This window comes from Ottowia thiooxydans (assembly GCF_040548795.1).
Classification (GTDB): Bacteria; Pseudomonadota; Gammaproteobacteria; order Burkholderiales; family Burkholderiaceae_C; genus Ottowia; species Ottowia thiooxydans_A.
Window position 1 is genome coordinate 230687 of sequence record NZ_JBEPSH010000004.1, and the last position, 56410, is coordinate 287096.

52 protein-coding genes (2 of these 52 cut by a window edge) are annotated in these 56410 nt (G+C 60.4%); 23 read left to right on the forward strand and 29 right to left on the reverse strand.

Annotated elements, in window-relative coordinates; genetic code table 11:
* Positions 1–519, reverse strand: the 5' portion of a protein-coding gene (locus tag ABIE13_RS10655) for a response regulator transcription factor (protein WP_354443142.1). The gene continues 177 nt to the left of window position 1, outside the view; the window shows 519 of its 696 coding nt (coding positions 1–519); the start codon lies at positions 517–519; the stop codon falls past the left edge of the window.
* A gap of 447 nt (positions 520–966) precedes the next feature.
* Between ABIE13_RS10655 and ABIE13_RS10660 the strand changes: the two genes are divergently transcribed.
* Both ABIE13_RS10660 and ABIE13_RS10665 read left to right on the forward strand, forming a co-directional pair.
* Complete coding sequence (locus ABIE13_RS10660) at positions 967–2988, forward strand: sensor histidine kinase (RefSeq protein WP_354443144.1); 2022 nt, start codon at positions 967–969, stop codon at positions 2986–2988.
* A gap of 80 nt (positions 2989–3068) precedes the next feature.
* On the forward strand, positions 3069–4034 hold the full coding sequence (locus tag ABIE13_RS10665; protein WP_354443146.1) for an ankyrin repeat domain-containing protein: 966 nt from the start codon (positions 3069–3071) through the stop codon (positions 4032–4034).
* A gap of 61 nt (positions 4035–4095) precedes the next feature.
* Here ABIE13_RS10665 and ABIE13_RS10670 read toward each other — a convergent pair whose 3' ends face one another.
* Positions 4096–4599 (reverse strand): hypothetical protein, encoded by a 504-nt coding sequence (locus ABIE13_RS10670; RefSeq protein ID WP_354443148.1) that lies wholly within the window; start codon positions 4597–4599, stop codon positions 4096–4098.
* Between the two features lie 8 nt (positions 4600–4607).
* Positions 4608–5855 carry a murein transglycosylase A gene (mltA, locus tag ABIE13_RS10675; RefSeq protein WP_354443150.1) on the reverse strand — a complete coding sequence of 416 codons (1248 nt, stop codon included), beginning with the start codon at positions 5853–5855 and terminating at the stop codon, positions 4608–4610.
* Between mltA and ABIE13_RS10680 the strand changes: the two genes are divergently transcribed.
* The gene (locus ABIE13_RS10680; protein ID WP_354443151.1) at positions 5788–5964 is read left to right on the forward strand and encodes a hypothetical protein; all 177 of its coding nucleotides are present in this window, start codon (positions 5788–5790) and stop codon (positions 5962–5964) included. The two genes, mltA and ABIE13_RS10680, sit on opposite strands and share 68 nt — an antisense overlap.
* Before the next feature lie 35 nt (positions 5965–5999).
* Here ABIE13_RS10680 and ABIE13_RS10685 read toward each other — a convergent pair whose 3' ends face one another.
* From ABIE13_RS10685 to ABIE13_RS10695, 3 genes are all read right to left on the reverse strand, one after another.
* Positions 6000–6638, reverse strand: a complete 639-nt coding sequence (locus tag ABIE13_RS10685) for a response regulator transcription factor (protein ID WP_354443153.1) — start codon at positions 6636–6638, stop codon at positions 6000–6002.
* Positions 6639–6819: 181 nt separating this feature from the next.
* Complete coding sequence (locus ABIE13_RS10690) at positions 6820–8337, reverse strand: CoA-acylating methylmalonate-semialdehyde dehydrogenase (RefSeq protein ID WP_354443155.1); 1518 nt, start codon at positions 8335–8337, stop codon at positions 6820–6822.
* 79 nt (positions 8338–8416) lie between these two features.
* Entirely contained in the window at positions 8417–9769 is a 1353-nt protein-coding gene (locus tag ABIE13_RS10695) for an aspartate aminotransferase family protein (RefSeq protein ID WP_354443157.1), read from the reverse strand.
* 94 nt (positions 9770–9863) lie between these two features.
* Here ABIE13_RS10695 and ABIE13_RS10700 point away from each other — a divergent pair, with 94 nt between their 5' ends.
* The 5 genes from ABIE13_RS10700 to ABIE13_RS10720 all read left to right on the forward strand — a co-directional run bounded on the left by ABIE13_RS10700 (position 9864) and on the right by ABIE13_RS10720 (position 14160).
* Positions 9864–10814, forward strand: a complete 951-nt coding sequence (locus ABIE13_RS10700; protein ID WP_354443159.1) for a LysR family transcriptional regulator — start codon at positions 9864–9866, stop codon at positions 10812–10814.
* Between the two features lie 568 nt (positions 10815–11382).
* Positions 11383–11892: a flavin reductase family protein gene (locus tag ABIE13_RS10705; RefSeq protein WP_354443161.1), complete on the forward strand. Its 510-nt coding sequence runs from the start codon at positions 11383–11385 to the stop codon at positions 11890–11892.
* A complete protein-coding gene (locus tag ABIE13_RS10710) occupies positions 11889–12797 on the forward strand; it encodes a DMT family transporter (protein ID WP_354443163.1) in 909 nt (302 codons plus the stop codon). Before ABIE13_RS10705 ends, ABIE13_RS10710 begins: the two co-directional genes overlap by 4 nt.
* Positions 12798–12844: 47 nt before the next feature.
* Positions 12845–13819 (forward strand): DnaJ C-terminal domain-containing protein, encoded by a 975-nt coding sequence (locus ABIE13_RS10715; RefSeq protein WP_354443165.1) that lies wholly within the window; start codon positions 12845–12847, stop codon positions 13817–13819.
* A 29-nt stretch (positions 13820–13848) separates the two neighbouring features.
* Positions 13849–14160 (forward strand): chaperone modulator CbpM, encoded by a 312-nt coding sequence (locus ABIE13_RS10720; protein ID WP_354443167.1) that lies wholly within the window; start codon positions 13849–13851, stop codon positions 14158–14160.
* 97 nt (positions 14161–14257) lie between these two features.
* Here ABIE13_RS10720 and ABIE13_RS10725 read toward each other — a convergent pair whose 3' ends face one another.
* From ABIE13_RS10725 to ABIE13_RS10735, 3 genes are all read right to left on the reverse strand, one after another.
* On the reverse strand, positions 14258–15949 hold the full coding sequence (locus ABIE13_RS10725) for a flavin-containing monooxygenase (RefSeq protein ID WP_354443169.1): 1692 nt from the start codon (positions 15947–15949) through the stop codon (positions 14258–14260).
* 187 nt (positions 15950–16136) lie between these two features.
* The gene (locus tag ABIE13_RS10730; protein ID WP_354443170.1) at positions 16137–18029 is read right to left on the reverse strand and encodes an alkyl/aryl-sulfatase; all 1893 of its coding nucleotides are present in this window, start codon (positions 18027–18029) and stop codon (positions 16137–16139) included.
* A 22-nt stretch (positions 18030–18051) separates the two neighbouring features.
* A complete protein-coding gene (locus ABIE13_RS10735) occupies positions 18052–19332 on the reverse strand; it encodes a DUF1254 domain-containing protein (RefSeq protein WP_354443172.1) in 1281 nt (426 codons plus the stop codon).
* A gap of 311 nt (positions 19333–19643) precedes the next feature.
* Here ABIE13_RS10735 and ABIE13_RS10740 point away from each other — a divergent pair, with 311 nt between their 5' ends.
* On the forward strand, positions 19644–20624 hold the full coding sequence (locus ABIE13_RS10740; RefSeq protein WP_354443174.1) for a Bug family tripartite tricarboxylate transporter substrate binding protein: 981 nt from the start codon (positions 19644–19646) through the stop codon (positions 20622–20624).
* Between the two features lie 165 nt (positions 20625–20789).
* Here the strand turns inward: ABIE13_RS10740 and ABIE13_RS10745 are convergent, their stop codons facing one another.
* A complete protein-coding gene (locus ABIE13_RS10745; RefSeq protein ID WP_354443176.1) occupies positions 20790–21731 on the reverse strand; it encodes an alpha/beta fold hydrolase in 942 nt (313 codons plus the stop codon).
* Positions 21732–21995: 264 nt separating this feature from the next.
* On the opposite strand from ABIE13_RS10745, the gene ABIE13_RS10750 reads away from it, so the two are divergent.
* From ABIE13_RS10750 to ABIE13_RS10765, 4 genes are all read left to right on the forward strand, one after another.
* Positions 21996–23921 (forward strand): acyl-CoA synthetase, encoded by a 1926-nt coding sequence (locus ABIE13_RS10750; RefSeq protein WP_354443178.1) that lies wholly within the window; start codon positions 21996–21998, stop codon positions 23919–23921.
* Complete coding sequence (locus ABIE13_RS10755) at positions 23918–24406, forward strand: hypothetical protein (protein ID WP_354443180.1); 489 nt, start codon at positions 23918–23920, stop codon at positions 24404–24406. Before ABIE13_RS10750 ends, ABIE13_RS10755 begins: the two co-directional genes overlap by 4 nt.
* Positions 24403–25437, forward strand: a complete 1035-nt coding sequence (locus tag ABIE13_RS10760; protein ID WP_354443182.1) for an alpha/beta fold hydrolase — start codon at positions 24403–24405, stop codon at positions 25435–25437. The genes ABIE13_RS10755 and ABIE13_RS10760 overlap by 4 nt, the downstream gene beginning before the upstream one ends.
* A gap of 153 nt (positions 25438–25590) precedes the next feature.
* Positions 25591–26358, forward strand: coding sequence for an enoyl-CoA hydratase/isomerase family protein (locus tag ABIE13_RS10765; protein WP_354443184.1), 768 nt, complete (start codon positions 25591–25593; stop codon positions 26356–26358).
* Between the two features lie 626 nt (positions 26359–26984).
* On the opposite strand, the gene ABIE13_RS10770 is transcribed toward ABIE13_RS10765, so the two are convergent.
* The 7 genes from ABIE13_RS10770 to ABIE13_RS10800 form a co-directional block, all read right to left on the reverse strand.
* A complete protein-coding gene (locus ABIE13_RS10770) occupies positions 26985–27521 on the reverse strand; it encodes a nuclear transport factor 2 family protein (RefSeq protein WP_354443185.1) in 537 nt (178 codons plus the stop codon).
* Between the two features lie 33 nt (positions 27522–27554).
* A complete protein-coding gene (locus ABIE13_RS10775) occupies positions 27555–29642 on the reverse strand; it encodes an acetate--CoA ligase family protein (protein WP_354443187.1) in 2088 nt (695 codons plus the stop codon).
* 88 nt (positions 29643–29730) lie between these two features.
* Positions 29731–30849, reverse strand: a complete 1119-nt coding sequence (locus ABIE13_RS10780; protein ID WP_354443189.1) for an acyl-CoA dehydrogenase — start codon at positions 30847–30849, stop codon at positions 29731–29733.
* 3 nt (positions 30850–30852) lie between these two features.
* Complete coding sequence (locus ABIE13_RS10785) at positions 30853–32073, reverse strand: acyl-CoA dehydrogenase family protein (protein ID WP_354443191.1); 1221 nt, start codon at positions 32071–32073, stop codon at positions 30853–30855.
* 65 nt (positions 32074–32138) lie between these two features.
* A complete protein-coding gene (locus ABIE13_RS10790) occupies positions 32139–33125 on the reverse strand; it encodes a Bug family tripartite tricarboxylate transporter substrate binding protein (RefSeq protein ID WP_354443193.1) in 987 nt (328 codons plus the stop codon).
* 323 nt (positions 33126–33448) lie between these two features.
* The gene (locus ABIE13_RS10795) at positions 33449–34105 is read right to left on the reverse strand and encodes a TetR/AcrR family transcriptional regulator (protein WP_354443195.1); all 657 of its coding nucleotides are present in this window, start codon (positions 34103–34105) and stop codon (positions 33449–33451) included.
* A 110-nt stretch (positions 34106–34215) separates the two neighbouring features.
* Positions 34216–34989, reverse strand: coding sequence for an enoyl-CoA hydratase/isomerase family protein (locus tag ABIE13_RS10800; protein WP_354443197.1), 774 nt, complete (start codon positions 34987–34989; stop codon positions 34216–34218).
* Positions 34990–35278: 289 nt separating this feature from the next.
* Between ABIE13_RS10800 and ABIE13_RS10805 the strand changes: the two genes are divergently transcribed.
* Positions 35279–36028: an IclR family transcriptional regulator gene (locus tag ABIE13_RS10805; RefSeq protein ID WP_354443199.1), complete on the forward strand. Its 750-nt coding sequence runs from the start codon at positions 35279–35281 to the stop codon at positions 36026–36028.
* A 171-nt stretch (positions 36029–36199) separates the two neighbouring features.
* On the opposite strand, the gene ABIE13_RS10810 is transcribed toward ABIE13_RS10805, so the two are convergent.
* The 9 genes from ABIE13_RS10810 to ABIE13_RS10850 all read right to left on the reverse strand — a co-directional run bounded on the left by ABIE13_RS10810 (position 36200) and on the right by ABIE13_RS10850 (position 44325).
* Positions 36200–36973 (reverse strand): SDR family NAD(P)-dependent oxidoreductase, encoded by a 774-nt coding sequence (locus tag ABIE13_RS10810; protein ID WP_354443201.1) that lies wholly within the window; start codon positions 36971–36973, stop codon positions 36200–36202.
* A gap of 20 nt (positions 36974–36993) precedes the next feature.
* On the reverse strand, positions 36994–37947 hold the full coding sequence (locus tag ABIE13_RS10815; RefSeq protein WP_354443203.1) for a branched-chain amino acid ABC transporter permease: 954 nt from the start codon (positions 37945–37947) through the stop codon (positions 36994–36996).
* A 13-nt stretch (positions 37948–37960) separates the two neighbouring features.
* Positions 37961–38842, reverse strand: coding sequence for a branched-chain amino acid ABC transporter permease (locus tag ABIE13_RS10820; protein WP_354443205.1), 882 nt, complete (start codon positions 38840–38842; stop codon positions 37961–37963).
* 36 nt (positions 38843–38878) lie between these two features.
* The gene (locus ABIE13_RS10825; protein WP_354443207.1) at positions 38879–39589 is read right to left on the reverse strand and encodes an ABC transporter ATP-binding protein; all 711 of its coding nucleotides are present in this window, start codon (positions 39587–39589) and stop codon (positions 38879–38881) included.
* Entirely contained in the window at positions 39582–40346 is a 765-nt protein-coding gene (locus ABIE13_RS10830) for an ABC transporter ATP-binding protein (protein ID WP_354443209.1), read from the reverse strand. The genes ABIE13_RS10825 and ABIE13_RS10830 overlap by 8 nt, the downstream gene beginning before the upstream one ends.
* Before the next feature lie 30 nt (positions 40347–40376).
* Entirely contained in the window at positions 40377–41141 is a 765-nt protein-coding gene (locus ABIE13_RS10835) for an SDR family NAD(P)-dependent oxidoreductase (protein WP_354443210.1), read from the reverse strand.
* A gap of 23 nt (positions 41142–41164) precedes the next feature.
* Complete coding sequence (locus ABIE13_RS10840; RefSeq protein WP_354443212.1) at positions 41165–41326, reverse strand: hypothetical protein; 162 nt, start codon at positions 41324–41326, stop codon at positions 41165–41167.
* A 49-nt stretch (positions 41327–41375) separates the two neighbouring features.
* Complete coding sequence (locus tag ABIE13_RS10845) at positions 41376–42593, reverse strand: ABC transporter substrate-binding protein (protein WP_354443214.1); 1218 nt, start codon at positions 42591–42593, stop codon at positions 41376–41378.
* A gap of 97 nt (positions 42594–42690) precedes the next feature.
* Complete coding sequence (locus tag ABIE13_RS10850; RefSeq protein ID WP_354443215.1) at positions 42691–44325, reverse strand: long-chain fatty acid--CoA ligase; 1635 nt, start codon at positions 44323–44325, stop codon at positions 42691–42693.
* Between the two features lie 314 nt (positions 44326–44639).
* Between ABIE13_RS10850 and ABIE13_RS10855 the strand changes: the two genes are divergently transcribed.
* Positions 44640–45044, forward strand: coding sequence for a phage holin family protein (locus ABIE13_RS10855; RefSeq protein ID WP_354443217.1), 405 nt, complete (start codon positions 44640–44642; stop codon positions 45042–45044).
* A gap of 46 nt (positions 45045–45090) precedes the next feature.
* Here the strand turns inward: ABIE13_RS10855 and ABIE13_RS10860 are convergent, their stop codons facing one another.
* The 3 genes from ABIE13_RS10860 to ABIE13_RS10870 form a co-directional block, all read right to left on the reverse strand.
* A complete protein-coding gene (locus tag ABIE13_RS10860; RefSeq protein ID WP_354443219.1) occupies positions 45091–45651 on the reverse strand; it encodes a hypothetical protein in 561 nt (186 codons plus the stop codon).
* Between the two features lie 94 nt (positions 45652–45745).
* Positions 45746–46519, reverse strand: a complete 774-nt coding sequence (locus tag ABIE13_RS10865; RefSeq protein WP_354443221.1) for a glycine zipper 2TM domain-containing protein — start codon at positions 46517–46519, stop codon at positions 45746–45748.
* A 193-nt stretch (positions 46520–46712) separates the two neighbouring features.
* Positions 46713–48842, reverse strand: a complete 2130-nt coding sequence (locus ABIE13_RS10870) for an acetoacetate--CoA ligase (protein ID WP_354443223.1) — start codon at positions 48840–48842, stop codon at positions 46713–46715.
* A 68-nt stretch (positions 48843–48910) separates the two neighbouring features.
* Between ABIE13_RS10870 and ABIE13_RS10875 the strand changes: the two genes are divergently transcribed.
* The 8 genes from ABIE13_RS10875 to ABIE13_RS10910 all read left to right on the forward strand — a co-directional run.
* Positions 48911–49669 carry a TetR/AcrR family transcriptional regulator gene (locus ABIE13_RS10875; RefSeq protein ID WP_354443225.1) on the forward strand — a complete coding sequence of 253 codons (759 nt, stop codon included), beginning with the start codon at positions 48911–48913 and terminating at the stop codon, positions 49667–49669.
* The gene (locus tag ABIE13_RS10880) at positions 49666–50610 is read left to right on the forward strand and encodes an ABC transporter substrate-binding protein (protein WP_354443700.1); all 945 of its coding nucleotides are present in this window, start codon (positions 49666–49668) and stop codon (positions 50608–50610) included. The genes ABIE13_RS10875 and ABIE13_RS10880 overlap by 4 nt, the downstream gene beginning before the upstream one ends.
* Before the next feature lie 6 nt (positions 50611–50616).
* Positions 50617–51387, forward strand: a complete 771-nt coding sequence (locus ABIE13_RS10885; protein ID WP_354443227.1) for an ABC transporter ATP-binding protein — start codon at positions 50617–50619, stop codon at positions 51385–51387.
* A complete protein-coding gene (locus ABIE13_RS10890; RefSeq protein ID WP_354443229.1) occupies positions 51384–52139 on the forward strand; it encodes an ABC transporter permease in 756 nt (251 codons plus the stop codon). Before ABIE13_RS10885 ends, ABIE13_RS10890 begins: the two co-directional genes overlap by 4 nt.
* Positions 52136–52900 carry an ABC transporter permease gene (locus tag ABIE13_RS10895; RefSeq protein ID WP_354443231.1) on the forward strand — a complete coding sequence of 255 codons (765 nt, stop codon included), beginning with the start codon at positions 52136–52138 and terminating at the stop codon, positions 52898–52900. The genes ABIE13_RS10890 and ABIE13_RS10895 overlap by 4 nt, the downstream gene beginning before the upstream one ends.
* Before the next feature lie 41 nt (positions 52901–52941).
* Positions 52942–53748, forward strand: a complete 807-nt coding sequence (locus ABIE13_RS10900) for a cyclase family protein (RefSeq protein ID WP_354443233.1) — start codon at positions 52942–52944, stop codon at positions 53746–53748.
* A gap of 342 nt (positions 53749–54090) precedes the next feature.
* Positions 54091–55407 (forward strand): fumarylacetoacetase, encoded by a 1317-nt coding sequence (gene fahA, locus ABIE13_RS10905; protein WP_354443235.1) that lies wholly within the window; start codon positions 54091–54093, stop codon positions 55405–55407.
* A gap of 241 nt (positions 55408–55648) precedes the next feature.
* A protein-coding gene (locus ABIE13_RS10910) for an NADP-dependent oxidoreductase (protein WP_354443237.1) crosses the window boundary here: on the forward strand, positions 55649–56410 show its 5' portion. The gene runs 231 nt beyond the window's last position; only the first 762 of its 993 coding nucleotides appear in the window; the start codon lies at positions 55649–55651; its stop codon lies beyond the right edge, outside the window.

Here is a 56410-nt window from a genome sequence, read left to right on the forward strand (position 1 = left end):
CTGGGCAGCGATCAGTGAACTCACGAGATCAAACTCACGCGTCGTGAGTGAAACGGATTGCTGATTGGGCGCGACCAACACGGCCTTGGACCCATCCAGGCGCCAGGGTACGGCTTGCCCCGGTTGCGCGGACGCACCGCTGCCGGCATGGCGCAGCTGTGAGCGGATACCTGCCACCAATTCATTCAGATCAGCGGGTTTGACAAAGTACTGCAGGGCGCCCGCATTCAAGCCGGCAATCCGGCTCTCCAACTCTCCGCGCGCCGTCAATACAATCACCGCCACGCCTTGCTGCGTCAATCGCTTCACGAGACTCATACCGCTCTCGCCAGGCAGGCCCAGGTCGACGACGATAAGGTCAGCCCGCTCGTTCAACAGACGGACGTAGAAATCCTCTGCGGATTCAGCGCCCCACGCGCGCAGGCCACTTTTGTTGAGGAAGCCGCAAACATTGGCACGAATGTCTTCGTCGTCTTCGACGACTGCGATGACGGAGGGGGCTGTTTGGGGAAATTGCATGATGAAATTGGATTTCGATTGTCACGAAACCTCTGTACGCCAGCCATGCTCGATTACTCGCAAGGACTCACGAAACTAACAAACTTGGATTTAATTTACATTTTCAGTCCTTTTACTCAAACTTTCCAAAAGAAGAGTCCTTTATTGATAGTTTTTGTATTCAGCGAAACATAGGTTCTGTGACCTGAAACATTGGAATACTCACGATGTGAGATGTGCATGCACCGAATAAGTGCCTGGAAGGATTGGTACCAAGGTGTTAGAAGTGGGAGGTAGTTCGCACTCCTTTTTGCAACACGCTCTACATTCGCAAGCTGACGCACACCGTAGGCAACGTGCTCAGATGGCGTCACCAAAGCGCCAAGCCAGACATTCAAATGATTCAGGCGCTGGTGATTCGCGGAGACACCGCAATGGCTGTTTCACATCCTCTTTTCAAAGCAGATCATGAAGCGATACGAAAGTTTTGGCCCGGCCGCCACCGCGGCGTTTTTATGTTGGGTTGTCGTGTCGCTCGGACTGGTGGCCCTGTGCCTGTTCGGCCCCGCACAGCTGTGGCCGCAGTCCAAGGGAACCCGGCTGGGCATTGACGTTCCCGTGCGCGTGCTGGAAGACCCGGGCGGGCGACTGTCAGTGACAGAAGTCGCCGCGCTACCTGACAGCGCTTTCGTGGTCCAGCATGGCGCGCTCAACAAAGGGTATAGCCACCACGCTTTTTGGTTGCGCACAGGCACACCATCGCCCGCTGGTGGTACGCAAGACCCTCCGTGGTTGATGGTCACCCCCACTTACCTGGACAACGTGGGGCTCTATCAGCCCAACCAGGACGGCACCGGTTGGCGCGAGCTCAAAAGCGGTGATGCCGTGTCCATGTCTGCTCGCGTGCGCGTACGCCAACTGGTGTTTCCGCTTCAGGAGGGTCAGCCGCTTCTTCTGCGCGTACAGACGAGCAGCGCCACGCATATGTACGCCGTCGTGTTTCGCAGTTCGGAATTGATGGCCCAGCTGGCCGCCATGGAGTGGGCCTCTGGCGCGTTTCTCGGAATCAGTTTGCTATTGGCGTTGCTGCTGGGAGGTGCCGCCTTGGCGCTTCGCATGAGGGTCATCACAGCCATGGCGGTGTTCGCCGCCATAGGCTTCATTCACGGCATCAACGTTCGGGGTTACGCGCAACTTTGGCTGCCTGAAGACTGGTCAAGATGGGCCGACCCTCTGGTCAGCACGGGGGTTTTTCTACTTCCAGCCTCCTTCACGTGGCTGGCCCGCCATCTGCTGACGCGTGAGACCCCCTGGCGTCGTCTGGATAAGGTCCTCCATATCCTCACCATAGCCCTGATGTTGGGCGTAGCCAGCGTCGGCAGTACATGGTTCACGCCGCTGGCTGCGATCTCCATCTCAACACCTTGGCTGGTCAGCGTGCTGGCAACGTGGATTGGCTACTCGAACATGCGACGCGACGGTCCCTCCATCGCGTCCCTGCTGGTGTTGACGCCTTATGCCATCTACGCCGTTCTAGGCGCCTACGTGAGCGCCAGTATCGTGGGATTGCTACCGGCTAACGTCTTCACTGGAGCCTATTGGCAGTTCATGGTGCTGTTGTTCAATACCATGATCGCGGTCGCAGTGGGCCTGCGCCTGGTTCAGCGATTCCGGGCCTCCGTGCTGCGTCAGGCCCACCTGGTGAGCTCCCTGGAGCAGTCTGAACTCTCCCTGGAGGCCCGAGTGCGCCACCGCACGGGTGAGCTGCTGCAAGCCCAGAATGCACTACAGGCGGCGCTGGAAAGTGAACGCGCCTCGCGACTGGAACAACGCCAGTTCTTTGACATGGTGAACCATGAATTCCGCACACCCCTGACCGTCATAGACAGTGCCGCCACCGAGCAAGCCACGTTTCCATCGCCCGATTTGCCTGCTCAGGTGGGACGCGCCACTCAGATCCGTCGCGCCTGCCGGAGATTGACCGCCCTGGTGGAGAACTGCCTGGTGAGCGAGAGGCTGGACGCTCCAAGCTTCGGGCTGAGGATCAGTGAAGCGGCGATCCCGCCGCTGGTCGAAGATGCTGCGCAACTCGTTCGGTGGTCGACGCGTCACCATTTGCGCTTGGTCATTGAGGACGCGCCCGCCGAGTGGCCTTGTGATCCCACACTGGTTCACATGGCGCTGTCGAATCTGGTGGACAACGCCGTGAAACACGCCAACGCTGGGGAAATCACAGTCGCCGCGCGACGCAACGCGCAAGGCCAGCTTGAGTTTTCCGTGGCCGACGAAGGACCCGGTATGCCGCCCGAGCTCGCCCAGCGGATATTCGACCGCTACGAACGCGGTGGGCGCGGAGACGAGACTCGCGGCTTTGGATTGGGATTGTGGGTGGCACGTCGTGTGGCTCGCCTGCATGGGGGGGACGTCAGAGTGGAGCAAGCTCAGGGCGGCGGCACGTGCTTTACCCTGGTTTTGCAGGGAGTTGCCTGAAACTCTATCTGAGGTTAAAGCGTGGTCCGCGTCGATTTCCCGAGACAATCGTCCCCCCACAACTTTCGCCTCAGTAAGACATGCTTGGTCTCCTTCAGGAACCCCGCCACACCTTCGCCCTGCGAACGGAAGAAATTTTTTCCCAGTCACCTGCTTCCTTCCCAGCGCCCACTCCGGAATTGGTTGAGGTCAAAGCAAGCGAGGTGCACGCAAGCGCTGTAGTCGCCGAGGACCAAGCCCAATGCCTGCAAGACGTCTGTTTGGCGGCGGTGTTTCAGAACTCCTCTGTATCGCTTGCTGTAGCCGATGCGTTTCAACGCAGGGACCTGGACGCCCTGCTGGAGCTGTTGCGTCAAGGTGCAGCCCCGGAGCGCGCAGGTCCGGCTGCATTGACTTTAGCCGCAATCGAGAACGATCTCGAAGCCATGGAGCATCTGCTGGCAATACTGGAGCGTGCGGGCGTGGACGCCAACACCCACAGCCCCCATGGATCGACACCCCTCGCGGTAGCCGCGCTGGAGGGACATCACCAGGTGGTGGAGCGACTGGTGCAGAGCTTGTTGCGATCCGGTGGTGATCTCAATGCACCAAATAGCCAGGGCTTCACTGCTCTGGCAGAGGCCGCATACAAAGGACACGCCCAGGCAGCGGCGGTGTTGATAGAGGGACTGCTGCAATCCGGTGGCGACCTGAGTCCGGTCAACGAGTTCGGGTTCACGCCGCTGACACGGGCAGCCTACATGGGCCGGTGGGAAGTGGTCGGCCTGATCGCCGACGCAATTCAAAAGTCTGGGGGTGATCTCAATGTGTCGACGCCCGGATGTGGCACCGCATTGAATCTGGCTGCAGAAGCTGCGAATCTGCAGGCGATGGACCACCTTCTGAGAGCGGGCGCTGTGGCCTCCGAAGATGATCTGGCGGACGCTGCGCGTCTGCTTGGATTTCAGGGCGGAAACCCCGACAAGGCGGTTGTACGAGCGCGAGCCATGGAGAGAGGATTGGAGAGTTTGGCTCTTGCATTCTCCGAGTCGTCTGGCGCGCCCTGAATTTGACCTGCATTGACGTCAGGAGCGTGGAGCCAGAGGCTACCTTCTGCCGACCATGCACCTAGCCACCGTCAATCGGGCCTGGTCCGATGATGATATTGGTCTGGATGGGCGCATTGGGATCAGGCGGCGGAGGCGGAGCCTTGGGGCCTTCTCGCTCTGCGGCCTTCGCAGGGGCATTGTCGCCCGGCGCTAGAACGCGCTGACAATACATGGGCTCGGGAATGCTGGTGTAGTCCAGGCGAGCCAGGCGGCCGTCCATACCCAGCCCGAAGTTGGCTCGTACTGTTTCATCGGCATAGGCCGGTGAGGTCTCCGGACCCTCCTGGCCCGCGATGCGTGCCAGCACGGCATGGCCCCTCCAACCTTCGAGAATGGCCATGTCCTGGTAGAGACGGGCCTCGAAACGCAAATCATTGGGACAGACATAAGACAGCCGGGATGCGTCTCGTAAGGATGCGCATGCGGTGAGCGAGGCGGCACACAGGATCACCGCAAACGAGCCCAGGGAGCGCTTGAAGAGCGCCCCCTCATCGCGGAAGATGGACAGTGGGCCCCGCGGCATCCCGGGACCTATCTAGGCCAAAGCACCCAAAGCTTCAGGGGCTGTTTCATGCGGCCAGCGAACTCACCCGCTTCCGGCCCCCAACCTGCGAAGTAATCCGCGCGCACGGCACCCACAATGGCGCTGCCAGTATCTTGCGCCAGCACCAGCCGCTGAAGGTTGGCAACCGGGCCTTGCGAGGCCATCCACACCGGCGTGCCATAGGGAATGCTTTGCGGATCGACTGCAATTGAACGGCCAGGCGTGAGCGGCACGCCCTGTGCGCCGCGTGGGCCAAATTGCGCATCCAATGGTGACATGGCTTCCTCACGGAAGAACACCATGCGCGGGTTGCTCCAGAGAAAGTCCTGTTGCCGCTGCGGGTTGGCCAGCAAGACATTGCGAATGCCTGGCCAGGTCGCATCGCCGCGCAGCAAGCCCTGGTCAATGAGCCACTTGCCAGGACTGCGGTAAGGCTGGTCATTGGTGGCGGCGAAAGCCAGGCGGACCATGCGCTGGCTGCCATCGGCCTCCTGCACGCGGACACGCCCCGAGCCTTGGATCTGCAGGATCAAGGCGTCCAGGGGGTCGGCCAGCCAGACCAATTCCTGGCCAGCGAGTTGAGCCCGAGCCTCGGGAAGAAGGTCCATTTCCTGGCGCGTGAACCACGGCTTGCGTTGAGCGAGGGTCGGTGGTACGCGGTAGATAGGGACACCGAAGCCAGGCCGAGCAACGCGCGATGCGTCGTAGACAGGTTCAAAGTAGCTGGTCAGGAGACCATCACCACCGGGGGCGGAAGGTCCGCCCAGCGGCTCCACACGATACGGCTGCAACCTTGCCCGCAACCAGAGCCTTTGCTCTTCTGCTGTACTCAGCGACAAACGCCTCACTTCGCTGCACAAACGGGCAAAGGTCGTGCCCGGGCGCTCGCAACTCTTGATGAAGGCGTTCCAGGCTTCATCCAGTGAATCCTGCTCAAAGCCTGGAAGTTCGGCCCAGCGCACCGGCACCCAGCGACTACGGGCAGTTTGACGAGCGGCCGGAAGTGGCAGCATGTCCCCCGGGTCGACCACGGGAGGCATGCTGGCGTCGGGTGGCGAAGTGGGCACTGATGGAGGCAGGGGTGCCGGCTGAGGAGTCGGCCGCACAGCGCAGCTCGCCAACATTCCTACAATGCAAGCTGCACAAAAAAACCGGAACAATCGATTCATGACCGTGATTTTGCTGGAAGCACTTGGGGCGTTATTGCTACTCGGGCTGATCGTATGGTGGACCATGTTCGCCGGCCGCAACAAGGGAGAGTTGCCAGGGCATCACGATCAGACGAATGAGGCAGGTAAAGAGCGGGACGAATCCTCTCAGGAGGAACCGCCGCCAAAGGGCTGATTATGGGCCAGTCCACTGGGCGAGCGCGCCCAGCTCTATATTTTTTGTAGCGAATTGGCCAGCTCGACTGCGGATTTGACATCCATTTTCTCGAATACCCGGGCACGGTGCACTTCGACCGTGCGCACGCTGATTCCCAGCTCGTCAGCGATCAGTTTGTTGGGACGCCCGCTGGCAACCAGCCGCATCACGCCCTGTTCCCTCTCCGTCAGTTCAGCCACGCGGGACTTCACCGCCTGCCGTTCTGCCAGATGAGCCACGCGTCCGGCCGATTCCGCCAGCGCCTGCTCCACACGGTCCACCAGGCCGTTGTCCGAGAACGGTTTCTCGCAAAAATCAAAAGCGCCTCGTTTGACGGCATCCACTGCAGTAGGGATATCAGCATGTCCGGTCAAAAAGATCACCGGCCATGCCTGGACGATCCCTCGCTCGGCGAGCCTGTCAAACAGCGCCAGGCCGCTCATGCCGGGCATGCGGACATCGAGCAGGATGCAACCAGGGTGTGTCAGTCGCAACGTTCCGCGCGTGGAGTCGTCCAGCATTCTCTCGAACGCCTCCGCACTGTCGAAGGACTCAGACAACAGCCTTCGCGAACGCAACAACCACGCCATGGCCTCGCGGACAATGGCGTCGTCGTCGATGATGTAAACAGTGGCGTCGTTAAGGCGCGTCATGCACCGAGTTTAAGGCAATGCTGAACAAGATGTCGTGTACGACGCGCCGTGAATCGGGATGAGATGCGTAGGCGCAAAGCACAGTGATACCGAGTGGTATCGCGAGCATTTGCAACCGCGCAGATCGCCCGAGTCCAGGGATGGGGCGTGCTGAGAACTTGTTCAGCTTGGCCCCAAGTGTTTACCGGCTTGATGGGAAGCTGAACATGGCCCCTTCACGCACACCTGCTGAAGGCCAGCGCTGCGTGATGGTTTTACGCTTGGTATAGAAGCGCACGGCATCGGGGCCGTAGGCGTGCAGATCACCAAACAAGCTGCGCTTCCAACCCCCAAAGGAGTGGTACGCCACCGGCACTGGCAGGGGCACGTTCACGCCCACCATGCCCACCTGGATGTGATCTGTGAAGTAACGCGCAGCTTCCCCGTCGCGGGTGAAAATGCAGGTGCCGTTGCCGTATTCGTGGTCGTTGATGAGTTTCATGCCCTCATCCAGCGTCTTCACGCGCACAATGCCCAGCACGGGGCCGAAGATCTCTTCCTGGTAGATGCGCATGCCAGGCTTGACGTGATCGAACAGGCAGGGGCCCAGGAAATAGCCATCTTCGTGGCCGGGCACTTTCAATCCACGACCATCGATGAGCAGCTCTGCGCCTTCTGCCACGCCCTGGTCCACATAGCCTTTGACTTTCTCGAAGTGCGGCTTGGTGACCAGCGGTCCCATGTCGTTGCTGTTGTCCGTGCCGGGACCCACCTTCATCTTGGCGATCTCAGTCTTCAAGCCGGCGAGCATCTTATCGGCCACTTCGTCGCCCACGCACACGATCAGAGGCACGGCCATGCAGCGCTCACCGCAACTGCCGTAGGCAGCGCCCATCATGGCAGTGACCGCATTGGCGACATCGGCATCAGGCATGACCACCGCGTGGTTCTTGGCACCACCGAGGGCCTGCACCCGCTTGCCGGCCTTGCAGCCTTCAGAATAAATGTACTCTGCGATAGGGGTGGATCCGACGAAGCTGACCGCTTTTACGCGGGTGTCGTGCAAGAGGGTGTCCACCGCTTCCTTGTCACCGTTGACCACGTTCAGCACACCGGGTGGCAATCCGGCCTGAAGGGCCAGCTCAGCAATGAACAAGGCGCTGCTCGGATCGCGCTCCGAAGGCTTGAGCACAAAGGTATTGCCGCAGGCAACAGCCATGGGCCACATCCACAGAGGCACCATGGCCGGGAAGTTGAACGGGGTGATGCCTGCAGTGACACCCAGCGCCTGGTGTTCCGCCCAGGAGTCGATGCCGGGGCCGGCATTGCGCGAGTGCTCGCCCTTGAGCAATTCAGGCGCGTAGCTGGCGTACTCCACGTTTTCAATGCCGCGCTGCAACTCGCCCTGAGCGTCGTTCAGCACCTTGCCGTGTTCGGCTGTGATGAGCTGTGCGATCTGGTCCGCGTTTTCTTCCAGCAGCGTTTTCAGACGGCTCATGACGCGCGCCCGCTTCAGGGGAGGCGTGTTGCGCCATTCAGGAAAAGCGCGCTCAGCGGAGGCGATGGCCTGCTCGACGGTCGCCTTGGATGCCAGTGCGACGTGGCCGTTGATCTGGCCCGTGGCGGGGTTGAAGATAGGCTGGGTACGTGCGGCGTCGGAGACGATCTTGCCGTCAATGAGGTGGCCGACAGTGGAGGTAACGGGTTGTTCGCGGTTCATGGATGAATGAAGATTAAGGAAAGTTGGCCTTCGATTGCGCGTGGAGCCCGTGCGCAATCGAAGACGGCATCAAAAGGGATCAGGCGGTGGCGTTCAAGGCATCGCCGAGCACGCTCACCATGCGATCGATTTCGGCTTTTTCACTGATGAACGGTGGCGCCAGCTGAATGGTGTCACCGCCATAGCGCACGTAGAAGCCGTTTTTCCAGCAGTGCATGGCGATCTCGTAAGGGCGCTTGGCGGGTTCTGCGCCAATGGGGGCAATGGAAAGCCCCGCAGCAAGCCCGTAGTTGCGAATATCCAGCACGTGCTTGGCACCCTTGAGGCTGTGCACAGCCGCCTCGAAATGAGGTGCCAGAGCCCGCACCCGCGCCGGACCATCTTCGGATTCCAGCAGATCGAGCGCAGCCAGGGCGGCCGCGCAAGCCACAGGGTGGGCGCTGTAGGTGTAGCCATGCGCGAATTCGAGCATGTAGTCAGGTCCGCCCGCCGCCATGAAGGTGTCATAGATCTGCTTGCTGGCCACCACGCCGCCCAGTGGCTGGACACCGTTGGTGATCTGCTTGGCAAAGGTCATGATGTCTGGCGTCACGCCGAACGCCTCCGCTCCGGTCATGCTGCCGCAGCGGCCAAAGGCGGTAATGACCTCATCAAAGATCAACAGGATGTCGTGCTGGGTGCAGATCTCACGCAGGCGCTGCAGGTAGCCCACAGGGGGTACCACCACGCCGCCCGAACCGCTGAAAGGCTCGACGATCACCGCTGCGATGTTGCTGGCATCGTGCAAGGCAATCACGTCCAGCAATTTGTCGGCCAAGGCCTTGCCGCCTTCAGCCGGCTGGCCCTTGACGAAACTGCCCATGGACGGTTGAGTGTGGGGAATATGATCCGCTGGCACCCCTTGCCCATAGAGCTTGCGGTTGCCGACCATGCCACCGACCGAAATGCCGCCGAAGTTCACGCCGTGGTAGCCCTTCTCACGCCCCACCAGCAGTTGCTTGCCGCCTTGGCCTTTCAACCGCCAGTAGGCCCGGGCCATCTTGAGCGCCGTGTCTGCGGCTTCGGAGCCGCTGGCCGTGAAAAACACATAGTCGAGCCCATCGGGCGTGATGCCCTTGATACGGTTGGCCAGCTCAAACGACAGCGAATGGCCAAACTGAAACCCGGGTGAATAGTCGAGCTTGGCAGCTTGCTTACCCACCGCTTCGGCGATTTCGCGGCGGCCATGGCCCAGGCCCGTACACCAGAGGCCGGAGAGGCCGTCAAAAACCTTGCGACCTTCGCCGTCGGTGAAGTAGGCCCCTTGAGCGGACTCGATCATGCGCGGGTCTCGCTTGAACTGGCGGTTGCCAGTGAAAGGCATCCAGTGGGCCTCTAGCCAGGCAGCGTCCTGGTGGATGCTGGCTGTTTGGGGAGATGTAGTCACGCTCATGAAGTGCCTCTTCTTGATAGATCGGTATGAGGGCATTGTCAGCGCTCGATTTAGTCGATTAAATACGCAAATATCCCAGTTTAGTTGCCAAATAATGCAAGTAATAGACAAGACCCCCCGGGCGCGGGCCCTGCTCGGCCAGGTGAGCGACATGGACCTGCGCCTTTTGCGCGTTTTCAAGGCGGTGGTGGAGTGCGGCGGACTTTCCGCCGCGGAACTGGAGCTCAACATTGGCACCAGCACCGTCAGCCGCCATGTCAAGGACCTGGAGACGCGCCTGGGGCTCAACCTGTGCCGGCGCGGGCGGGCTGGATTTGCGCTCACTCCGGAGGGTCAGCGCGTCTACGACGAAACCTTGCGCATGCTGGCCGCCGTGGACGGCTTTCGAGCGGGTGTCGATGACATCCATCAGCGCATGAGTGGCGCCCTGCCCGTGGCGATGTTCGACAAGACCGCCAGCAACCCGCAAGCCCACATCCAGACGGCGATTGCTGCTTTCTGTGCCCAGGCGCCCGATGTCAAGCTGGAGCTGCATGTCCGAAGCATTCAGGCGATTGAGCGTGGCGTGATGGATGGAAGCATCGCCGTCGGCATCATTCCGTCCCACCGCTCTTCCGCCAGCCTGCGCTATGACCCCTTGTTCGGAGAAACCATGTACCTCTACTGCGGCCAGGGGCATCCCTTGTTCGCCGCCCAACGAGACAGCATGGACTGGAAATCGCTGCGCCAGCGCAACGACTTTGCCGGCCTGGGATACCACTCGCCCAATATGGAACTGGCCCATGGCCAACGCTTGCAACGCGGCGCGACCGCTTTCGAGCAAGAGGCGATTGCCACCCTCATTCTTTCTGGCCGATTCCTGGGGTTTCTGCCTGATCACTATGCCGACGCTTTCGTTCAGCGCGGGCTGATGCGCGCACTGAACCCGAAGGTGCTGCGCTATCGATGCGACTTTGTCAGTGTGCTGCGCCGATCGCCAGCGCCCTCTCGCGCTGCGATGGCCTTCCATGAGTGCCTGCTAAGTGCGCATCCGGCAGGCGGCTGATGCGCCCGTTCATCCCGAGCGCGCGCATCAACCCCTTGGGGATCAACCTTACACAACCGGCCGAAAGAGCTCCCCTGCAAAAAATATTATTGTGGTTTATACTTAGAACCTAGGGTTAATACTTACAGGGTTAGACCCTAGATGGGCCGACGAGATGCCGCCCATCACACCAGCAGTCCAAGTGCATCTCAATGTGGTTTTACGAAAGAACTCTGTCATGCGCCAAGTTATCAACTCACTTATTCAGTTCATCCAAGACGTCCGCCAAGCCAAGCTCGAGGTAGCCAGCCTTTAAGCTCTTGCGACTAACGCTCAGAAACAGGCACACCCCACTGCCGTTTCCGAGCTGAATTTCTCCCGCTTTTCGTCGGGAGGAATGTTTTGGCCAATTTCAAACTCTCTGCCCTCCAGTACTCGCTGTAGGGCATTTCTTTGGCCTATCGGGATGTGCTCAAGTCTCTCGTTGGCCTTCATGCCAGACCGCGCGAGGGCGCAGGGGCGCCTGATCTCCCTACTCAGCATGGGAGGAGTCATGCGGCGCTATCATGCCGCTTTCCCTGATTGATCCATGTCGCCGCCTCGCATTGCCACGCCCGCCGCGTTTTCGGCCTCTGAATTCCGAACTGCGCTTGGCATGTTCGCCACTGGCGTCACCATCGTGACAGCGCGTGGCGATGCTGGCGAGCCGATCGGGCTGACCGCCAACTCGTTCAACTCGGTTTCGCTCGATCCACCGTTGGTGCTGTGGAGCTTGTCCCTGCGTTCTCTGTCGCTGCCTGTGTTCAGAGCGGGCACGCACTACGCCATCAATGTGCTGGCATCCGATCAGCACGAATTGGCCATGCAATTTGCCAAACCTTCCGACAATCGCTGGAGGGATGTTCAATGGAAACCGGGGGTGGCCGGTGCGCCGGTACTCGAAGGTGCCGCGGCCTGTTTCGAGTGCTTCAATCGAAGCCGCTATGAAGAGGGCGATCATGTGATCTTTGTAGGCCAGGTCGAGCATTGCGATCACCGGAGCGGCGCTTCGCCTCTTCTGTTTCACGGCGGACGCTTCTACACCGAGCACCCGCTATGAGCACTGTGCGCCAAGAAAATCTGGACGGCCGAGCGGCCGCCCTGCTGCTGGTGTGCTGCGCCTTCTGGGGCTTTCAGCAAGTTCTGGTGAAAGCCACCCTTCCTGAACTGGCGCCCTTGTTTCAGGCGAGCATACGCTTCGTGGGAGCCACGCTGATACTGCTGCTGTGGTGCGGCTGGCGGGGCGTGAGCCTGCGCAGCCCTCAAGGCTCGTTCGTGCCTGGCTTGCTGGTGGGCTTGTTGTTTGCCGGTGAGTTCGCGTGCATGTTCATAGGGCTGCAACACACCACCGCCTCCCGGCTGACGGTATTTTTGTATACCTCCCCTTTCTGGGTGGCCCTTTTGCTACCGCTTTTCGTGCCGACCGAACGCTTGCGGCCACCGCAGTGGATTGGCTTGGCTTGCGCTTTCGTCGCCATCGTGTTCGCCTTGTGGGACAGCTTCGCCCATGGCCGCACTGAAGAGACATGGCATGGCGATCTCCTGGGGCTGGCCGCAGGATTGTTCTGGGGCTTGACGACTGTGATCATCAGAAGCACCCGGCTTGCCGGCACCGCACCCGCGCCGCTTCTGATGTACCAGGTGTCGGTGAGCGCCGTGGTCTTGCCGGTGCTTTCCCTGATGCTGGGAGAGACCTGGAACTGGCAGTGGAGCGCCTTTGCCACGACGTCGATCGTGCTGCAAACCGTGATAGGAGCCTTCGCGAGCTTCCTGGCCTGGATGTGGCTGCTTACACGCTACCAGGCCACAAAAATTTCCGCTTTCGTCTTCCTTACCCCGCTTTTTGCACTGCTTTTTGGCGCGCTGTGGCTGGGAGAGGCCATCACCCCCAATCTGATGGCAGCCATGGCGTTGGTGGCCTTTGGCATTGTGCTGGTCAATCGGAAAGCGCCTACCCGCACTTGAGTTGAAGCTGCCCCCCCAAGAGGCCGACTTTCCTCTACCATGGAGGCATGGAGTTCAAGGATTACTATCAAATCCTCGGCGTTGGCAAAAGCGCCACTGCCGACGAGATCAAGAAAGCGTACCGCAAGCTGGCACGCAAGTACCACCCGGATGTCAGCAAGGAAGCCGACGCCTCCAAGCGGATGGCGGAAGTGAATGAGGCCAACGAGGTCCTGGGTGACGCGGAAAAGCGTGCGGCCTACGACAGCGTAGGGGCGCAGGCCTGGGCACGCGGCGCACGCTCAGGCGATGACGTACGCCCGCCACCCGGTTGGGACACCGGTTTTGAATTCAGGGATGGCGCCGGTGGTAGAGGCCACGACGCCGACTACAGCGAGTTCTTCGAGAATATGTTTGGCCGGGCAGGCCGCGGTCAACCCGGCGGAAGCAGGGCCCACCGTTCCAATGCGCAGATGCGCGGCAACGATCACCACGCCAAGATCGAACTCGATCTCATCGATGCCTACCTGGGCTCCGAGCGCACTATCCACCTGCAGAGTTCTCGCATGGACGACAGTGGACGCGTGGTGCCCGAAGAGCGCGCCCTTCAGGTGAAGATCCCGAAAGGCGTGAAGGAAGGGCAACTGATACGGCTTGCCGGCCAAGGCAGCCCGGGGTTCGGCGGCGGGCCTGCAGGTGACCTCATGCTCGAGGTTCAATTCAGGCAAGACGCGCGCTGGCGCATCGATGGCCGCGACGTGACGCAGAAACTGCGCATTTCGCCGTGGGAAGCAGCGCTTGGCGCAGGTGTGCACGTGGACACACCCGACGGCGCCACGGTAGAAGTGACCATACCGGCTGGCTCAGGGGCGGGCCGCAAACTGCGTTTGAAAGGGCGAGGCATTCCCTCAACCACTGCACCAGGTGACCTGTATCTGGAACTGGAACCTGCAGTTCCCAGCGCAGTGACCGACGAACAACGCAGCGCCTGGCAAGCACTTTCAGCAGCCTACCCCGGTTTCAACCCGCGCAGCAGTTCCTGAGAACGCGTTCGTGAGAAAGGAGCCCCATCATGACCCCCACCTCGATCTCTGTCCATCTGGTTGAAGTGCTGGAAGACGAAGCCCTCACCGTACAAGACCTCGCCCGTGGTGCGCGCATGCAACCTGAATGGGTGGTGACGCACGTGGAGGCTGGCGTGTTTCAGCCTTGTGCCGGAGGCGCCGCTGCGGAGTGGCGATTTACCACCACGACCTTGCAGCGCGCACGCCGCATTGCACAACTGGAACACAGTTTTGACGCCGATCCGCAATTGGCTGCCTTGGCTGCAGACCTGATGGAAGAGGTTGCCGTCTTGCGGCAACGCCTGCAAAGAAACATCTGAGCGCCAAGCGCAAAGCGCCCTGGCAAGGGCGCTTTGCTAAAAGAACATGCGGCGCTGGCGCTCTCGACAGAACGCCGCCGCAAGATCTCATGCGAGGCTACAGGGCGATGGCGTCGACCGCAACGCCCCTGGCCTCGGATTCGCGCGCAGCGGATTCGGCACGATGGTCAAACTGAAAGCCCCGGTATCCGTCCTTGGCGGCGAGTGCACACAACTCTGCGTATTTTGCGAAGCCGCCAGTGAACAGGGTCAGACCTTGCGGCTTGTCCTTGACGTTGGCCCCTACATACCAGGTCTTGGCTTTGGACAGCAGTGTGCGCTGAGAAAGCTCATACACCAGATCCATCCAGCCTTGCTCCGCCTCTTCCGTAGGCTCCATCGCCGTCAGATGGTGGGCGTCCATGTACTTCATGGCTGCCGCAATCCACTCCACGTCGTGCTCACTGATACGAATAATGTTTGCCAACGCGGCGGGGCCTGTCGGTCCGGTGGTCATGAACAGGTTGGGGAAACCCTCCAGCATGATGCCCAGATGCGAACGTGCGCCTTCGGCCCATTTCTCGTTGACCGTTCTGCCGTCCTTGCCTGTCACCTCAAAGGCCATCAAGGCTCCGGTCAGGCCGTCGTAGCCTGTGGCCAGAATCAACATGTCCAGCTCGGTCTCTCCAGACTCGGTTCTGATGCCCTTTTCCGTGAATTCAATGATCTTGTCGTTGATGCAATCGATCAGGTGAACGTGGGGCAGGTTGTAGGTTTCGTAGTAGCTGGAATCCAGGCAGGGACGACGCGCAAAGATGGGGTATCCCTGCGGCTTGAGTGCTTCAGCCGTGCGGGGGTCCTTGACCACCTCTGCGATCTTTCCGCGCACGAATTCGGCCACATGCTCATTGGCCTCCGGGTTCTGCAACAGGTCGCTGAAAGTGCCCAGCATGGACAGACCACCTTGCTTCCACGCGTCTTCCAGCAGAACGCGGCGCTGATTGGGCGTTACGCTGAAAAACGCGCGTGTAGACTGAGGCCGCGTGCCGCCCACAGCGCTGTTGCGCGCTGAATTGCGAATGCCGGCGTAGTTGCGTTTGACCTCATCCACATACTCTGGCGTCAGCTTCTCATTGCGCATGGGCATGGTGAAGCTGGGGGTACGCTGGAATACGAACAGCTCGCCTGCCTGCGGACCCACGTCCTGGACGATCTGGATACCGGTGGAGCCCGTGCCGATGACCCCTACTCTCAAGCCCTTGAAGCTGACGGGTTCGTGCGGCCAGCGGCCAGCTCGAATGACGCGGCCCTTGAAACGATCAAGACCTGGGATATCCGGATCGCGAGGTACCGAAAGGGGCCCCGTTGCCATGATGCAATAGGTCGATTCAAACACCTCGCCCCGGCTGGTCTTCACCACCCAAAGCTTGCGCTCTTCATCCCAGGTCGCGCTGGTCACCCGGGTGTCAAACTGATAGTGCTTGCGCAGCTCCAGTCGCTTGGCCACGAAATCGATATAGCGAAGGAGTTCGGGCTGCGCTGCAAACTGCTCAGACCAGGTCCATTCCTGCTCGACTTCCGGAGAGAACGAGAAGCTGTAATCGATGCTGGGCAAATCGACGCGTGCACCGGGGTATCGGTTCCAGTACCAGACACCGCCAAGATCCCCACCAGCTTCAAACGACTGGATCTTCAAACCCATTTCGCGAAACTTGTAGGTGGCGCACATGCCGCCAAAGCCTCCACCCACGATGACGACATCAAGGCGAATGGGGGATGAATTCTCAACAACTGAGGTAGATGGGTTCATGGCTGTGTCTCCTATACGTGTGCCGTGACTCGAGCGCTCTGAACTCGGCGCCCGCACTGCACAAAACCTTGAGAACAATAATGCCTACCGAACGGCAAGTAATCAATCGGTATTTAGCCTCTGCGTTTCAATATTTCATATGTGTTTTTTGAAGTGGGTCACCCCGCGAGCACGCCCCGGGCTTCGGTCAAGGCTCGATGACATTGAACATGGGATCGAACTCGTCAAGCGTCTCCAGGAACCGGCGGAACAGGGCAGCGTCTCCTGTCACTCGCAGTTCACCTGCATCCAGTCCGGCGAGCAATGCTTCGCGTCCGGCCGAAAGGCTAGACAGCTTGTCACGGTCCATCTCGACCACGGCGTGCGCTTGCTCGCCATGGGTGCCGGGCAAATGATTCAGTGCGCCATTGGAGACCATCAGGCGGTGTGAATCCACACCCGATGCATCCACCAGCCGCCAGTCGAAGCGCGCATCGATGTCCTGCGCTTTCGGCCCATTGACGCGGATGCCCAGATATTCAAGGAAGTTACCGAAAGGCAGAATGGCCACCACGTCCGGGCTGATGCCCACGCCTTTGGGCGCGGTGGCCTTGGAGGTACTCCGGAGTTCGCGCGCTGCCAGCAGATAGGCGTTGCGCCAGGTGGCAGACTCTGATTGATAGCCCAATTGCTCCATCGCGTCAGCAGCCAGCTCGCGAGCCGGGCGGTGGCCAGGGTCCGCAAACACCACGTGATTGAGCGCTTCAACCACCCAGCGGAACTGGCCTGCCTCGTAGTCGTCTCTGGCCTTTTGGACCACCGCGTCCGCACCGCCCATGTACTGCACGTACTTCTTGCCGGCCTGCACGGGAGGAAGAGGATTCAGGTGCGTGGGATTGCCATCGTAGGGGCCCATGTAATGGGCGTAGACCGCATTCACGTTGTGCGCCACCGCGCCGTAGTAGCCGCGAGCGAACCACTGCTTTGAGAGCTTGCTCGGCATCATCAGCTCATCGGCGATTTCCCTGGGCGTGCGACCGTGGCTCATGAGCCGCAAAGTCTGGTCGTGCAAGAAGCGGTACATGTCGCGCTGGCCTGCCACATACTGGTGGATGTTCTCCTGCCCCCAGACCGGCCAGTGGTGCTGCACCACCAGCGCGTCGACCTGCGGCACGAATTGGTCCAAGGCCTGGTTCAGGTAGTGCGCCCACGCCAGCGCGTCGCGCGTCTTGGCACCGCGGATGGGGCACAGGTTGTGCATGGTCTGGCAGGCGTTTTCAGCCAGGTTGAGCACGCGCAGGCCTGGATAAAGCATGTTCATGTCAGCGGGCGCTTCGGTGCCTGGGGTCAGGTGGAAAACAATGTCCACCCCATCGACCTTACGACGTTCCACGGGTTGAGTGATGAGTGTGGTCGGGGCAATGAAGCCATCGCCACCACGACCCACCGCTTTGCCCAAGCCGCTGTCCACATGGGCCATTTCACCCGGCTCCAGGGACCAGCCAAACTGAAACAACGCGCGGCGCCGCATCGGCACGCCAGCCAGAATGGACTCGGAAAAAGACTCTTCCGTAAAGCCAAAGGGTGCAATCACCTCCACGCCGTTTTTCACATCTTCGGGACTGATGACGCCACGCACACCGCCGTAGTGGTCGCGGTGGCTGTGGGTGTAGATCACCGCCACCACAGGCCGATCGCCTCTATGCTTTCTATACAGCGCAAGCGCAGCGCGCGCATGCTCTGTGAATTGAAGCGGATCAACGACGATGACGCCAGAATCACCTTCAACGAAAGTCACGTTGGCGAGCGAGAACCCCCGCACCTGGTAGACCCGATCACTGACTTTGAAAAGTCCATGGATCGCGTTGAGCCTGGCCATGCGCCACAAACTGGGATTGACGGTGTCTGGCGTCTTTCCGCCCAAAAAGCCGTATGGCCGCATGGACCAGGAGACGCCCCCCGAATCCGCGTCTATGTGCGCCTCGGGCAGCGTGTCAATAAAGCCCCTTCTGGCGGCCTCAAAGTCCCGCTGGTCGGTGAAATCGAGTTCCTCCAGGAGTCGCGAGTTCGCGGCGAGCGTGCTGGAATGTGCGGGCTTCATGGGTAGATCCTTTGACGTCTTTTTACTGTTGGGTGATACGTGGCATCAGAGCGCGGCCTTCGCGCAACTCCTCACGTGGCATATAGGTTCGCAATGAGATCTGAAAGGGGCCGTCCGGGGTCGGTAACCAGTTGGCGCGCAGGCGTGCTTCGGCAGGCTCTTCCCGCTGCATGGCAATGTCCATCGAGCCGTCCTCGTTCAAGACAATTCCACGGGTACGGTTGCCGATGGAGTAGCGGCGGATAGGGTTCTCGACGAAGAAACGCTGGCTGTCGGCAGTGGGCTCATACATGGAGAAGGACCAGAACGAATCCGTGGGAATCCCGGAGGGCGGAACATGCAGCACGTACTTCTTTCGGCCGTCCAGCAGTTGCTTGTCATCGTCGTGGAAACGAACGAAGTACATGGCCTCCACGGGAGGAAGCGCACCCAGGCCGCCGAGTGCAACCGATGCACGCAAAGCATAGTTCTGGCCAAAATCCCCCATGTCGGTAGCAGAGGCGAACCAGCCTTGAATGTCTCGTCGCCCACTGGCAGACGCTTGTCTCAACTTGTCGTGCAAGGGCCCGATGTTGTCCAGCCAGAGCTGGCGCGTGGCGTCACTGAGACGCTCCCACGCATCAGCGTGACCGGGACGCAGCCCGATTTCTTCCCACTCCGCCACCAATGCCTGCTCCTTTTCTGACGGCAGATTGCGCCCCAGAAGTTCATTGGCCACGGCCAGAAAGTTGCGTGGATCGCGAGACGACAAGGGCTGCACACGGGGTGGGTAGGTTGCACCTGCTGGTGCCATGACCTGGATACGCTCTTGCATGGCGTGGGCGAGGGGCAAATCGCCTGGGCCATCCACAAGGCAGCGAATGAACAACCAGACGTCCTGACCAGGGGCCCTGATGTCGCGGCCGGACCCCACCGAGTCACGGGCGTGCACATGGTCTTGCGGTCCAGTCACCCTTAAATCAACCGGGCCAGTACCGTCCAGCCTCTGCCCTGCAATCGCGAAGTGGTTGGTAAACACATCCATGAAGGCCAGAGACCAGTAGCGCCCAGGCGGCATCTCGGACAGGCGAACCTGCACGGGACCCGAAGACAGATCCAACCAGACATTGGAATACAAAGTGTCGTTATTGGGAGCCGTGATCCAGCGCGAGGTGTGATCGCTGAGATGGCGTTCATGCCGCACCGTATTGGGCGCATGGCGCTGCGGATTGGCCCCATCTTCCACAGCGCGGTATCGCGTGCGCGCCACTTCAAACAATGGAAAAGCGTACTCGAAGGCGGCTGCGATCTTCGATTCCAGCATGCAGTCTCCTGATCTTGATAAGTAGCCCTGGGTTTCCAAAAAATAACTAACCGCACGGTAAATTAAATGCTACAGAGAGTCTATCTGCAGCAAATTTTTTTATCACTTTTGACTGTGCAGTCTCAAAACTCTCCCTGCAAGAGAGTCATTTTTGCAACGTAACCCCCATGATGCCTGGATAGATCGAGCGGAAATATGGCATTTGCCATGATTGACAACTTGCCGTCTGGCAGGTAAGTTAATGGCAAAGAGATTCTTCGACCTCAAGGCCTTCCTGGGGTTCAGTGGAAATTACATATCAAGGAGACACGATGGTTCAAGTCCTCACGCGCCGCCGCGCCCTCATCGCTTCCGCGGCCTGCATGGCCGCTCCAGCAGCCTTCGCACAAACCAGTTGGCCCAGCCGCCCCATCAAGATGATCGTGCCCGGCCCGCCCGGGGGTGCCATGGACAACCTGCTGCGCATCATCCAGCTGCCACTTCAGGAAGCGCTCAAGCAACCGATGGTGATGGACTTCAAACCCGGTGCCAATAGCATCATCGGCATGGACTCGGTGGCCAAGGCCCAGCCAGATGGCTACACCTTTCTCATCACGCCTTCTTCTGCGGTCGCCATCAATCCCATCATCCTGGACAAGATGCCGCTCGACACTCAGAAGGACTTGATGCCAGTGGCTCAGTTCGGCACAGGCGGCATCTTGTTGGTGGCCAACCCTGCGTCCAACATCAAAACCCTGCAGGACATGGTGAAGTACGCGCAAGCCAACCCTGGCAAGCTCTCCTATGGATCATGGGGCAATGGTTCCACGGGCCACTTGGTGATGGAAGGCATCAAGAAACAGTTTGGCGTTTCTATTACCCACATTCCCTACAAAACGACTGCCCAGGAAATCACAGACCTCATCGCGGGCACGCTGCCGGTAGGCTTTACGGACATTGCTTCGCCATTGCCGCACATCAAGGCCGGCAAGTTGACTGCCCTCGGCGTCTCCGGCTCCATCCGCGCTCCGGCTTTGCCCAGCTTGCCCACCCTGAGCGAACAAGGTTTCAAATTTGATGCCGACGGGTGGTTCGGTATCTTCGCCCCGGCTTCGACGCCACCGGAGATCGTGAACCGAATGAATGCGGAGATAGGCAAGATCCTGGCTCGTGAGGACATCAAGCAGAAGTTTGCAGCGCAAAACATGACTCTGCCAGCCTACAAGACATCGGCGCAGTTTGCAGCCACCGTCAAGAACGACGTCAGCGCGTGGCAGCAAATGGCCAAGGGAGCGAACCTCAAGATGGACTGATGCGCACCTGATCGCGTGAAGCGGGCTCAAGCGTAGAAGCGACTCTTGAGCCCGCACGAGTCGCCGGACCTACCCGAAAGCCTTGTGGACTTTCAGGTGTGACACCAGCACCGTGCAAGCCTCACGCCACCCGGTCTGAGCAGTATGCAACTCATCTGCGCAACCTCAAGCAGCGCGTTCTGCGACGCCAGCAATGCGGGCGGTCAACTGCGGCCACAGAGCCTTGGGCAGGGTATGACCCATGCCCTCCACGATCATCATCTCTGCATCAGGGATGCACTGCGCGGTTTCCAGCCCGGCCGCGAGCGGCACCAGGGGATCGAGGTTGCCATGAATGACCAGGGTGGGTACGCCCACGTCTTTCAACGCTTCTTTCCTGCTGCCAGAAGCGAGGATCGCGACCAGATGGCGAGCACCACCTGCAGAGTTGACGCCTCGGGCATGGTTTCGCGCAGCACGGACCCGGTCGCGCTCTTCCTCTTCAGGGAACTGTCCCAGGCGCAGCACGCGGTACGTATCCACATAGCGCTCCACATAGTCTTCCAGCTTGCTCGGCATAGGGCGCATCACTGCAGTGGTGGCCGTGGGATGCGGCTTGGGCAAATCGGGGTCACCGGTCGTCGACATGATCGACGTCATGGACAGCATGCGCTCAGGGTATTGAATGCTCATGACCTGCGCGATGGTTCCGCCCATGGAAGCGCCCACCACATGGGCACGCTCGATGCCCAAGGCGTCCATCAGGCCGATCACGTCACGAGCCATGTCGGACAGCACATAGGGGGCCGTCACAGGCCAGCGCATCCATGCGCGCATCATGGCTCTGGTGACATCAGGGACCCCCGCGTCACGGAGCCAGGTGGACCTGCCCACGTCGCGGTTGTCAAAGCGAATGACACGAAAGCCCTGCAAGGCCAATTGCGTGCAGAACTCGTCGTCCCAGCCCACCATTTGCGCGCCCATGCCCATGATCAGGATCAGGGCCGGGTGAGCGCTGTTACCGAAGCTGTCCCAACAAAGCTGGATGCCATTGGCCTCTACAAAATCCTCTGCCGTGTGGGCAACGCGCGGGTCTTGATTCTTGCGGACAGTGGTGGCGTTTGGCATATCGCTGTGAGAGTTGTTGCAGTGCAGTATAGAGAAACCAGGGTCACCAGCGAGTCAGCAAATCCCCTAACTGTGTCCAGAAAAATGAGCCCCCACGCTTCCCCGCTTCGCGAGGTCCGCTGCCCCCCGAGGGAGGCTTTTTCATCTTGGGGCGGCCCTGCGATAAAAATTTAACCCACCTCACGGCTTCGATAGCAACCCATCCATGACCTGATCACCACTTCAAATCCACATCAACTTCAAGAAAACTAAAGGAGACAACCCATGGCAGGATTGCATGCCCTCGATCGATTCATCGGAGACGAATGGCCCAGCTTCGCAACAGAGGCCGACGTGCGCGCCTTCGAGCAAGTTCCCTACGAAACGCGCATTCTCGCGAAGAGCACCTACGAGGCATTGAAGCTAGGCGCCGCACGCAACCCGCAAACGCCCGCCATTTTGTGGCTTGCCAACGCAAGCGCTGACGAGGAGCCTGTACGCCTCAGCCATGCTCAGTTTCTGGCGCGCGTCACTCAGGTTGCCAATGCGCTGCACTCGCTGGGTGTAGGCCCCACCGATGTGGTGAGCATGATGTTGCCTCTCATCCCCCAGACGTTCTACGCACTCTGGGGGGCGCAGGCGGCGGGCATCGTGAACCCGGTCAACACCTACCTTGAGCCCGGCCACATCGCGCACATACTGCGGGCTGCGAAGACCAAGGTGCTGATCGCACTGGGCCCGGCCGAGGGTTTTGACATCTGGCAGAAGGTCACACAGATCCGGGGCGAATTGCCCGACCTGAAGGCCATCCTCGTGGTGGAGCCTTGGGGTCCACCTCCCGAGGGCACGCTGTCGTTCGACCACACCATTGCGGCGCAACCCGATGACCACCTCGTCAGCGGGCGCGAGATCCAGGCCGACGACATTGCCGCCTACTACCATACGGGTGGCACCACAGGCCTGCCGCAACTGGTTCCCCTGACGCATGGCAACCAGGTGTATCAAGCGTGGGGCATGGCGCTGATGTTCCGCACACGCCCTGCGTCCAACCTGTTCATGGCGTTGCCCTTGTTCCATGTTGGAGGCTCCCTCACCCACTGTCTTCAACAGTTGTCTGCCGGAGCCACGCTGGTGGTGCTTTCGTCTTCAGGTTGGCGCAACAAAGGTGCCATGCCTAACTTCTGGAAACTGGTGGATCGCTACAAGCCGGAGATTTTTGCCGCCGTCCCCACGGTGGTCGGTGCAGTGCTGAATGTGTCGATGGCCGGCTCCGATGTGTCCAGCATCCGCATGGTCACTGGTGGTGGTTCCGCCATTCCAGTTCCAGTGGCGGAAACCTACAAGCACCGGTTTGGTCTTTCCATTCTGGAGACCTATGGCATGACCGAAGCGTCCAGCTGCCACACCATCTCATTCCCGGATCGCCCCGTGTACCTCGGGTCCGTAGGACATCCTTTGCCCTACAGCCACGTCCGAGTGGTGGAGTTGGACGAGCGCGGTAAAACAGTACGTGATTGCGACACCGGCAAGATTGGTGTGGTGACCATGCATGGCCCAGGCGTGTTCAAGGGTTACGCCACGGGCTCTCCTGATGCGCCGTTCGTGGATCCAGGCTGGGTCAACAGTGGAGACCTGGGCCGGGTGGATGCGAACGGGTATCTGTGGATCACGGGTCGGGCCAAGGACCTCATCATCAGAGGAGGGCACAACATCGATCCGCTCGGTGTCGAAGAAGTTCTCTATGACCACCCTTCTGTGGAGGTGGCGGCCTTGGTGGGAGAGCCCGACGCCTATGCGGGCGAGTTGCCCGTCGCCTACGTGCAGCTCAAAGCGGGCATGCAAGCCGAGTCAGCCGACCTTATCGAATGGGCCGCCGCTCGCACGCCAGAACGTGCCGCAGTCCCTGTGCAGGTCTATATCGTCGACAAGCTCCCGCTGACGGCCGTGGGCAAGGTATTCAAGCCTGAACTGCGCACCGACGCCGCTGCCCGCGCCATCCGTCGAATGCTTGCACCCCTGCTTAAACCCAGTGGCAGCACCGCCGACGTGCAAGTCGCTGCGCATCCGAAGTTTGGCTCACTGGCCACGGTGCGCATCACCGGTCCCGCCCAGGCGCGCGATCAGGTGATGCCCAAGGTCAAGGAAAAGCTGGACCCATTGACATTGAAACACGAGGCCGAATGGTCTGATACCGAAGAGGAAATCGAATGAGCAAGAGCAACTCCAACCTGGACCCGCTCAAGACCTGGCGCGAATGGTTCGTCAAGAATGAGCGCGAATGGAGCGAATCCATCACCAAGCTCATGAAGGATGAGAGCGTCGCTCAGTCCATGGGCCAGGAGATCAACGCGGCCATTCATCGCCAGCAGATGTTCACACAAGGACTCGCCAGCCCCATGGCTTCCATGAACATTCCCAGCCGGGCAGACGTGGTGGCGCTGGGTGAGCGTATCGGTCATCTGGAAGACTCAGTGGCGCGCGTGGAGGCAGCGCTGGTACGCATGGAATCGCGTACCAAGCCCAGCACTCCCAGAACCCGCGGAACGCGCCCCGCCGCCAAATCGACCCCGGCCGGATCAACGCCCGTAGGCACGGCGCCCGTCAGCACGGCGCCCGTCAACACCGCGCCCAAACCTACTCCTGCGGGCAAGGCCGCTGCGGCCAGGAAGCCTGCCAAGCGAGCGAGTCGCGCATGATGCTGCACAACCCATTGCTTGATGAGCACAACGCCGAGTTTTCGGCTCTGGTCCAGGAGATGGTCAAGGAGACGGCGGTCACACCCAAGGAACTGGTGTTCGCACAAGGCACCATGCGGCTTTATCACTACCTGCCGCAAACTGACGATGTCTACCGGGTGCCCCTGCTGCTGGTCATGTCCATGGTCAGCAAGCCCTACATCTTCGATCTTTCTCCCGGCCAGAGCTTCATCGAATACCTGGTACGCCAGGGATTCGACATTTACCTCATCGATTGGGGTGTGGCCCGCTCCGAGCACAAGGGCTTTGGCGTGTCGGACTATCTGGACGGCATCTCAGTCTGCATAGACGAGGTCCAACGTCACAGTGGGGAGCCGGAGCTGACCCTGCTGGGGTACTGCCTTGGTGGCGTGCTGACCGCTTTGCATGCTGCGCTGGACGAAACCCGTGCCATCAAGAATTTGCTGCAGATTGCCACACCCATTCATGGCCCCGGGATGTCGCTGCAACACAAACTGCTCACCTCCCAAGGACTGGACCCGGATCTTCTGGTGGATACCTTCGGTGTCGTCCCCTCCCACATGATCGAGGGTGCGTTCCAGGTCTTGCGGCCATTGCAGAAGTCTTCCGGTCAAGCTTTGCTTTTGAACAACTTGAGCAACCGTGAGTTTGTGAAAGCCCACCTGCGTCTGGTGCGCTGGGGTGATGATGCCCTGCCGTTTCCTGGCAAGGCATTTCTCGAGTTGGTGCACGACCTGGTCGTGGGCGACAAGGTCGTCCAAGGCGAGTTCGAGGTCCATGGACGCAAGGCTGATCTGAGCGCCATCAGGATGCCTGTCCTGCACGTCCTGGCGGAACACGACCATGTCGTTCCCTTCGCGTCTTCACACCCCTTGGTCGAGATGGTTTCCAGCCCCGACAAGGAAGAATGGGTGATCAAAGGCGGCCATGTCAGCCTGGTCGCTGGCGTAGGCGCCGTCACGCGCACCTGGCCGCGCATGGTGGAGTGGCTGACACCCCGTTCGCTGTAGGGCATTAGAGCGTCTTGACACGCCCTGGTATGGCCGCGCTATGAAGCGCCGGCCTCTACGGCGTTCTCTTTCATGCCACATGAACTGGGGGAACACCGTATTGATATTTTACCTGTCGGCAGGTATATTGAACTATCTTAATGGAGACATCTCATGCCTTTGATCCGCACGGAAATTCAAGACCATATTGCCGTTGTGACCCTGGATTCACCGCCTGTGAACGCAGTGAATGCAGATTTCATGCGCGAACTGATTGCCGCCTTCGACCGCTTCAATGATCTGGACGACGTGCGTGTGGTCATTCTCACTGGCGCCGGCAAGGCTTTCTGCGCAGGTGCAGACATCAAGGCCCGCGCAGGCAAGGTGTTCGAGCCTGGTGAGCGCTGGGAACACAACCGTCTGGCCCGTGAAGTGAGCTACAGCATCATGGAATGCAAGAAGCCCGTGATTGCGGCGGTGAACGGCCCCGCACTGGGCGCAGGCATGGGCATCGTGGCGTCCTGCGACATTCTGATGTGTTCTGAAACGGCAGTGTTCGGCCTGCCCGAAGTCGACGTCGGCCTGATGGGCGGCGGCCGCCACACCCAGCGCATCTGCGGCCTGTCTCTGACCCGCCGCATGATGATCACCGGAGACCGCATCTCCGGCGCCGAGTTCTACCGCCGCGGCATCGTGGAGGCTTGCGTCCCGGCGGATCAACTCATGCCCACGGCGATGGAAATGGCCCGCCGCATCGCCAGCAAGAGCCCATTGGCCAGCCGTACTGCCAAGCAAGCGGCGTCTACGATTGAGTTCATGGCCTTGCGTGATGGCTACCGGTTTGAGCAGAACATGACGGCCGAGCTCAGCAAGTCTGATGACTCGCGCGAGGCTATGCGTGCGTTTGCGGAGAAGCGGGCTCCGGTGTTTACGGGTAGTTGATCGGCGGTGGTAAGAGGTGATGGCGGTCGGCACTCAAACGCCGCTGACCCTCACCCTCTCCCCTAGCCGGGCGCCCACAAGCAGGAGAGGGGACTAGATACTCGCGCTAGCGACTAGCTATTCGAGGGCCGAGCGAAGCAATGGCCCGAGTGGGTATCCCACCCCTTTGGCCGTGCCGAGGAGCGCAGTGCCCAAGGCGGGCAAGAGCACTGCAAGATGCTCTTGCTTCGTGAACTAGCTTGCGGCAGCTGTTTGAGCAGAGAGAGCGAAGCGAACGCCGCGAGTTCTGCCGCACCGCCTTGGGCAGGAGCACCACAGGTTGCCCGGAGCGCAGCGCAGGGACATGGACAGTGGGGCCGCCTTTCTTTGGCCTACATTTCTTTGGCGGAGCAAAGAAACGTAGGTGCGCCGCCGGGCGCACATCCCGGCCTCCGACCTCAAAAAAAGAGCAGAAGGTAACTAGAAAGCACAGATAGCAACTCAACCGCCGCTTGCCCTCACCGGTTGGCCGGCCCCGCCCCGCCCTCTCCCAGAGGGAGAAGGAAGAAGGAGTTAAATTACCGCAGCCAGCGGCACGTGTCAGCTCAGCTCAGAAGAGAGAGGGTGAGGGAGAACCTCTTCCTCATTTACCCGACCCGTCCCAAAAACTCATAAAGCGGATCCACCGGGTGTTGCCCCCCCACAGGCTGCCGAACCCCAAACGCCTCAGCAGTCAACACCTGCGTAGTAATCACATGCCGCATCCGGTCATACACCACCGTGCGAGCCAAAATCCGCCACTCATCCCCCCGACGCTCAAACCGGTCCAGATAACGACCACTCAGCAGGGCTTCCACCGGCCGCCCCTCGGCATCCGTCTCCTCCTGAATGGCATCAAAGTAAGACTCCACCAGCGCCTGATCACCTTGCAACTCAATCAAGGGATTGGAGATGCGATGAACGATGCGTGCGTCGCTGGTCTTGAGTTTCCCCAGTGCCCAGTCAATGAACCCCGCAGCGCTGCCCTGATAGGGGCCATGCCGATCAGTCGCATCCGGCCAGTAGGCCGAGCGCAAGGCCTCTTCATCACGACGGTCAATGCCACGGCAATACCGATAGAGGCATTCGCGAATGGCTTCACGGTCCAGCAGCGCCTGCACGGCGATGTTGTTGTTCAGAATCATGTCAACTTTCCTCGCGTGATGCGATGGGGTTTTTCAGGCGGCGCGCTTGGCGATCACCGCGTCAAGGCAGACAGCGCCATTCTCTCGCACCACGAGCGGATTGATGTCAATGCTCTCCAACTCGTCAGCATGCGCCATCGCGAACTCGGAGAGGCGGCAAATGGCGTTCACCAGGGCTTGCTCATCCGCAGGCTTGGCACCGCGCCAGCCCCGCAGCAAAGCCGAGGAACGCACCCGGTTCACCAGCGCACGTGCGCCGGCTTCATCCAGAGGCGCAGAAGCAAAGGCGACATCGCGGTACAACTCCACCGCGGTGCCACCAGCCCCGTACATCACCATGGGGCCGAAGGTCGGGTCCATGTGCACGCCCAGAATCGTCTCGACCCCGCCCTTGAGCATGGGCGCCATCAGCACCCCATCAATACGCGCGTTCGGAACGGCGGCACGAGCGCGTTGCAGCAAGGTGGCATGCGCAGCGCGCACCGCCTCGGCGTCCTGCAGATGCAAGATGACACCGCCGATTTCGGTCTTGTGCTGAATGTCGGGCGAAGAGATCTTGGCCACCACCGGGTAGCCCATGCCATCTGCAGCGGCAGCCGCTTCGTCCGCTGTGGCACACAGACGCTCGGGGAGCATTGGAAGCCCTGCTTCACCGAGAACCCGTTTGGCCGTAGCTTCAGTGCTCACGTCACCCAGAGCCTGGGAAGCTGCACTGGCGACAGGCATGCGGTAGAGCGCCTTGCGCCGCTCCACCATCTTGGCTGCGCCAGCCAGCGCCAGAACAGCGCGACTTGGATCGCCGAACACGGGAATGCCGATCGCTTCAAGGCGTCGATCGACCTCGGGCACAGAGGCCATCACCATCACCATGTCCTTGCCTGGGTGCTTCTCACGAAGCGCCCCCAGTGACGCGATGGTGGACTCGAAACGCTGCGGAGACAGACCCGCGCTGGCCAGGTAGGCGAACACGGTGGCGTAAGGGCCGTGGGTGAGCATCAGATCAACGCTGCGGGCGGTGCCATCGGCAACCGCCGTGATTTGAGCCGTGACATCCAGCGGGTTGGCAGCCACCGCAAAGGGCAGCAACTCCAGCGTGGCCTTCACGCCGGACTCAGGCAAGGGCGACATGGATAGGCCCCAATCACCTGCGTGGTCAGCCATCAGTACGCCAATGCCACCGGATGAAGTCATGACACCCATGTCGCCATTGCTCGGCAACCGTCCCGTGACGGAGCAGAAGTAGGCGATATCGAGCATCTCTTCAATGGATTGCGGGCGGTAGGCACCGCACTCTGCAAAGACGGTATCAAAGACGGCATCATTGCCAGCAAGCGAACCGGTATGGGTGCTGGCTGCAGCCGCACCAAGCTCCGTACGGCCGACTTTCATGATGAGCACCGGCTTGCCTGCCGCAGCCGCCTTGAGCAAAGCCCGGCGCAGTCGCTCGCCGTCCCTGCAGGACTCCAGGGCCGCACAGATCACACGCGTGGACGGATCTTCAGCCAGGTAGTCGATGCATTCAGCAACGTCGACATCGGCCTCGTTGCCTGTGGCCGCAATCTTGCTGAAGCCCAGGCCTCGCAGCGACGCCATGGCGTAGGTGCAAGAGCCGAATGCACCGCTTTGCGTAGCCAGGGAGATCGGACCCGGTTTGGGTTGCAGGCCATTGAGCGCCACAGAGAAGGTCGCAAAATAGCGCGTCTCCACATTGAGCAGCCCGAGCGAGTTGGGACCAATCATGCGCACGCCTGCGGCATGGCACATGGCCACCAGCTTGTCCTGCTGCGCGCGGCCTTCTGGCCCGAGCTCGGCAAAGCCGGAGGTCAGCACCAGAACGCCCTTGACGCCTTTGGCAATGCATTCCTGGAGCGCGGATTCCACACCACCGGCGGGCACCACGATCACGGCCTGATCCAGCGTGCCGGGAATGGCGCTCACACTGGAATAGGCAGGCAAGCCCTGCACTTCGGCAGCGCCGCTCTTGTTGACCGGATAGATCTTGCCTTTGTAGCCGGCTTCCACCAGGAAGCGCAGGACGCGGCCGCCAATACGTTCGGCGTCAGAAGAGGCGCCCAGAATGGCGACGGAAGTGGGTTCGAAAAGGGCAGTGAGGCTGTGCATAGTGTCGATGCTCTAAATGGACTTCAGCGCCCGACACATTGGTTCCGCCTGCTCAGGCGAATGCGCGGGCGCGTGGGGTTGGGGTTGATCAGGCAGCCACGGCGTCAGCCATGGTACGGGCGGTGAGCCAATCCAGGCACTGGGCCTGGTCACCATATTGCAGGCTTCCCAACAGGGTATGCACCGCCAGGCGGGCAGCCAGCGTCTCGCAGGTCATGCCCATCCCGCCGTGCAGCTGAATGGCCGATTCAGACCAGGTACGGCTGGCATCTCCTACGCAAAGCTTGACCAGCGACAGGGCCGCGGCATCGCCAGGGTTTTCGTTGGACGCTTGCGCCACAAGTGGGCGGACCATGCCGGCCGCGTTCTCATAAGCCACATACATCTCGACGGCGCGATGGCGCAGCGCCTGGAACGTCGCCAGGTGGACGCCGAACTGCATGCGTGTATTGAGATACTCGATCGTCTGTTCGATCATGGCACCGGCAGAGCCCACAGCTTGCACGCAGGTGAGCAAGCTGCCGAGCTTCTGCGCGCGCTCTACAGCATCCAGCACAGAAGGACCACGCAGCAGCACCTGCTCAGCCTGGACAGTTTGACCATCCAGTAAGAAGTCGGCCGTGACGCGACCATCCATGCCTTCGAAGTAACGTGCATGGGGTTGCAACTGGTCGAGGGGCATCAGGAGCAGCGCAGGCTCATTGGAGGAGTCATCGGTCACATTGAACGCAACATGCGTGGCAGGCTCGGTCAAGTCCACGCCCTTGAGCGTGCCGCGCAGTTGATGGCCTTGACCCAGTCGAAGCGCCGAGCCTCTGGACGGCATGCGTTCGCTTGCATCCAGTACGGTGGCGACAGAGGCTTCACCCATGGTCAGCGCTTCCAGCAAGGCTCGCACGACCGCCTGGTCGGCCAGACCAGCCAACAGCCCAGGCGCTACAGCGCAGCGGTCGATCAAGGGCGCGGTGACCGCATGGCGTGCAGCCGCTTCAATGATTTCTGCGAGGTCGGTCAGTGTGCCGTCCACACCGCCGGCGGCTTCCGGCACGATGACGCCTTGCCAGCCCAGGGCCAGCATCTGGCGCCATGCGTCACTGGGCGTATTGCTTTGAGCCGAAAAGGCCGAGTTGGGAGTGGCGATAGCAGCCAGGCGCAGGCTGGTGTCATGGAGATCGCCCGGGAACAACGGTGTGGCGCTGAATGACATGGTTCAGGATCCAAAAATGGCACGAGCAATCACGTTTTTCTGAACTTCACTGGTGCCTCCAGCGATGCTGCGTGATCGATAGAACAAATAGGTATGCACAAGCTGACGTCCCATCTGCAGATCGTCTGATCCGTCGGCTTGAGGTGGCTTGGGCAACAGACGCGCGCCATATTCGGACGCGGTCAAGTCGTAGGCCAGACTGGAGATGTCTTGCGACAGCTCGGAACAATGAAGTTTCAGCGCGGACGACTTCGACGCCGCCAGCGTACCGTTCATTTCTTCCTGAATAGCACTGAGCAGCATTTCACGCGCACCCAGCGCCGAGCCCTGAGCATGGTAGAGACGTTTGAGTGCCGACAGGAGATGCGGTGTAGCTCCTTCGGCGCGAATGCGCTCCTGAATAAGCTCCGAGACCTGTTCGAGTTGCCGCGCCAGACGGGGCACGGTGGCCGGGGAAAGTCGTTCGCGGTCCAACAGGAACTTGGCGCATTTCCAGCCCTCTCCCTCATCACCCAGACGGTTGGCAACCGGTACACGCACATCGTTGAGGAACACCTCGTTCACGTGGTGCCATTGATCTATGGTGTGGATGGGACGCACTTCAATACCTGGCGTATTGAGCGGCACCACCAGCAAGGTGATGCCAGCCTGCTTGCGCCCTTCCTTGGATGTTCGCACAAGGGTGTACATCACGTCCGCTTCCTGGGCGTGAGAAGTCCAGATTTTCTGGCCGTTGATCACATAGTGATCGCCATCACGAACTGCTGCCGTCTTGAGCGACGCCAGATCCGAGCCCGCACCCGGTTCAGAATACCCCTGACACCACCATTCAGAGCCTTCCACGATGGGAGGTAGGTAGCGCGCCTTTTGCTCCTCGGTTCCAAAATGCATGATCACCGGGCCGATGTGGCCCAGGCCATGGTGGTAGAGCGGAGGGCAATCGAGCTGGGCACTGACTTCCTCGAACAGGTAGCGCTGCTGCAGGTCCCATCCGGTGCCGCCTTCGGATACGGGCCAGTTGGGTGCACCCCAACCACGGGCAAAGAGAATCTTCTGCCAACGCGACATTTCTTCGCGGCCCAGCTTCTGGTTGGTACGCACCTTCTCACGCAAGTCTGCGGGACAGTGCGTGCTCATGAAGTCGTGCAGTTCCTGCCGGAAGCGTTCGTAGAAAGCCTCGTCGCGCACAGAAGCGTCATCGAGCGTGGAATCGGTAGTGCTCATGTCGGGAAGTTCTCAAAAACAATCTAGGAAACAAGGCCCCGGCGGCCGCTCAAGGCTTGTGAATCTCAGTCGGCACGGATGTTTCGACCGCGGATCACTGGTCCCCAGCGATCCAACTCATGCTGCAGATAGGCAGCAAACTCAGTGCGCGTCATCAGACGGGGATCCACACCCGCCTTGGACAAGGCCTCTTGCGTGGCGGGCATCTCCAGGACGGCGCGAATGTCGGTGTAGAGGCGCTGCTGCAGTGCCTCCGGTGTGCTGCTGGGCAGGAAAAAGCCAAACCATCCGCCCGCTTCAAATTTCTCCAGACCGGGAACACCCGACTTGCTGATAGGAACCACGCCGGGCAAGCGGGGATTGTTGTTGGCATAACCATGACCCAGCACACGAAGCCTGCCAGTGGGCACATAGGACATGGTGGCAGGGGAGTCGAACAAGGCGTCGACTTGACCACCGACGAGGTCCGTAATGGCAGGTCCGTTGCCGCGGTAGGGCACATGGATGATCTCGATGCCTGCCATGCCTGCGAACATTTCTGCGGCAATGTGCGGGCTGGAGCCATTGCCGGACGACGCGAAGCTGATCTTGCCTGGATTGGCCTTGCCGTATGCCACGAACTCAGCCAGGGTCTTCACAGGAAGGCGTGGAGAGATGTAGAGCACGCTCGGGCTGTCGGACGTGTTGGTCAGTGGTGTCAGGGCTTTGACGTCATAGGGCAGCTTGGGCAGCATCAGCTGATTGCCGATGTAGCCGAACGCGGTGAGCAAAAGCGTGTATCCGTCACCCGGGGCGCGAGATACAAAACCTGTGCCAATCGTCGTGCCGCCACCTGGCTTGTTGTCAATCAGGACGGGCTTGCCCCATTTATCCGCCAGGCGCGGAGAGATCGCGCGTCCGATGATGTCGGTCAAACCACCGGCCGCATAAGGGATCACGATGGTCACGGGCTTGGAAGGGAAGGAATCTGTGCCTTGGGCCCATGCTGGACCAGTGATGCTCACAGAGGCGGCGGACAGGCTCGAGAGCGCGAATTGGCGTCTATTCAACATGCAGTGTCTCCTTTGGATGCTCAAAGTCTACTAACCGACAGGTAGAATTCATATAAGTAGCAACCCTAGGAAAGCTTCAATATCACCAGGGTTAAAACACGCCTGAACTGCGCCACGACAAAGACGCAGGCGGGCGACGCCAAGGGCCAACTACGCGCCTCATATAGAACGCGCTCCGGGATCAGGGCGGCCGGGCTTCAGCTAAGGAAAATCGCCCGGCGAGCTATGAAGCAAGAGCCTCTGACAGCGCCGTCCCAAGCGCCTGAGGTGTCTGCGCAGGCCGCAGGGCGGTCCGCCGCTGGTGCGCGTGCAGCCTCCTTGTTTTACGCCTGTGCTGCTGCAAGCTTGCGTGTACTGACCACAGCCGGTTTGGTGCGCATCCCCACCATCAGTATTTCGAGAAATTGCTCCACGATTTGATGGGCGCTCAAGGGGCCATCGATCTTGTGCCACCGCCACATGCTGTTGATGGATGACAAGAGGAGGCGGCCCGCAATGGCCGGGTCCATTTCACGGAATTCGCCGGACTTGATACCCTGCTGAATGCAATGGCGCAAGTGCTTTTCATACTGGTCACGGAACAAAACCCCCTTGGTGCGTGAGATCGACTCATGCGTCGTGTGGAACGCATTGGATCCGGTGATCCAGGCATCGCGGTTCATGGTGTAGTAATCGGCTGTGGAGAGCATGAAGGCGCGCACTTTGTCTACTGCCGTAGTTTCCTGCGCAGTCGCTGCCATGACATGCTCCAGCAGCATTTCCAACCCATGCAGAACGATTCGCTCGTAAAGCGCTTCCTTATTGGGGAAGTGGTAGTACAGGGCTGCCTTGGTAATCTTGGCCTCTTCGGCGATTTCTCGAAGTGAGGTGCCCTGAAATCCGTGTTTGGCAAACAGTCGGCCCGCAATATCAAGCAATTGCGCCTGACGATCCTCCACGCGGGCACCCGCGCGCGTGCTTGTTTTCTTCTCTTGGGCCATGGGTGCTCCTCAAATGACTGCGCTTGAAGAAGCCAGTCCAACCGCGGCTGACTTCTCCGGCATTCAACACTAGAACGTATTGACGAACTTGTAGTTTACATGCCGACAGTTCAACGGCCGGTATAAACAGGTGCTCGTTTTTCAAGAAAAGCGCGCTGAGCTTCCTTGGTGTCTTCCGTCTTGGACAGGGCAACGGTATTGTTTTGCTCGTAGCGGTAGGCATCGCGCGTGGGCATCAGCGCCGTCATGCGGGCCGCTTCCTTGGCCAGGCGCAGTGCGGTGGGGCTCTTGGAGGCCATCTCACGCGCCAATTCCAATGCATAAGGCATAAGCTCCTCCGGAGGCAGGCAAGCCTCGATCAGGCCCAGGCGGTACATCTCCTTGGCGTCGACCTTCATGCCGGTGTAGAACATGCGGCGCGCACGAGACTGGCTGAAGAATTTCTGCAGGTAGGTCATGCCGCCTGCCAGGCCGACATTGATCTCAGGCATGGATATATAGGCATTTTCAGAAGCTACCCAGATGTCGCTGGCAATGACCAGGCCGAAGCCAGCGCCCATGGCTGGACCATTGATGGCGCAAATGATAGGTTTGGTGCATTCGACCACGGCGTTGAACGCTTCGCGCACCAGGCGGTTGTGGCGGCTGTACGCGCCCGTCGTTGCCGCCAGGTTGGGACGCTCACGGATATCCGCGCCCGCTGAAAACACCTTGCCTGATCCGGTAAGAATCACCACCATCACATCGTCACGGTCTGACAGTTCGTCAAAGACTTCGGTGAGTTCGGCGCGCAATTCGGCGTTTTGCGCGTTAACCGGTGGCCTGTTCAGCGTCACGGTGGCAATGCGTTCTTCTACGGTCAACAACAGCTGTTTGTAAGTCATGCTTGGTCTCTTTGAGTTGAATAAGTGGCGATAGAAAAATAAGCTTGATATGCGAAACTTACCGGTTGGCAGGTTATTTGCAAAGCACCAGTAGTCCTATAGGTGACACATCTCAAATGCGCAGACATCGGCGCCTGGGCAGAGGGCGAAACTCCACTTCCCTGCAGGGGTCGGCGAAGGCCTGAACAGGCCTTCATAACCCGCGGAAACATCGACCAGCCCCACGGTAAGCACTCTATGATTCGATGATGGACATGACACCGAAACGGCGAATGAAAGAGCAGTCACCATGAGCACCTCACCGGTCAAGTCCGCCGTCCGCGTTCTGGAAGTCTTTGACTATTTCCGGCGCGAACGCCGCGCACGTCAACTCAAGGACATCTGCGAAGCCTTGAACTACCCGCAGTCCAGCGGCACAGCCTTGTTGAAGAATCTGGTGACCTTGGGCTATCTCAGCTACGACCGCACCACCCGCCTTTACTTTCCCACCTTGAAGGTCGCAGCCCTGGGTGACTGGCTGGAGCAGGCGCTTTTCGGTCAGAGCCAGATCTTCGAGATCATGCGTGACCTGCACAGCGCGAGTGGAGAAGCGGTCTCGGTCGCTCTGCAAAACGACGTGTACATGCAGTACATCCACGTGATTCAATCCATTCACCCGCTGCGTTTCCACACCGAAGAGGGCAGCATGCGCCCGCTCACCTTGTCCGCAACGGGTTGGGTGCTGATGTCTGCCCACCCGGACCGCGAGGTCGACCGGCTGATACGCCGCGCCAACATCGCCACGCAGCCCGCGTCTGATCGCCAGCCTATGGACCTGATGATGGAACGCGTGCGCGAGGCGCGCGCCACAGGCCATGCCTATGCGGAAAATTTGCCGTTGCTGGGAGGCGCCACCTTGTGCGTCATGTTGCCACTCAAGGTGCAGGGCCGCGCAGTGGTCTTGGGCATGGGTGGCGCACTGGAACGCATCCGCCCCCGCCGGGACGAATATTTGCAGCTCATGCAAGAGTTGATTTCTTCATTGGACGGGCCCGTGTAGCGAATTGCGGTCGATCTACAAGAGCCGTTCGGGCTGAGCTTGTCGAAGCGTGCGCAAGGCTTCGACAAGCTCAGCCCGAACGGTGTTGTTTGTTCAAACGACGCTTGCCGCTTGACCAAAATCATAGAACGTCAGCGTGAACGGCTTGATACTTTGAAAGCAGAGGGGGTATCAGACGGCCAGATAACCCCCATCGACCGCCAGCGTCACGCCATTGACGTAACTTGCCATGTCAGATGCCAGGAACACGGCAGGTCGGGCGATCTCCTCGGCGCGACCCAGGCGACCTGAAGGAATACGCGCCATGAAGCGCTCCAGACGCTCCGGATTGGAGCGCGTGGCATCTGTCATGGGTGTCACGATGACGCCTGGTGCAATGACGTTGACGCGGATACCGCTGCCCGCCAGGTCGGCCACCATCGATTGAGACAAGAGACGCACGGCCGCCTTGGATGCCGAGTATCCGACCGCTTTCGGCTGGCCGTGAAAAGAGGCTCCAGATGAAATATTGATCACGTTGCCGCGTGTCTTGCGAAGCGCAGGCAGAAACGCGTGCATGACATTGAAGACACCGATCACGTTGACATCCATGACCTTGCGCACGGCAGCGTGGGCCTGAGGGCTGTCCAGGCCTTCCCGCAAAATCACACCTGCGTTGTTCACCAGGATGTCGATGGATCCGATTTCAGCGTCCACTTGAGCAGCCAGTCGAACGACCGCATCGTTGTCCGTCACGTCGAGCGCATAGACCCAGCCCTCGGAACCGGCGGCTTGAACCTGAGCCAAGGTGTCTGCACAGGCGGCGGCATCTCGGTCCGTGATGATGACCCGGGCGCCCTCTTGCGCATAGGCCACCGCGATGGCTTGGCCTATGCCACCGGCAGCGCCGGTCACAAAAGCAAGGCGACCTTCAAGCAGACCAGCATTCGAAGCAGATAGAGACATGGCAGAAGCTCCGATACCCATCAACGCGGTTGCAAGGATGCAGCTTTGCGCAGCGCACGTTCACGCCACTTGAACTGAATCTGACCGACGATGCCTTTTCTGAACAACATCACGACCAGTACGAACACCACGCCCTGAATGATCAGGACCCACTCGGCGAAGCCCGCCAGATAGTGCTCCATGGAGATGATGATCAGCGAGCCAACCACAGGCCCCAGCAGAGTCTGCAGGCCACCCACGATGCAGATCAGAAGAGCCTCGCCCGAGGTGGTCCAGCTCACATCCGCCAGACTGGCCAATTGGAAGGACATGACCTTGGTCGCACCAGCCAGACCTGCCAGGGCGGCAGACAGGGTGAACGCCACCAGTTTGTAGCGGTTGACCTGGTAGCCCAGAGACAGCGCGCGTTGCTCGTTGTCACGAATGGAGCGCAGGACCTGGCCGAACGGGGAGTAGACCGTGCGGTAGATCAGCCAGAACCCAAAACCGACCAAGGCCAGCGCCACGTAGTACATGGCCAGATTGTCTTCAGTGGAGATCACGCCGAGGAACGTAGGCCGTGGCACCGCCTGCAGGCCATCTTCACCGCCCGTGAAAGGCAGGCGCAATGCCAGGAAGAACACCAGCTGTGCGAACGCCAGGGTGATCATCGAGAAGTAGATGCCGTGGCGACGGATAGCCAGCAAACCTGAGAGAAACCCAAGCCCAGCGGCGACGGCCACGCCGGCGAGTACGCCAACGATGCCATCCACACCCCAGGTCTTGAGGACATACCCCGTGATGTAGCTTGAAGTGCCATAGAACATGGCATGGCCAAACGACAGCAAGCCCACATATCCGATCAGCAAGTTGAGGGACGCTGCCAGCAGGGCAAAGCACATCAGCTTGATCAAGAACAGCGGATAGACCGCAAAGGGCGCCAGGCACAGCAACACAATGCCCACGATCAAAAGGTTTCTTTGCATCGAACTCATGACTGCACTCCTCTCAATCATTGCGGCCGAACAGGCCATTGGGCCGGAAGGCCAGCGTGAGAATCATGACCAGGAAGATCACCACGTTGGCGCCTTCCGGGTAGAACACCTTGGTCAAACCTTCAATAACGCCCAATCCGAAGCCGGTGATGATGGAGCCCATGATCGAGCCCATGCCACCGATCACCACCACAGCGAACACCACGATGATCAGGTTGGAACCCATCAGGGGACTCACCTGGTAGATAGGTGCCGCCATCACTCCGGCAAAGCCAGCCAGCCCCACGGCCAGGCCATAGGTCAGCATCAGCATACGGGGTACGTTGATACCGAAACTGCGCACCAGCGTAGGATTCTCATTGGCGGCGCGCAGATAGGCGCCCAGCTTGGTACGTTCAATGAAATACCAGGTGCCTACGCACACTGCCAGCGCCACACCGATGACCCAGAGGCGATACCAGGGTATGAAGGTAAAGGAAAGATCCAGGCCACCTTCCAGTGGGTTGGGATACGGCTGGCCGCTGGCCCCGAACTTGTAGCGGAAAGCGCCTTCCACGAGCAAGGCCACACCAAAGGTAAGCAGCAAGGCGTAGACATGGTCCACGTGATAGAGGTGGCGCAGGAACACGCGTTCCATCAGCACACCAAACAGCGCCACCAACAGAGGCGCCAGGATCAGGGCCCACCAGTAGCTGAGCCCGAGGTATTCCAGCAGCCCCCAGGCGACAAAAGCGCCCATCATGTACTGCGCGCCATGTGCGAAGTTCACCACATGCAACAGGCCGAAGATGATGGAAAGGCCCAAGCTCATCAGCGCGTAAAACGCACCGTTGATCAGTCCCACGATCAGCTGCCCCACGAATGCCGACACCGGCACACCAAATATTGAATCCATTATTCCTGTCTCCTTATCTTGAGCTTTTGACAGGCCTTAAAGGCCCAACAAAGCTTCAATGCGTGCGCGGTTGGGTTCAATATCGCTTTGCGCAAACTGATCGGCCACCATGCCTTCTTCGATCACATAGAAGCGGTCGGCCAACTGCGATGCAAACCGGAAGTTCTGCTCCACCATCAGCACGGTGAACCCTCGGCTGCGCAGCATGCTGACGGTCTGGCCAATCTTTTCGATGATGACGGGCGCGAGGCCTTCCGTGCATTCGTCGAGCAGCAACAGCTTGGCGCCCGTGCGCAGGATGCGCCCAATGGCCAGCATCTGCTGCTCGCCCCCGGACAGTTTGGTACCCGGGCTGGTGCGCCGCGTCTTGAGGTTGGGAAACAGCGTGTAGATTTCTTCCACGCTCAAGCCCCCGGGATGAAGCACCGGCGGCAACATGAGGTTTTCTTCGGTGGTGAGGCTGGCAAAGATGCCGCGCTCTTCGGGGCAGTACGCCAGGCCCAGTTGGGCAATGGCCTCCGGTGGCAAACCGGCAGTGGACTGGCCTTTGACCGTGATTTCACCGCCGCGTTTTTGCAAGATGCCCATGATGGCGCGCAGCGTGGTGGTCTTGCCCGCTCCGTTGCGACCCAGCAGGCAGACGATCTCGCCTTCGCGGACCTCGAGGCTGATGTCGTGCAAGGCCTGGGTCTCGCCATAGTGCCCCGTCAGATGAGACACGCGCAGGAATGGTGTAGCTTCAGACATGGGCGCCTCCCACGTACGCTTCAATGACGCGCGGGTCGGTCGACACCTGCGCATAGGTGCCCTCTGCCAGGACCTGGCCTGACTGCAGGACGGTGACCTGATCGCACAGCTCGGCAATCACTTTCATGTTGTGCTCCACCATCAACACCGTGCGCCCTTTGGCCACACGTTGGATCATTTGCATGACCGGCTCAATGTCTTCATGTCCCAAGCCCGCCATCGGTTCATCCAGCAAAATGAGCTCTGGCTCCAGGGCAATCGTGGTCACCAACTCCAGCACGCGCTTGCGTCCATACGACAGGTCGCCCGCCGGGGCATCTGCCCACCGCGTGAGACCCACCATGTCCAGCAGTTCGCGAGCGCGGTCGTCCAACACGTGAAGAACGTTCTGATTGCGCCAGAACGCATAGTTCCAGCGCGTCTTGCGCTGAAGCGCCACCCGCACGTTCTCCAGCACCGTCATCTGGCTGAACACCGCCGATATCTGAAATGAACGCACCAGGCCGCTGTCCGCGACCGAAGCCGGGTCGCTTTTCTCTATGTGCCGCCCGTTGAACACGATGGTGCCCTCGGTGGGCTTCAAGAACGTCGTGAGCAGGTTAAAGCAAGTGGTCTTGCCGGCCCCATTGGGACCAATCAGGGCATGGATGGTGTGCCTGCGCACCCGCAAATCCACGCCCTTGACGGCATAGAAACCGCGAAACTGCTTGCTCAGGCCCTTGGCCTGCAGGATGTAGTCGTCCTCGTTCTTGTTCATGCTGGGTCTCCCTGATTGCTGGAATACGCCCTAGAGGAAAGCGTGGGTCACACCGCCGTCCACCTTGATGCATTCGCCTGTTACCCAACTGCTCTGGTCGCTGGCAAGAAACGCCACTGCAGAAGAGATGTCTTCGACTTCACCCAGACGCCGCAGTGGCGTCTTGGCCAGACGGAGCTTGACTTTCTCCGGGTCCAGATTGATCTTGACGCCTTCGGTGGCCACCGAGCCTGGGCCGATCGCATTGACGCGAATGCCCCGAGGCCCGAGATCCACCGCGGCAGAACGGGTAAGCCCCAGTACGCCGGCTTTGACGCCGCAATAGATGGTGGCTTGGGGAATGCCCAGGAACGCCGCAGCTGACGCAATATTGATGACGCTGCCGCCTTGGTCCATGTACAGGGATGCCGCTTGAATGCCCCAGACCACAGAGTTGAAACCTGTCCCTACCATGCGCCCCACAGCCTCTGGTGTGAGGTCGTCAATGGGCCCATAGCGCACCCACATGGCGTTGCTGACAAGCACGTCGAGACGGCCAAACTTTTCCTTCAGCGTGGCGGCGGCATTCATCACGGTGTCGCGTTGTGCCACATCGCCACCGAAGGCCATGGCTTGATGGCCGGCCGCGCGCAAGGCAGCCGCGGCTTCTTCTGCCAGTGCCAGTTTCAGGTCGAGCACCCCTACGATGGCGCCATCAGACGCCAGTCGCTCCACGATGGCGCGCCCTATGCCTTGTGCGCCACCTGTCACCAGGGCCACACGTCCTTGTAATGCTTGTGTTTGTGCTTGTGTCATGCTGTTGTCGTTGCCGAAATAGGTCAAAGGGAGCGATCGTCAAATCCAGCTTCAGGAAGTCCGCGCGCACTCGTTCCGTGGATGGCGTCCAGGTTTGGACCGCTTTCGCAAAGCGCGATGGAGCCGACTTCCTCGGGCAAGGCGCTATCGGCCTGCGCCCCCATGGCAGGATAAAAGCGCTGCACCGCGTACCAGGCCGTGCCGGCTTGTACGCGGGCAGCTCGTTCTTACCCCTTATTTCTTGAGGAAGTCGCAGGGATTTTCATTGAGTGGACGGAAGATCTGGTCCGGTGCAATCTCACCTTTGATGATGTAGAGATCGTTCTTGCCACCCTTGGATTCGGCCGGCGTCTTCACTTGCACCATGTACACCGGGCGCATGACCTGACCGTCTTCGCGGATGGTCACGTTCTTCATTTCGAAGTCGTTGATAGGGGTGGACTTCATCTTGGCCACAACAGCCTTGCCTTCATCCGTACCAGCGGCCTGCACGGCCTTCAGGTAGTGCATGGTCGCGCTGTAGGAGCCCGCCATGATGTAGGTGGGCAGCACGCCCTTGTTACGATCGATGAATCGCTTGGCCCAGGCACGCGAGTCAGCGTCGCGGTCCCAGTAGAACGGCGTGTTGATCTGCAGGCCCTGCCCCACAGGCAGACCCATGGCCACCACGGTGTTGATCGTGGCACCGGTGGTGGTAACAATCTGGCCGTTCTTGGTCAGGCGGTATTCGCTGGCTTGCTTGATGGCGTTGCTCAGATCCGCGCCGGCGCTCAGGAATACGACGGCTTGTGCCTTGCTGGCCTGAGCCTGCAACAGGTAGGAAGAGAAATCGGTGGTGCCCAGCGGGTGCTTGACCGCGCCCACTACCTTGCCACCGCCCGCCTCGATGAACTTGGTCGCCTCAGCCTGCAGCGCCGCACCGAAAGCATAGTCCACGGTCACGAAGTAAAAGGTCTTGACGCCTTGCTTCATCAAACTTTGCACCGTGGCCTTGGGCATGGCATAGGTGTCCAGCAGGAACTGCATGTTCATGGGCGAGCACGACTTGCCGGTCAGGTCGGCCGTGGTGGTGCCCGAGATCAGGTACGGTTTGTTGTGCTGCTTCATCATCGCGCTCACGCTCAGCGCAATGGCCGATGTGGAGTTGCTGATGATGGTGTCGACCTTGTCGCGCTCAATCCACTGACGGGCGATGTTGGTGCCCACGTCTGGCTTGTTCTGGTCGTCCGCGACCACCACTTCGATGGTTTTTCCGTTGATCTTGCCGCCGAAGTCTTCCACAGCCATGCGCACCGCCAGGACCTGGCCAGGACCGCCATTGCCGGAGTAAGGGCCCGTCTGGTCTCCCATGACACCGATTCGAACGACGTCGTCGGATATCTGGGCCTGCGCCGCGCCGCCAAGCGCGAGCAATGCGGCAGCGATGAGAGTGCTCTTGTACTGGAATGCCATGGTTTGTCTCCGTGAAAAAGTCAGTGGGGAAAGGCCGAAACGAATATCTATTTGCAATATAGGGGGCGGCTGAGAGCCATGCGTGGACGGATCAACGTCAATCCACGTCGGTCACCAGCCGGTGCTTCTTGAATTGCTCTCTGAGCTGCATCTTCAGAATCTTGCCGGTGGCCGTGTGCGGTAGTTCTTCCATGAAGACGACTTCATCGGGCAGCCACCACTTGGCCACTTTGTCTTTCATGTAGGTCAGTATTTCTTCGCTGGTGGGGGCCTGGCCGGGCTCCGGCACCACGATCAGCAAAGGTCGTTCCTGCCATTTGCTGTGACCCACGCCAATCACGGCGGCTTCGCGCACCTTGGTGTGCCCGAGCGCGGTATTTTCAAGATCAATCGAGGAGATCCACTCACCGCCAGACTTGATCACGTCCTTGCTGCGATCGGTGATCTGGACATAGCCATCAGCGTCGATACAAGCCACGTCGCCCGTACTGAACCAGCCCTCTTCGTCCATGGCCGAGCCAGCCGGGTTGCCGTAGTAGGCAGAAACCACCCAGGGTCCGCGCACACGCAATTCGCCGACGTGCTTGCCGTCATGGGGCAGAGCCTGGTTCTCCGCATTGAACACGCCGACTTCCAGACCGAAGATCGCGCGTCCTTGCCGGCACTGCACATCAAATCGCTGCTCGAGGGTCTGACCTTCGTGCTGCGGCAGAAGATTGCAGACCGTCGCCAGGGGCCCGGTTTCGGTCATGCCCCAGGCCTGAATGACAAATGCGCCAAACTCGCGTTCGAACCGCTCGATGATGGGGCGCGGCGCAGCAGAGCCCCCCACCACCACCCGCTCCAGCCGAATGTCTTTCAGATTCAGGCTCGCGCGGTTCTGGTCGATGTACTGAAAGAACCCGAGCCATACCGTGGGCACGCCCAGAGAAAAGGTGCAGCCTTCGTCGCGCATCAAGGCATAGAGGCGATCGCCGGACACCCCGGCGCCGGGCAGGACCAGCTTGGCGCCGCACATGGCTGAAGCATAGGGAACGCCCCAGGCGTTCACATGGAACATGGGCACAGCCAGCAGCACGCTGTCTCTTGCATTCAGCCTCAGCCCGTCCACTGCACAGGCCGCATAGCTATGCAACACCGTGGAACGGTGGCTGTAGAGCACGCCTTTGGGGTTGCCTGTGGTGCCAGAGGTGTAGCACATGGAAGAGGCCTGGTCTTCGTCGAGGCTGGGCCAGACGTAGTCTTCGCGGCCGCTGGCCACCAGCTCTTCATAGGCACACAATCCGGGCAGATCCAGCTTGGGCAGTTGCTCTTGGTGACACAGCGCCACGTAGCGCTTGACCTTGGACAGCTGGGGCGCCAGTTGCACCACAAGATCCGCAAAATCAAGGTCGAAGCACAGGGTTTCACCCGCAGCGTGCTCGATGATGTAGCGAATCTGCTCAGGAAACAAGCGGGGGTTCACGGTGTGCAGCACAGAGCCCATGCCCGCCACCGCGTAATACAACTCCAGATGGCGGTCGGTATTCCATGCCAAGGTCACCACGCGTTGGGAGGTTTGCAGGCCACCGGCCTGTAACGCACTTGCCAGACGGCGTGCCCGGTTTTCGACGGTGCGCCAGTTGCTGCGCCGCTGCTCGCCGCCATGCAGCTGCGAGACGATCTCCACATTTCCATGGTGGAGCGCTGCATGCCGGATCAGGCCCGATATCAGCAGCTGGCTTGGTTGCATCAACCCCTGCAAACTCATGTTGTCTCCGCACTTGGCCCTGTAGACCAAAATTACTTGTTGTGGGGCCGCATGAGTAATTTACATGCCGGCCGGTAAGTAATCACATGCTAGCAGGCCGGCTACAAATAAACAATCGGCAGGTAAATTTCTACGCTAAGTGTTTACCCGAGTATTCGGACAGGTCGTTTTGGACATAAGCAGACGGTCAGGCACCTTGGGGCGCGGTGCCGCCGGGCTGCGGCAAAATGGCGATTTACTGGCAGTCCTGCGGCGCGCTCACCGCCCGTCCGCAGGCAACACATTCGAGATTTTTCATGTTGAGCAACCTCACTCCTTTTCTCATCCAGTGGGCCATCACCGCACTTGCGCTCTGGGTCGCCAGCTATATCTTCAAGGGTGTGAAGTTCGACAGCACCGGCGCTCTGGTCGTCTCGGCGCTGCTGCTCGGCTTCGCAAACGCCATTGTCAAGCCGCTGCTCGTCATACTGACGCTGCCGCTCACCCTCGTGACCTTTGGACTGTTCTTGCTGGTGATCAACGCCTTGATGATCCTGCTGGTATCTGCAGTGGTCAAAGGTTTTCGCGTTTCGGGTTTCTGGACCGCATTGTTCGCCAGCATATTCGTGTCTGTACTCAGCTTCATCATCGGTGCGCTGGTCACAGGCAGCGACCCCAGTATGAACATCCAGATGCCTGCTGGTTCAGAAACCTGGCTTTGACAGGCACCCGGAAGGCGTGTCAGCGCGCGGGGGTTTAATTGATGAGCTAGTCCAGCTTGCTAGCGCCTTCCAGACCCAGTACCAAAGGCTGCTTGGTGTCGCCAGCGTTGTGCAAGCCAGAGGGCGCCAGTTTCAAACCACGCGCTGAGAAATGCACAAAGCCATGAACCTGCGTGACGGTCACGCTGCCTTGGGCGTTGTTGGAGTTCCAGCCCAGGATTTTCTGATTGGCGACATCTGCAAACGCCACATGCACTTTGCGCCCCGCCGCGTCAGGCTTGGCAGCCACCTGGTAGACGCCAGGCGCTGGCCGAGGTGAACCAAAGTCCAGCGTGAGTAATTGCAGCTGATTGTTCGACGCCAGCACAAATGCCTTGGGCGTGTCCAAATAGTTCAGACCAGTCTTCAGCGCGTAGCGTTGAGCGCCTGCTTCCGCGCGCAATTCACCAGAGTTGTACCAGCCATTGGGGCCGGCATAAAGTGCGCTCTTGGGATTGCTGAAGCGGTCGTCACTGGCCTGAGGCGCTTTGCCCCACACATCAGGCGCGGACTGCGCATGGGCCAGGGAGACTACCAACAAGATGGACCCAATGAATAGAGCACGCACGGCAAGCCTCCTGAAGACGGTGGTGCGTCAAGATATCACAAGGCTTGAACATCTTCACCTTAAAAGATGAAGCGATCCGGCGTGCTCGAATGGTTCAGAACCCGATTCCAAAACCCACGGAAGAGCCCCAGCTGCGGTGGCCACCCCAGCCACGACCGACCGAAAGCGTGACCCCCACGGGGTTGGAATAGACTGGCGCAGGCACGTATACAGGCGCTGGTGCAGGGACATAGATGACCTGCGGCTGCGCGACGGGATACGGCTGCGGGTACGGTTGAGGATAGGCCTGCGGATAGGGTTGCTGATAGACCGGAGCGGTCACCACCCCGGTGGCGGGGTAAGGCGCAGGATAGCCTTGCGGCAAGGGATAGGTGCCCGGCGATGGCTGCGGCGCTACGGGGTAGGTCTGAACCGGCGGCGGGTCATAGCGACCATAGGTGTTGTCAGGGGCAGGCACCTGCACCCAGCCGCCTGGGTCGTTGGCCATGCGCGTCTGGTAGCGCTGCCCGCCCAGTTCGTAGCTGACGTCGTAGGCCGTCACGCGGTTTTCATAGCGGGTGGCACACCCCGCATAGCGCTGCTGAGACTCGGCGGTATTGCCCAGAGCGGCACCGCCCAACACACCCGCTGCTGTCGCCAGCGCACGGCCATCTCCACCGCCAAATGAGTTGCCGATCACGCCGCCAATGACCGCACCCAGCACGGCTCCTACGCCGGAAGGCGCGCTGTAACCAGGGGCGCAGCCCTGCACCGGAACCGCCTCCCAGACAGGTGCCGATGAAATAACGCGCGCATTGACCATGGACTGGGCGTTGGCGGTCACAGCCACGCAGGCCATTGACGCGATGGCCAGGAATTTAGATGTCATGCCAAATGATGTCATGGCTTCTCCGAAACCCATAAGAGAGGGAACCAAAGCTGTACTCTACAGCTGCTTTGCTCTTCAACGCTTTTTCGGGTGCTCTGGTCGACCACCTTTACACCCCATTCACATCTTGCTTGGCTTGGCTTTGCGCTGCTCACTTCTGACCAAGTCGGGCAACTGTCCAATCCCTCAACCGTTAAGTCGCCTTTCGGGCCTCCGTGAACTCCACATACCAATCCAGGCATTGCGGATTGGCCATGGCCTCTCGATTCACCACTTTTTCGAGCGGCTGACCCAGCAGCAGCTTCTTGATAGGCAATTCCTGCTTCTTGCCGGACAAGGTTCGCGGAATCTCAGGTACCTGGAAAATGTCGTCCGGCACGAAGCGGGGGCTCAGGGACTGGCGAATGGCCGCATTGATACGGCTGCTCAACGCGTCATCCAGTGTCATACCGGGGCGCAAAACCACGAACAGCGGCATATAGCTCTCGCGTCCCAGGTACTCAAGATCGACCACCATGGAGTCGATCACCTCGGCAATGCCCTCTACCGCACTGTAGATCTCGCTGGTGCCCATGCGCAGGCCGTGGCGATTGATGGTGGCGTCGCTGCGCCCGTAGATCACGCACCATTCGCCCTGGCCTTGCTCGTCGCCCACGCGCAACCAGTCTCCGTGGCGCCAGACACTGCCTGCCGAAGCATCCAGATCACCCCCGCCGGGTCGGCGCCCATGGCCAGGTGGGTACATCTCGAAATAACTCGCCCGGTAACGCGCGCCATCCGGGTCGTTAACCAGGTACAAGGGCATAGACGGCAGCGGCTGGGTACAGATCAGTTCCCCCACTTGGCCCGTGACCGGTTCGCCGGCTTCGTTCCAGGCTTCCACCGCTGCGCCCAGCAAGCGGCATTGCATGGAGCCCGGTGCCTGTGGAAGTTCCCGGCTGCCGCCTATGAACGCACCCGCAAAATCAGTACCGCCAGAAATATTGCACCACCAGATGTCTTCCTGCTCAGGGTTGCTTGCCAAGCGTCCGAATTGGTCTGAACCCCACTGCTGTACATCAGGCGCCAGCGGTGAACCGGTCGAGCCCAACGCCCTGATGCGAGACAAGTCTCCGCAGGCACTCAGATCCACCGAGGCCTTCATGCAACTGGCGTAGAACGCCGCACCCGCGCCGAAGAAGCTGGCCTGGTGGCGGGCCGCGAACCGCCACAGTACGGTCCAGTCTGGTGATTCCTTGGTTCCTCCGGGGCTGCCATCAAAAATGACACAGGTGGTACCTGAGAGCAAACCTGCGATCTGCGCATTCCACATCACCCAGCCGGTGGAGCTGTACCAGTGAAAGCGTTCACCGAAAGTCTCGCTTTCGTAGCTGCAGCCCACGTCATTGTGTAGGCGGCTCTGCATCATCATGACCATGATCATGCCGCCGTGACCATGCACGATGGGTTTGGGCAGCCCCGTGGTCCCGCTGGAATACACCACCCAGACCGGATGGTCAAAAGGCACCCAGACCGCCTCGAAAGCGCTTGTTTGCGCATCATCGCGTGCAATGGCCGCATCGAAATCCGACACGCCCTCGATGGGGTGAGAGGTTTTCAGGTTACGGTAGACCAGTGTGTGGGTCACCGAGGGCAGCCCCTTTCGCAGCTGCTGCACCACGTCCGATCGGTCCAGGTCGCGTCCGGCCCAGGTGACGCCGTCGCAAGCGATCAATACCTTGGGCTCGATCTGCGTGAAGCGGTCGAGAACCGCACTGGTACCCATGTCAGGCGCGCACACACTCCAGACCGCCCCCAGACTCGCGGTGGCCAGAAAGGCAACCACCGTCTCAGCAATATTGGGCAGATAGGCCGCCACGCGGTCGCCAGGCTGCACACCTTGCGCACGCAGATGCAAAGCCAGTGATGCCACCTGGCGCTGCAACTCTGGCCAGGACAGCTCACGTACTTCCCCCTTTTCGTTGTCGCTGATCAGCGCTGCCAGACCCGCAGCATGCGCGGGACTCACATGGCGCATCACCTGCCGCGCGTAATTGGTCTGGGCCCCTGGAAACCAACGGGCCCCAGGCATCACGTTGCGCTCGAGCACGGCGGTGTGAGGTGTCGGCGATTGCAGATCAAGGTAGTCCCAGATGCTTTGCCAGAAGGCTTCCAGGTCCGTCGTTGACCAGCGCCAGAGCGCGTGATAGTCCTCGAAAGAAAGGCCATGCCGTTCACTCAGCCAGTTCTGGTAGCGCCTGATCTGAGGCACGCGAGAGGCGGACACAGAAGTGGGGGCAGGAGTGCGGATACCGGTGCGTGGGCTTGTGCTGACGATGCTCATGCATTGGATTATTGAGTCAGTGCGCACGATTTACCAATAGCAAGACAGGTGGCCTCGGGTTTGTACGCATGTTCAAATATCTTGTACACCTGTTCAATACAGGCATGAGTTCTGCGCCGCGTCCTCCAGCCAGCTTGCCTGCCTTGCTCCCTCGGGGCAGCGGCATGGTGGCCCGGGGGAGCGCCGCAACGGAACGCCGCGACCGCCGCACAGAGATACTGCTCGCTGCGGAAAAACTTTTTGCCCAGCACGGCTACCACGCCGTGCCCTTGAGAAAAATCGCCAGTGAAGCGGGGGTCCCGCTGGCTTTGGTGGGCTACTACTTCGGTGCCAAGCATGAACTGTTTCATGCCATTTTTGAACGTTGGCAGCCCACCATAGAAGCCCGCCTGGCCTTGCTACGCGATGTCATGCCGGACATCACGGCCCAACCGTCCGCACTGCAACCCATCGTGAGCGCCTTCGTGGAGCCCGTGCTCCGGATGCGGGTCAGTCCGGAGGGTGAGTTTTATGCCTTGCTGGTCAGTCGCGAGCTTTCCTATGCCCGCGAAGAAGCGGACCGGGTACTGCGCGACTTCTTCGATCCGCTGGCGCACGCCTTCATTGATGCACTGCAGGCCGCTCGCCCCCAAGCGACGCGTGCGCAGGCCGCCTGGGGCTACCAGTTCGCGTTGGGTGCGCTTTTGCATCACATCAGCGACCAACGTGTGGAACGTCTGTCGCACGGCATCAACCCCCCGAACGATGCCTCGGCCGAACCCCTTCTCATCAGCTTCATCGCCGCAGGCATGGACGCTGTGCTTAAAACAAACCAAAGGAGACCCTGATGAAACGCCGCAACACTCTGCAAGCTCTGGCTGCCCTGGCCGCCGCCGGCCTGGCCCGCCCCGCCTTCAGCCAGACGACCAAGATCGTCTTTGGCTACACAGCGGTCACGGACTTCACTTCCGTCTTTGTCGCCGCAGACCAGGGCTATTTCAAGAAGCGCGGGCTGGATGTGGAGCTGAAGTTCATTCCACTCAACTCCACCATTCCAGCCGCCGTTCAGGCTGATTCGCTGCAGATCGGTGGCCCCACTCCCAGTGTGTACCTGCAATCGGTCGACGGTGGGCTGGACCAGGTCGTCGTCGCGGGTGGGGGCGTGACCTCCAAATCAATCACCGGTTTCGGCCTGGTGGCGCGGGCCGGAAGCGGCATCAAGACCGCCGCCCATTGTGTGGGCAAGAAGATCGGCGTGCCAGGCTTGGGAGCCTTCCTTCACGTGACTTTCCGCGCGTGGCTCAAGGACCAGGGGGTGGACTACAAGAAAGTCAATTTCGTTGAAGCAGCCTTCCCCCAGCATGGCGACATGCTGCGTGGCGGTTCAGTCGATGCCGTGGTCAGCGCGGACCCTTTCATGAGCCGCATCACGGACACGGGTGTGGGGTATGTGGCGTCTTACTACTCCACCTTCCTGCCTGAAGGTCAGCCCACGATCATCCACGTGGCCAGGCGCGACTGGGCGCAGAAGAATGCCGCAGCAGTGCGGAGCTTCCAGCAGGCGGTGCAAGAAGGCGCGACCTTCATGCAAAACCCCAAGAACAACGATGCCGTGCGCGCCACCATCGGCAAATACATCAAGCTGCCCGCCGAAGTGCTGGCAAAGATGCAGATTTCGCCTCCTGGCCCCGTCGTCACCACCAAGCAGCTGGATTATTGGGTGGCGCTGATGAAAGAGCAGGACATGCTGAAGACTTCGCCCAACGTCAATTCGCTGCTGTTCAAGTAAAGCCTCATGACGGAAAGCGTTCTGGAGTTCGACCGCGTTGCCATCCATCTGGGTGGGCGCGAAATCCTCTCACCCACCAGCGTCAGTATCAAGCGCGGTGAGTTTGTCTGCATCATTGGCCCGTCCGGCTGCGGTAAGACGACCCTTCTGCGCGCCGCTGCGGGATTTGTGACGCCCAGCAGCGGACAGGTGACCCGCCACGGCAAGCCCGTGACGGGGCCCTCGCGCGAGGTGGCCTTTGTGTTTCAGGACTATGGCCGGGCGCTGCTTCCCTGGCGCACGGTGGCACGCAATGTGGCCCTGGCGCTGGAGGCCGCACGGGTGCCAGCTGCCGAGCAAGCGGCCCGTATCGAAAAGGTGCTGGCCACCGTGGGCCTGAGCGCGCACGCGGACAAGTTTCCTGCGCAGTTGTCCGGCGGTATGCAGCAACGCGTGCAGATTGCGCGCTGCCTGGCGCAGTCGCCCGAGGTGATGCTCATGGACGAGCCTTTCGGCGCTCTGGATGCCATGACGCGTGAGAGCCTGCAAGATGAAGTGGCGCGGCTGGTGCGCGAGCAAGGCTTGACAGTGCTCTTCGTGACCCACGATCTCGAAGAAGCCTTGTACCTGGGTGACCGTGTGCTGGCATTGCGTGCTAACCCTACGGCGGAGCAGCCTAGCCTGGCGGCGTTGATCGACGTGCCGCTACCTAAGCCGCGCGAGCAGCTATCGACCAAGGAACACCCTGAGTTCCTGCGCTTGCGGCGCGAGCTGTACCACTACCTGGGGCATGCATGACCAGATGGTTTCGTCCCTTCGTGTTCCCGGCATTGGTGTTGGCCGCGCTGGAGCTATGGGCGCGCACCATAGGCGCGAGCAGTGACTCGGTGGCCCCGCCTAGCGCGGCGCTGCTTGCCTTCGGTCGTGCGCTGACGGATGGATCGCTCCTGGTTGCCACGGGCTTTACCCTCGGCAGTGCGGCCGTTGGCCTGTTGATTGGAGGAGGACTGGGCGTGGCGCTGGGAACCCTTCTGGGCCTGTCGGCCCGAGCGGCACGACTTTCATTCGTCAGTGTGGAAGTTCTCCGGCCTGTTCCATCGGTCGCTCTGATTCCTCTGGCCATGCTGGTCTTTGGCTTTGGATTGCGCATGGAAGTCAGCGTCGTCGCATTCGCCTGTTTGTGGCCCATGGCTTTGCTGGCGCAAGCTGCCGTGCAACAGGTCGAACCACGGCTATTGGAAGTAGCGCGTGCCCTTCAGATGACTGCCTGGCAGCGATTTACCTGGATCGTCGGCCCCGCTATCGTGCCTCGCCTGTTCGTGGCCTTGCGCCTTGGCGTGGCCATTGCGCTGGTGGTGGCCGTCACGGTAGAGATTGCAGCCAATCCGCACGGCATGGGCTACAGCATGATGATTGCTCAGCAGAGCCTGGACCCTGCGCTCATGCTGGCCTGGTTGCTGTGGATTGGTCTGGTCGGCTTTGCCATCAATGCAGGCGCTCTGTGGCTGCAGCGCGGAGTCGCTCGGCGCATGGGGGAGGCTGCGTCATGAATCGGCGTTTCACACCCATGGAGATCTGTGGTTCCCTGGCGGTGCTGGCTGGCTTGCTGGCCTGTTGGTGGATGGCCAGCCACGCCGGCTGGATCAGCAGGGTGTTTCTACCCACCCCCGAAGCCACGCTGTCCAGCCTTCGTGATGGCCTGGTCGATGGAGATCTGGGCTCATACACGCTGGCCACCGTCGGCCGGATGCTCGCGGGCTGGGGTCTGGCTGGGGTGGCGGGCATCGCCCTGGGTGCCCTGGTGGGCAGCAGTGCCGCCGCGCGCGCCTGGATCGGACCCACGCTGGAATTCATCCGTCCGTTGCCGGCTTCTGCCGTGATTCCGCTGGCCATCGCCATCTTCGGCCTTTCAAGCGGCATGGTGCTTGCCGTGGTCGCCTTCGGTGCCATGTGGCCAGTGTTGCTGGCCACCGTGCACGGTCTGGCCGGAGTGCATGTGCGCCTGCGCGAAGTGGCCACCGCGCTGCAGCTCGGGCGCATGGAATTTCTGTGGAAGATCGGATTGCCCAACGCACTGCCCGATATCGTGGCCGGTATGCGGCTCGCGTTGACGGTTTCGCTGATCGTCAGTGTGGTGGGCGAAATGATCGCTTCACAGCCGGGCTTGGGCCAAGCCATTTTGTTGGCCGCCCGCTCCTTCCGCGCCAGCGAGCTGTTTGCCGGGATCGCTCTGTTGGGCGCCATCGGCTTCGTCAGCAACGCAGTTCTGGCGCTCTTGGAGCGGCGCCTTCTGCGTTGGCAGCATCCGTGATGCCTTGCCGACTTGATCACTCATAACTCCAGGAGACCCCCATGGTGCGCCGCTTCGTTGATCTGTCCATTTACCTAGAAAACGACGTCATTTCCGATCCGCCGGCGTTCGCGCCCAAGATCCAGTATTTCAACCACGAGAACTCGTTCGAGCAGATGGCGCCGTTCTTTCCGGGGCTCAAGCAAGAAGACCTTCCCGATGGCGAAGTGTGGGCAGTGGAGACGATTCAACTCTCCACCCACAACGGCACGCATCTGGACGCGCCTTATCACTTTCACAGCACCATGGACAAGGCACTTGGCGACAAGAAGCCCGCCTGGACCATCGATGAAGTGCCGCTTGAATGGTGCTTTCAACCCGGCGTCAAGCTTGACTTCCGCCATTTTGCCGACGGCTATGTCGTGACCGCAGCCGATGTCGAAGCGGAGCTCAAACGAATCGGCCACGAACTGAAACCGCTGGAGATCGTGGTCGTCAACACCCGCGCAGGCAGCCGCTACGGCCACAACGACTTTGTGGCAGCAGGTTGCGGCATGGGCTATGAAGCCACGATGTACCTGCTTGAGCGCGGTGTGCGCCTGACGGGCACTGACGCCTGGAGTTGGGATGCCCCGTTCGTCTATACCGCGCAGAAATACGCAGAAAGCCAGGACGCTGGCCTGATCTGGGAAGGCCACAAAGCCGGCCGCGACATCGGTTACTGCCATCTGGAGAAGCTGCACAACCTGGAAGCACTGCCTGCCTCCGGCTTTTACATCTCCTGCTTTCCGCACAAGATTCGCGGCGCCTCTGCGGGCTGGACACGCGCAGTCGCCATCTTTGACGACGCGTTGATGGCTGGTGCATGACGGGCAACCTGTCACCGTTCACGCCTGTGGAAGCGCTGCGCAACGCTTCCACATGTTCAATGAACAGCGGTCTTATTGGTTATTTTCAAGAAGCTTTGAATCATAAGAATCCGTTCGCGCTGAGCTTGTCGAAGCGTTGCGCAAGGCTTCGACAGGCTCAGCCCGAACGGTATTGGAGGTTGACTGAACCAAGGAACTTCACCCCGAAGGTACTTAGGGCTTGACCCAGACCATAAAACCTCAGGCCGAACGGTTTCAAGCGACCAACGTAGCACGCCCCCATATCGCCCCATTGACTCGCCCCATTGACTCGCCCCATTGACTCGACCCCTGGACTTCACCATGACTTTGCTCGACCACACGCACAATCCCGCCGCACGCAGCTGGCTCGCGTCCGCCAATCTCACCGGAGCCGACTTCCCAATCCAGAACCTGCCTTTTGGTGTCATACGGCGCCGTGGCAGCAACGAAGCCTTTCGAGGTGCGGTCGCCATTGGCGATCAAGTGCTGGATTTGGCAGCGCTGGCCAAGCTCGGCGTGATCACCGGTGCAGCAGGCGATGCCCTGCAGCAGGCCGCAAAGGATGCGCTCAACGACTTCATGGCCGCCGGGCCCGATGCCTGGCGCACGCTGCGGCATGCGCTGTTCGACGTACTGAAAGAGGGCGGCACCGCGGAGCAGGCCGTGCGGTCCAGCCTCATCGCACAGGCGGATGTCGAGCATCGCCTGCCTTCACGCATTGGTGACTACACGGACTTCTATACCTCCATTCACCACGCGCGCAACGTCGGTCGCGTCATCCGGCCGGACGATCCACTCACGCCCAATTTCCAGTGGTTGCCCATTGCCTACCATGGCCGCGCCAGCAGCGTAGTGATCAGCGGCACGGACTATCACCGCCCACATGGGCAAGCCATGCCGCCCGGCGCCAAGGCACCGGTCTACAACGCCTGCACGCGGCTTGACTTCGAATTGGAGATGGGCTTTTTCGTCGGTCCGGGCAACGCCATGGGGCGACCTGTCCCACTCGCGCAGGCTGAGCAACATATCTTTGGCATGTGCCTCCTGAACGACTGGTCGGCGCGCGACCATCAATTCTGGGAGATGAACCCCCTGGGCCCGTTCCTGGGCAAAAATTTCTGCACCAGCATCTCACCCTGGATTGTCACCATGGACGCCCTGGTGCCATTCCGGGTGGCCTTTGAGCGCCCAGCCGATGAACCTCAACCTCTGGCTTATCTGGATGAGCCGGGTAACCGCGCGGCGGGTGGGGTGGATGTTCAGCTCAGCGTGGGGCTGGAGTCTGAACAGCACCGCACAAAAGGCCTGGCAGCCGCGGAGATCTCACGCACCAGTTTCCGCCATCAGTACTGGACGATTGCGCAAATGCTCGCTCAGCACACGGTGGGCGGCTGCAACCTCCAGCCCGGCGACCTTTGCGGCACGGGAACGATCAGCGGCCCCACAGCCGGCGAAGCCGGTGCCATTGTGGAACTGAGCCAAGGTGGCACCAAGCCCATCACGCTGGCAGGTACCGGAGAGCAACGCACGTTCCTGCTGGATGGAGATGCCGTCATCCTGCGCGGTTGGTGCGAACGAGAAGGCGCTGCGCGGATTGGTTTTGGCGAATGCAGGGGAATGGTTCTGCCGGCGGTTTGACGCGACCAGGCATCCGAGTATCCGCGCCACCGGGTTATCGCGGTATGGGCATACTCTCTCGGCTTGATGGTATATAGTTCGGTTAATAGACAAACTTACCATCAACCGAATGACGCCCGAGCTCGCGCGCCCTCGCCCTGGTTGGCCCACCTAGGCTCTCGACAGGCCGCAAAATGGATCGGACCCCGATCTCCGTGAGTGAGCATGTCATGGCGTCATTCGAATCTGCTCAATACAGGTCATGACCAACCGACGCATCGTGCTCACCTCACGCCCGCAAGGCGTGCCTCGCCCCGCGGACTTCCGTATCGACACCGCCGCTATAGCCCGGCCGGGTGCAGGTGAAGTGCTTCTGCGCCATACCTGGCTGGGCCTTGCGCCTGCGGCCCGCCTGCGCATGGGAGAAGAAGCGTCGTACCGGGAGCCCATGGCTTTGGGCGATGTCGTCTACGGGCAAGCCATTGGCCACGTGGTGGAGTCGCAGGCGCCGAGCTTGCCGGTAGGCACTGCCGTCATGTCGGTAAGTGGTGGCTGGCAGGAATACTCCGTGGCGCGCGCCGAAAACCTGGTCCGGGTAGATGAGTCGGTCGCTCCAGCGAACGTCTGGCTGGGTGCCCTGGGCACTTCCGGAATGACGGCCTACGTAGGGCTGCTTGATTTGGGTCAACCGAGGGAAGGCGAGACCGTGGTGGTGTCAGCCGCGAGCGGTGGCGTGGGATCCAACGTGGGGCAAATCGCTCGACTGAAGGGGTGCCGCGTCGTCGGTATCGCCGGCGGGGAGGACAAAGTACGCCATGTACGCGATCAACTAGGTTTTGACGCGGCGGTCGACTACAAAAGCGCGGACTTCGCCCAGGCGTTAACGGCCGCCTGCCCTTCAGGCGTGGACATCTACTTTGACAATGTCGGTGGCGCCGTGCGCGATGCAGTCTGGCCCCTGATGAACCCAGGCGGGCGAATCGTGGTGTGCGGCTTGATCGCCGAATACAACGACAGCCGCCAG

What these genes read in the sequence shown, in the direction of transcription:
- ABIE13_RS10660 (WP_354443144.1), top strand. Translation starts at nt 967, where the DNA reads ATGAAGCGATACGAAAGTTTTGGCCCGGCCGCCACCGCGGCGTTTTTA.
- ABIE13_RS10665 (WP_354443146.1), top strand. Translation starts at nt 3,069, where the DNA reads ATGCTTGGTCTCCTTCAGGAACCCCGCCACACCTTCGCCCTGCGAACG.
- ABIE13_RS10670 (WP_354443148.1), bottom strand. Translation starts at nt 4,599, where the DNA reads ATGCCGCGGGGCCCACTGTCCATCTTCCGCGATGAGGGGGCGCTCTTC.
- ABIE13_RS10680 (WP_354443151.1), top strand. Translation starts at nt 5,788, where the DNA reads ATGACCGTGATTTTGCTGGAAGCACTTGGGGCGTTATTGCTACTCGGG.
- mltA (WP_354443150.1), bottom strand. Translation starts at nt 5,855, where the DNA reads ATGGTCCACCATACGATCAGCCCGAGTAGCAATAACGCCCCAAGTGCT.
- ABIE13_RS10685 (WP_354443153.1), bottom strand. Translation starts at nt 6,638, where the DNA reads ATGACGCGCCTTAACGACGCCACTGTTTACATCATCGACGACGACGCC.
- ABIE13_RS10690 (WP_354443155.1), bottom strand. Translation starts at nt 8,337, where the DNA reads ATGAACCGCGAACAACCCGTTACCTCCACTGTCGGCCACCTCATTGAC.
- ABIE13_RS10695 (WP_354443157.1), bottom strand. Translation starts at nt 9,769, where the DNA reads ATGAGCGTGACTACATCTCCCCAAACAGCCAGCATCCACCAGGACGCT.
- ABIE13_RS10700 (WP_354443159.1), top strand. Translation starts at nt 9,864, where the DNA reads ATGCAAGTAATAGACAAGACCCCCCGGGCGCGGGCCCTGCTCGGCCAG.
- ABIE13_RS10705 (WP_354443161.1), top strand. Translation starts at nt 11,383, where the DNA reads ATGTCGCCGCCTCGCATTGCCACGCCCGCCGCGTTTTCGGCCTCTGAA.
- ABIE13_RS10710 (WP_354443163.1), top strand. Translation starts at nt 11,889, where the DNA reads ATGAGCACTGTGCGCCAAGAAAATCTGGACGGCCGAGCGGCCGCCCTG.
- ABIE13_RS10715 (WP_354443165.1), top strand. Translation starts at nt 12,845, where the DNA reads ATGGAGTTCAAGGATTACTATCAAATCCTCGGCGTTGGCAAAAGCGCC.
- ABIE13_RS10720 (WP_354443167.1), top strand. Translation starts at nt 13,849, where the DNA reads ATGACCCCCACCTCGATCTCTGTCCATCTGGTTGAAGTGCTGGAAGAC.
- ABIE13_RS10725 (WP_354443169.1), bottom strand. Translation starts at nt 15,949, where the DNA reads ATGAACCCATCTACCTCAGTTGTTGAGAATTCATCCCCCATTCGCCTT.
- ABIE13_RS10730 (WP_354443170.1), bottom strand. Translation starts at nt 18,029, where the DNA reads ATGAAGCCCGCACATTCCAGCACGCTCGCCGCGAACTCGCGACTCCTG.
- ABIE13_RS10735 (WP_354443172.1), bottom strand. Translation starts at nt 19,332, where the DNA reads ATGCTGGAATCGAAGATCGCAGCCGCCTTCGAGTACGCTTTTCCATTG.
- ABIE13_RS10740 (WP_354443174.1), top strand. Translation starts at nt 19,644, where the DNA reads ATGGTTCAAGTCCTCACGCGCCGCCGCGCCCTCATCGCTTCCGCGGCC.
- ABIE13_RS10745 (WP_354443176.1), bottom strand. Translation starts at nt 21,731, where the DNA reads ATGCCAAACGCCACCACTGTCCGCAAGAATCAAGACCCGCGCGTTGCC.
- ABIE13_RS10750 (WP_354443178.1), top strand. Translation starts at nt 21,996, where the DNA reads ATGGCAGGATTGCATGCCCTCGATCGATTCATCGGAGACGAATGGCCC.
- ABIE13_RS10755 (WP_354443180.1), top strand. Translation starts at nt 23,918, where the DNA reads ATGAGCAAGAGCAACTCCAACCTGGACCCGCTCAAGACCTGGCGCGAA.
- ABIE13_RS10760 (WP_354443182.1), top strand. Translation starts at nt 24,403, where the DNA reads ATGATGCTGCACAACCCATTGCTTGATGAGCACAACGCCGAGTTTTCG.
- ABIE13_RS10765 (WP_354443184.1), top strand. Translation starts at nt 25,591, where the DNA reads ATGCCTTTGATCCGCACGGAAATTCAAGACCATATTGCCGTTGTGACC.
- ABIE13_RS10770 (WP_354443185.1), bottom strand. Translation starts at nt 27,521, where the DNA reads ATGATTCTGAACAACAACATCGCCGTGCAGGCGCTGCTGGACCGTGAA.
- ABIE13_RS10775 (WP_354443187.1), bottom strand. Translation starts at nt 29,642, where the DNA reads ATGCACAGCCTCACTGCCCTTTTCGAACCCACTTCCGTCGCCATTCTG.
- ABIE13_RS10780 (WP_354443189.1), bottom strand. Translation starts at nt 30,849, where the DNA reads ATGTCATTCAGCGCCACACCGTTGTTCCCGGGCGATCTCCATGACACC.
- ABIE13_RS10785 (WP_354443191.1), bottom strand. Translation starts at nt 32,073, where the DNA reads ATGAGCACTACCGATTCCACGCTCGATGACGCTTCTGTGCGCGACGAG.
- ABIE13_RS10790 (WP_354443193.1), bottom strand. Translation starts at nt 33,125, where the DNA reads ATGTTGAATAGACGCCAATTCGCGCTCTCGAGCCTGTCCGCCGCCTCT.
- ABIE13_RS10795 (WP_354443195.1), bottom strand. Translation starts at nt 34,105, where the DNA reads ATGGCCCAAGAGAAGAAAACAAGCACGCGCGCGGGTGCCCGCGTGGAG.
- ABIE13_RS10800 (WP_354443197.1), bottom strand. Translation starts at nt 34,989, where the DNA reads ATGACTTACAAACAGCTGTTGTTGACCGTAGAAGAACGCATTGCCACC.
- ABIE13_RS10805 (WP_354443199.1), top strand. Translation starts at nt 35,279, where the DNA reads ATGAGCACCTCACCGGTCAAGTCCGCCGTCCGCGTTCTGGAAGTCTTT.
- ABIE13_RS10810 (WP_354443201.1), bottom strand. Translation starts at nt 36,973, where the DNA reads ATGTCTCTATCTGCTTCGAATGCTGGTCTGCTTGAAGGTCGCCTTGCT.
- ABIE13_RS10815 (WP_354443203.1), bottom strand. Translation starts at nt 37,947, where the DNA reads ATGAGTTCGATGCAAAGAAACCTTTTGATCGTGGGCATTGTGTTGCTG.
- ABIE13_RS10820 (WP_354443205.1), bottom strand. Translation starts at nt 38,842, where the DNA reads ATGGATTCAATATTTGGTGTGCCGGTGTCGGCATTCGTGGGGCAGCTG.
- ABIE13_RS10825 (WP_354443207.1), bottom strand. Translation starts at nt 39,589, where the DNA reads ATGTCTGAAGCTACACCATTCCTGCGCGTGTCTCATCTGACGGGGCAC.
- ABIE13_RS10830 (WP_354443209.1), bottom strand. Translation starts at nt 40,346, where the DNA reads ATGAACAAGAACGAGGACGACTACATCCTGCAGGCCAAGGGCCTGAGC.
- ABIE13_RS10835 (WP_354443210.1), bottom strand. Translation starts at nt 41,141, where the DNA reads ATGACACAAGCACAAACACAAGCATTACAAGGACGTGTGGCCCTGGTG.
- ABIE13_RS10845 (WP_354443214.1), bottom strand. Translation starts at nt 42,593, where the DNA reads ATGGCATTCCAGTACAAGAGCACTCTCATCGCTGCCGCATTGCTCGCG.
- ABIE13_RS10850 (WP_354443215.1), bottom strand. Translation starts at nt 44,325, where the DNA reads ATGCAACCAAGCCAGCTGCTGATATCGGGCCTGATCCGGCATGCAGCG.
- ABIE13_RS10855 (WP_354443217.1), top strand. Translation starts at nt 44,640, where the DNA reads ATGTTGAGCAACCTCACTCCTTTTCTCATCCAGTGGGCCATCACCGCA.
- ABIE13_RS10865 (WP_354443221.1), bottom strand. Translation starts at nt 46,519, where the DNA reads ATGACATCTAAATTCCTGGCCATCGCGTCAATGGCCTGCGTGGCTGTG.
- ABIE13_RS10870 (WP_354443223.1), bottom strand. Translation starts at nt 48,842, where the DNA reads ATGAGCATCGTCAGCACAAGCCCACGCACCGGTATCCGCACTCCTGCC.
- ABIE13_RS10875 (WP_354443225.1), top strand. Translation starts at nt 48,911, where the DNA reads ATGTTCAAATATCTTGTACACCTGTTCAATACAGGCATGAGTTCTGCG.
- ABIE13_RS10885 (WP_354443227.1), top strand. Translation starts at nt 50,617, where the DNA reads ATGACGGAAAGCGTTCTGGAGTTCGACCGCGTTGCCATCCATCTGGGT.
- ABIE13_RS10890 (WP_354443229.1), top strand. Translation starts at nt 51,384, where the DNA reads ATGACCAGATGGTTTCGTCCCTTCGTGTTCCCGGCATTGGTGTTGGCC.
- ABIE13_RS10895 (WP_354443231.1), top strand. Translation starts at nt 52,136, where the DNA reads ATGAATCGGCGTTTCACACCCATGGAGATCTGTGGTTCCCTGGCGGTG.
- ABIE13_RS10900 (WP_354443233.1), top strand. Translation starts at nt 52,942, where the DNA reads ATGGTGCGCCGCTTCGTTGATCTGTCCATTTACCTAGAAAACGACGTC.
- fahA (WP_354443235.1), top strand. Translation starts at nt 54,091, where the DNA reads ATGACTTTGCTCGACCACACGCACAATCCCGCCGCACGCAGCTGGCTC.